This is a genomic window from Streptomyces sp. NEAU-W12 (assembly GCF_026242095.1).
Lineage (GTDB): Bacteria > Actinomycetota > Actinomycetes > Streptomycetales > Streptomycetaceae > Streptomyces.
Genome location: NZ_JAPJDM010000012.1, coordinates 1 through 57,671 on the forward strand (window position 1 = coordinate 1; position 57,671 = coordinate 57,671).

Genomic DNA, 57,671 nt, shown 5'->3' on the forward strand with positions numbered 1-57,671 from the left:
CGGGCGCCCAGCAGCAGGCCGAAGATGAAGAAGTACACGGCCGCGTTCAGCAGCGGCGTGGCCACCTGCCACAGCTGGCCGAGCCTGGCCTGGCTGTACTGCGCGGTCAGCTTCGCCCGGGAGAAGGCGAGGATGAAGTGCCGGCGCGCCCACAGCTCGCGGACGTAGGCGGGCAGGGTGGGGCGGGCGCCGCTGACCGTGAGGCCGTGGCGGGCGGCGAGGGCGGGGAGGTCGTCCTCGGCGGCCGGGTGGACCGGTGCGGGAGGCGGTGTGTGGAGGACCTGACTCACATCCGCTGCTTTCGCTAGGGGGGTGGGGGAGACGGCGGGGTCGTGCGGTGCCGGGTTCCGCCCGGTGTTTCCCCGCGCATCGTCGCGCGTTCACCCACGTCGGGACGGCACCGTATCGTCGCAACGCGAGCGTAGGCCGAACGCGCGTCGGAACGCAACCGTTTCGTCGTAACGGCCCGGGTCCGGCCGGGCCGGGCCGGACCCGGTTTCGTGCCTGGCTGTGGTGGATCGGTGCACGTGCCGTCGTCGGAACGGGTCCGTATCGTCGTCACGCCCTATGCTGGTCCGCATGACGACGAACGCCGAGGAGCCCCAGCCGCCTCCGCGCCGCAGGGCTCCCGCCGGGGCGGCCGTACTGCGCGAGGACGTGACGGAGGCGATCCGGGCGGCGGTCTTCGAGGAGCTCGCGGCCGTCGGCTACGCGCGGATGTCCATCGAGGGCATCGCGCGCCGCGCGGGGGTCGGCAAGACCGCCGTGTACCGCCGCTGGCGGTCCAAACTGCACCTGGTCCTGGACCTGGTCTCGGCGATCGCCGTGCAGGGCCTGCCCGCGCCGGACACCGGCTCCCTGGAGGGTGACCTGCGGCTGCTGTACGAGGTCACCTCACGCGCCCTGCGCCACCCCGTCGCCTCGCAGATCCTCCCCGACCTCCAGGCCGAGGCCGCCCGCAACCCCGACATCGCCGGGGCGCTGCAGAAGGCGCTGCGGGAGGGCCAGGACGGGGTCGCCAAGGGCGTCGTCACGGCGGCCCAGGAGCGGGGCGAGGTACGCCCCGGCGTCGACCACGCCCTGGCCCTCGACCTGATCTCGGGCCCGCTGTACTGGCGCTCGGTGGTCATCCGCAACCCGAAACTCCCGAAGGGCTACCTGGCAGCCCTGGCAAGGGCGACGACCGCGGCGCTCAGGGCGCTGTAGGCGGGTTCAGCCGCACGGCCGCCGGGCGAGGGCGCTGCCGGCCCTGCCGGGCCGAGCCGGGAAGGTTCCCTCGGGGCCGGGCTCGAAGGGGCCGCCCGGGGCGTCGCCGACGGCGGAACCGGCGACGGCGCCCACGGCGTGCTCGGCAGGTGCCGGGGCGGAGGGCATCCGCGCGGTTCAGCCGCGCTCCGCCGCCGGGTGCAGGCGCTGCCAGCCCTGCCAGGCCGAGGTGATCATGTCGTCGACGCTGTGGCGGGCCTTCCAGCCGAGTTCGGTGGCGGCGCGGTCGGACGAGGCGACGACGTTCGCCGGGTCACCGGGGCGGCGGGGGGCGATCGTGGGCCGGAGGCCGTGGCCGGTGAGGGCGTTGATGCGGTCGATCATGCCCCGGACCGAGACGCCCTCGCCGCGGCCGATGTTGAGGGTGAGGTCCCGGCCGGGCGCGGTGCGCAGGGCGTGCGCCGCGGCCACGTGGGCCTCGGCCAGGTCGACGACGTGGATGTAGTCGCGGACGCAGGTGCCGTCCGGGGTCGGGTAGTCGTCGCCGAACACCCGCGGGGGCTCGTTCGCGGTCAGCTTCTCGAAGACCATGGGGACGAGGTTGTGGACGCCCGTGTCGGCGAGTTCCGGGCGCGCGGCGCCCGCCACGTTGAAGTAGCGCAGGGAGGCGGTGGACAGGCCGGTCGCCCGCCCCGTGGCGCGGACCAGCCACTCGCCGGCCAGCTTCGTCTCGCCGTAGGGGGAGATCGGCAGGCAGGGGGTGTCCTCGGTGACCAGCCCGGCGCCGGAGGGCGGCGTGCCGTACACCGCCGCCGACGACGAGAACACGAAGGACGACGCCGCGTCCGCCGCCGTCACCGCCTCCAGCAGGACGCGCAGGCCCTCGACGTTCTCCCGGTAGTAGTGCAGGGGCAGTTCCACCGACTCGCCCACCTGCTTCTTCGCCGCCAGGTGCACGACGCCGGTGACCTCGTGGTCGGCGAGGGCGCGCGCCACCCGTTCGCCGTCCAGGACCGAGCCGACCACCAGCGGTACGCCGTCCGGCACGCGGTCGGGGATGCCGGTGGACAGGTCGTCGTACACCACCGTCCGTTCCCCCGCCTCGGTCATCGCGCGTACGACGTGCGCCCCGATGTAACCGGCGCCGCCGGTGATCAACCAGGTCATGTGCGACCGTCCCCTCGTCGTTGGCCCCGTGGCGGTGCGGTGGGTGGTCGGTCTCCACCGTGCGTCCGGTCTCCGCCGTCCGTCAGGATCCTAGGCTCCGTTCGCCGCCGCCGTGTCCAGTGCGGTGGTGAGACGGTCCAGGCGGACCTTCAGGTCCTGGATCTCGTCGAGCCCGAATCCGGTCGCGGTGGCGATCCGGCGCGGGAGGTCGAGGGCCTGGCCGCGCAGCGCGAGGCCCTCCCCGGTGGGCCGTACCTCCACCGAGCGCTCGTCGCGCGCACTGCGTTCCCGATGGACCAGGCCGGCCGCCTCCAGCCGCTTGAGCAGCGGGGACAGCGTGCCGGAGTCGAGCCGCAGGTGCTCGCCGAGCGTCTTGACGGGCAGCGTGCCGTGCTCCCAGAGGGCCAGCATCACCAGGTACTGGGGATAGGTGAGGCCGAGGTCCTTGAGGAGGACGCGGTACAGGCCGTTGAAGGCGCGTGAGGCGGACTGCAGGGAGAAGCAGACGTGCTGGTCGAGGCGGAGTGCGCCGACGGGGGAGTCGGGCAGCGGGGTGCCGGCCGGATCGGGGGGCGGGGCGACGGCCCGCTCCGGGGAGGCGGCGACGGCCGGCTCCGGGGCCGGCCCGGCGTTCGGGGTCGGTGTCATGGCTCCAGAGTAGCTCTTTCGAGCCATTTGGTTGTGTGCAATTTAATTGTGTGCTTTCCTTGTGGTCGTGCGGAGGTCCGGGCCACCGACGGGCCGGCTGCCGCACGACCGTCATTCGAGAGGGAAGGGTTCCCATGGACGCGCTCTACACCGCTGTCGCCACCGCCACCCACGGCCGTGACGGCCGCGCCGTCACCTCCGACGGCAAGCTGGACCTCGGCCTCAGCGCCCCCGTGGAGCTGGGCGGCAACGGCGAGGGCACCAACCCGGAGCAGCTGTTCGCCGCCGGTTACGCGGCCTGCTTCGGCAGTGCCCTCGGCCTGGTCGGCCGGACCGCGAAGGTGGACGTCAGCGAGGCCGCGGTGACCGCCGAGGTCGGCATAGGCAAGCAGGGCGAGGGCTTCGCGCTCGCCGTGACGCTGCGCGTCGAGCTGCCCGACACCGTGGACCAGGAGACCGGACGCAAGCTGGTCGAGCAGGCCCACCAGGTCTGCCCCTACTCCAACGCCACCCGCGGCAACATCCAGGTCGAGCTCGTCATCGAGTAGCCCACGGGACCGGGGCCGGTCCCGGCCGTGTTTCGGGCCCCGGACGCGCACGTCGCGTCCGGGGCCCGAAACGCGGTACGTCACTTCACCGCGCCCGCCATCACGCCGGAGACGAACTGCCGCTGGAAGGCGAAGAACACGGCCAGCGGGATCACCATCGAGATGAACGCGCCCGGTGCCAGCACGTCGATGTTGTTGCCGAACTGCCGTACCTGCGTCTGCAGCGCGACCGTGATCGGCTGGCTCCCGGAGTCCGTGAAGATCAGCGCGACCAGCATGTCGTTCCACACCCACAGGAACTGGAAGATGCCCAGCGAGGCGATCGCCGGCCCGCCCAGCGGCATCACCACCCGGGCGAACAGGCGCAGTTCGCCGGCGCCGTCCAGGCGGGCCGCTTCCAGCAGCTCCTTCGGGATCTCCGCGAAGAAGTTGCGCAGCAGGAACACCGCGAACGGCAGACCGAAGCCGACGTGGAAGAGGACCACGCCGACGACCGAGCCGAAGACGCCGATGGTGCCGAAGAGTTCGGCGATCGGGATCAGCGCCACCTGCACCGGCACCACCAACAGCCCCACCACGCCCAGGAACCACCAGTCCCGGCCGGGGAACTCCATCCAGGCGAAGGCGTATCCGGCCAGCGAGCCGATCACCACCACCAGCACCGTCGCCGGGACGGTGATGTACACCGTGTTCAGCAGGGAACCGGTGATGTCGTCGTTCTCCAGCAGGGTCTCGTAGGCGCCGAAGGTGAGCTGCGACGGCTCGGTGAACACCGTCCACCAGCCGTCGGCGGCCATGTCCTGCGGGGTGCGCAGGCTGGCCAGCAGCAGACCGGTCGTCGGGACCAGCCAGAACAGACCGACGACGGTCAGGAAGACGCGGACCAGTCCGCCGCTCACCCACTCGCCGAGCCTCGAACCCAGTGACCGCCCGGCCTTGACGGCACCGGCAGGCGGCGAGGACGCCCCGGTGCCACTGCCGCCGTCCGCGCTCATCGCCGTACCTCCCGCCTCAGCCGCCGCACGTTGAACCACATCACCGGGATCACCAGAAGCAGCAGGAACACCGCGATCGCGCTGGCGATGCCCGGCTGGTCCTCGGAGAAGCCCTTGCGGTACAGCTCCAGCGCGAGGACGTTGGCGTCGTCCTGGGAGGAGCCGGGCGCGATGATGAACACCAGGTCGAACACCTTGAGCACATTGATCATCAGGGTGACGGTGACCACCGCGAGCACCGGCGCCAGCATCGGCACCGTGATCCTCCGGAACACCTGCCACTCGTTGGCGCCGTCGACCCGCGCGGCCTCCAGCAGCTCCCGCGGCATGCCCGCGAGCCCGGCCGCGATCAGCACCATCGCGAAGCCCGCCCACATCCAGATGTACGAGCCGACGACGGCCGGCGTGACCAGCGACGGGCCCAGCCAGTCCAGGCCGTTGTACGGCTCCTGGAAGTTGCTCGCCGGCAGCCGGAGCCGTGCGCCGTCCGCCTTCGCCGACAGGGAGAACGTGCCGTCGGCGCCCGCCGTGGCCGTCTCCACCACCGTGCCGTCCCTGACCGCCTCGATCCTCATGCCGGGATAGCCCAGCTCGTCCGCGTCGACGCCGTTCAGCGTGCCGACGCCCTTGCCGCGGGTGAAGTCCTGCCAGGTCGTGCCGGTGATCCGGTCCGCCTTCGGCTTCGGCGGCGCGGCCCGCTCCGCGTCGTCCGGGAGCAGGCCCGGCGCGACACCGACCAGCGGCAGCGCGACGGTCCCACCGACGCTCACCGTCGCCCTGGTGACGAAGGCACCCCCGCCGGCCGCCTCCAGCGGCGACTCACGGCCGGGGTGGGCCTTCGGGTACGCCGACGACCGGGCGAAGGTGTCGTGCACGCCCACCCACACCGCGTTCGCCACGCCCTTGTCCGGGTCCTGGTCGTACACCAGGCGGAAGATGATGCCCGCCGCCAGCATCGAGATCGCCATCGGCATGAAGACGACCAGCTTGAACGCCGTTCCCCAGCGGATCCGTTCGGTCAGCACCGCGAAGACCAGGCCGAGCGCGGTGGCGACCGTCGGCGCGAACACCACCCAGACGACGTTGTTCCTCAGGGCGGCGCGGATGCCGTCGTCGGTGAACAGGGCCCGGTAGTTGTCGAACCCGGCGAATCCGTCGCCGGACCGGTCGTAGAAGCTGCGGACGACGGAGTACCCGATCGGGTAGACCACGAGCGCACCGAGCAGCAGCAGCGCGGGCAGCAGGAACAGCGCCGCCACGGTGGTGCGGGTGCCGGTGACGCTCCTGCGCGGCTGGCGAGCGGCAGGGGCCCCGGAGGACCCCGCCGCCGTGTCCGACGCCATCGCCGGCTCAGTCCCCGTACGCCGCGGCCGCGCCGGCCTCCAGCTGCCGCTGGGCGCCCGCGACGTCCTTCGGGTTCTTCAGGAAGTCCTGGAGCGCCTTCCACTCGCCCTTGCCGGGGGTACCGCCGAAGGCCTGCGGGGCCTGGTCGGACATGTCGAAGCGGAAGTCGTCCCCGGCGTCGACGAGCGCCCGGGCCATCTTCCGCTGCACCTCGTTCGGATACGCCGAGTTCGGCACGTTCCTGTTCGGCGAGAGGTAGCCGCCCAGCTTCGCCTGGACGCCGGCGGCGTCCGGGGAGGCGAGGAACGTCGCCAGCGCCTGCGCCGCCTTCGAGTCCTCGAGGATCACGGCCGCGTCGCCGCCGGACACCACGGGCGGGCTGTCACCGACCGCGGGGAACGGGAACACCTTCGCGTCCGTACCGACCTCCGCCTCGGTCTCGCCGATGTTCACCTGGACGAAGTCGCCCTCGTAGACCATGCCCGCCTCGGGCTGGTCGCCGCCGGTGAAGGTCTGCGTCACGGAGGCCGGGAACTCGGTCTGCAGGGCGCCGTCCGGGCCGCCCGCCAGGTACTCCGGCTTGCCCCAGATCTCCGCCAGCGTGGTCAGCGCGTCCTTCACGGACGGGTCCGTCCACTCGATCTCGTGCGCGGCGAGCCGGTCGTACTTCTCCGGGCCCGCCTGGGAGAGGTAGATGTTCTCGAACCAGTCGGTGAGCGTCCAGCCGTCGGCGCCGCCGACCGAGAACGGGGTGACACCGGAGTCGTAGACCGTCCGCGCCGTGCTGAGCAGGTCCTGCCAGGTGGCCGGCTCACTCGCGCCGGCGTTCTCGAAGACCTGGACGTTGTACCAGATCAGCGACTTGTTGGCGGCCTTGTAGTAGACGCCGTACGGCGTGCCGTCGACCGAGCCGATGTCCTGCCAGCCCTGCGAGTAGTTCTTCTCGAGCTCCGCCTGCGCCTCGGCGCCCAGCGGCTTCGCCCAGCCCTTCTCCACGGCCTGCTTGACGGCGCCCGGCTGCGGCAGCAGCGCCACGTCGGGCGGGGCGCCGCCCGCGATCTTCGAACCGAGGAAGTTGACGATGGGGTCCTGGGCGGGAACGAACGTCACCTTCGCGCCGGTGCGCTTCTCGAACTCCGCGAGGACCTTCTTGAAGTTGGCCTGTTCGGTGCCGGTCCACACGGCGGCGACCTCGAGGCTCTGGCCGTCGAGCCGGGGAAGGGTGACGGTGGAGGCGGTCTCGTCGGTGCCGCCGCCCGGCCCGTCGCTGCCGTCGTCGTCGCCCCCGCACGCGGTGAGCGAGACCGCGAGCACGCCCGCGACCATCGCGGCCGCCGCCCTGACGGCCCTGCGGGTGCGGGGAGTTGCCGTTGCGGTGGGTGTACCGGACGACCCGCGTGCCCGGATGATCCTGCTCGTCCTGCGCATCACTGCCCCGTTCTTCGTACCTCGTCGAACGCCGAGCACTGTCCCGTGCGCTCTGGTGTACGCCCGTGAGGTCGAGGGCGGCAAGAGCGCGTCTCGTGTCAAGTCCGGGATCGTGACCGCGTCGTGACTCTCCGGGGCGGAGGAGTCCCGTCCGGACCCGCGGGAGTGGGTCGTACGCCCTCGACACCCATGGAGCACAGGGGTGTTGAGGGTGTTGAGGGATTCTGCGGGTGGGGCTGGTGCGAGGGCCGTGACGGCCGGGGAACGGGGCGCGCCGCTCCCCGGGGCCGGGTCACAGCAGCGACGGCACCTCGGTGGCCGCGACCTCGCGGGCCGCGCGTTCCAGCGCGCTGGCGAGCAGCGCCAGGTCGGTCGGGCCGTTGCCGAGTTCCCTGACCGTGCGGCGGGCCGGCGGATCGCCCATGCGGTGCCACTCCAGCGGCACGACCGTGGGCCGCAGCGTCGCCGTGCGCGGGATACGCCCGGTCACCCGCCCGCCCTGGAACGCGGTCACCCGGCCGTCCGGGTGGGCCAGACGCCCCCGGCCCGGAGCCGGCTCGTCCCCGCTCTCCTGGTTCGGCTCGAACGGGGAGCCGGCCCCGCGGCCCGGCGCCGGCGCGTCGAGCGTCACGCGCAGGGTCGCGCGGCGCACCGGCTCGGTCTCCGCCGTACGGGCACAGGGTCCGGTGGCCGACACCAGGTGCACGCCCAGCCGTTCACCCTCCCGCGCCACCGCCTCCAGCGCCCGCAGCACCGACCCGGCGGCGGGCCGCCCCGGTGAACCGAGTGCGGGGGAGACCAGCGCGTCCAGGTCGTCCACGACCACGATCAGCCGGGGCAGCGGCGGCGGGGCCTCGGCCCTGCGCCGGGCGGCGCCGGGCCGCAGCCGCAGCGTGGAACTGCTGGGCAGGGAATCCAGGTCTCCACGGTGCTCGCCGCCGCCGGTCGCGGGGCCGCGGGGCGCGGCCGCGCGCTGGGCGACCATACGGTCCGACAGCTCGCGCCCGGTGTGCCACTCCACGAAGTCCGACCGGCCGAGGAGTTCGGCACGCCGCTTCAGCTCGGCGCTCAGCGACTGGGCGAACTCCCGCATCCGCACCGGGTCGTTGGCGCTGAGATGCGTGGTGACGTGCGGTACGTCCGTACACACGCGCAGTCCGTCGCCCTGGCCGCCGTCCGTGGTGCCGGCGCGGCCGTCCACCAGCACGATGCCCAGCCGGTCCGGCCGCTCGGCCGCGGCCAGGGAGGCGACGACGGCCCGGAGCAGTTCCGTACGGCCACTGCCGGACGGGCCCTCCACCAGCAGATGCGGCCCGTCGGCCACCAGATCGGCGGAGACCGGGCCACGCGGCCCGGCACCCAGCACCGCGCACACCCGGCCGCCGAGCCGCTCCTTGTCGTCGGCCGAGTCCGCCCAACGGGCCATCAGCGAGGCCGGGGTGGCGCGGGCCAACCCCAGCTCGTCCAGCAGCCGCGCCGATGGGGGCAGCGGCACCGACACACGCGCGTGCCGCGTGCCGGGAGCGCCCGCCGTGCGCAACGGTGCCAGGGCCCGCGCGAACCGCTCGGCCCACGCGGGGGAGACCGCGTCGACCGTGGCCACCGTGCCGTGGCCGACCGGGCCCGGTGCCGTCCCCGAACCGGTGGCGGCCACCCGCAGCAGCCGCAGGGTGGTCGCCACGTCCCCGCTGAGCAGGGCGACGGCACCGCACTCCCGGAACGCGGGCGTCACCGCGCAGGCCGCCTCGTACGTCCTCGTCACCGGGGAGGAGGCCGAGGCGGCGGCCGTCTCGGCGAGACACACCAGGTGGATCCCGGCCCGCGGCCCCTCCACCGCCAGCCGTGCCACCGCGTCGCGCACCCCGGGGTCCCCGGGGTCGCCGTCCAGGACGACCACGGTGTACGACCCGGCGAAGCCGCCCGCCGCACCGCCACCGGCGCTGTCGTCCCGGGCCCGGGAGGGGCGCCGGGGGGCACCCCGGTCGGCGCCGGAGGCCCGGGGCTGTTCGGGGATGAGCGGGGCGGACGAGGTGGAGGAGACGGACGAGCCGGAGGGGGCGGCCGGGGCGGAGGAGGTGCGGGACGCGTGGTCGTGGTCCTCCAGGCGGCGCAGCAGCTCCTCGGCGCGGGCCGCCGCCTGTTCACGGTCGTGGGCGAGGAGCAGCCGGCAGTCCTGCCCGTGCCCCGGCCGTACGTGTGGCAGCCAGCCCAGCCAGGCCCATTCCGCGGTGCGCTCCTCCAGGGTGCGGGAGCGGTCGGCGGTGATCAGGACGATCTCGAGCACGTCGGGGGAGTGCAGTGCGGCGAGCTGGGCCAGGACCGCGCGGGCCAGCCCGGTGAGCCGCTCGCGCGGACCGGCCAGACCCAGCGAGCCCACCTCGCACAGCCCCGACGTCACCGGTACGGCGGGCAGCAGGCCCGAACCGCCGGGCACCGCCCGGTCGGCCGTGCCGAGGCGTATCGCGAGCGCCTCCGGGTGGCCGGGTCCGCGCTCCCACAGGCGGGGGCCGGGGCCCAGGGCGGTCAGCAGCAGGGTGGCGGGGTCGGGCCAGGTCTCGGGCGGCCCGGCCGCGGCGGCGGCGGCCGGTTCGGCCGGGACGGCACCGGACGCCTCCCCGCCGTACGGGTCCGGTCCGGTGCTCTCCGGCTCCGGACGTCCCCCGGCCAGCCGGCGTGCCCACGCCGAGAGCCCGCCGCGCCGGCGTCCACCGGAGGGCTGCGGCGCGAGGTCGGCTTCGGCCGGACCGGTGCCGCGCGCCGGGGTGCCCCGGCGGCCGTCGGCGGGCCGGTTCCCAGGAGTGCCGGACCAGGCGGTGAGCCCGCCGTCGGCACCGGACCCGGCGGGCGCGCCGGTACCACCCGCGTGGGTGCCGGCCCCCGCCCCGGAGACCCGGCCGGGCCCGTCGCCGGCCGGCCTCGGCTGCGACACCCGGCGCCCCTTGGGGACCCGCGGCACCTCGCCCCGGGAGGCCACGTGGACCGTACTTCCGCCGTGGCGATCGGTGTTTCTGGAGCCGTAGCCGTAGCCGTAGTCGGTCTCGGAGCCGAGACCGGCACCAGCATCAGCACCAGAGCCCGTGCCCGTGTCCGAACGGGAGCCGGGGCCCGGGCCGAAAGCGGGGCCGGGGCCCGAATCCGAGCCGTAGGCCGAACCGGAACCCGGACCGAAGCCGGAGCCCGTGTTTGTGTCCGTGTCCGAACGGGAGCCGGAAGCGGCGCCCGAGCCCGAGCCGTGGACCGAACCCGAACCCCGACCGCCCGTCCCGCGGTTCTCGGCCCCCGGGGCACTGCCCCGACCGGGTACCGGCGGGGTTTCCCCGGTGGTCCGGACCGTCGCGGAACCGTGGGCGTGGTGTGTCGGGCCGTCCGGCGGACGCACGGCCGCCGCCTGCGAGCCCGCGCCCGCCTGCGAGCCCGCGCCCGCCTCCGCGCCCGAGAGCGGCTCGGCGGACGACCCCGTGAGCGGCTCCGTGGACGGCTCCGGCACGCGGACGTGCCCCTCGCCGTCCGGCGTCGTCCACGCCCGCGCCCCCGGCCCCGCGGCCGGGGTGAGCCGGAGGGCCGACTCGCCGATCCGCAGCAGCGCGCCCGGTGCCAGGGCGACCGGGCGGGAGCCCACCCGTCGGCCGTCCAGGGTCGTGCCGTTGGTGGAGCCGAGGTCGGCGACCGAGACCCTGCCGTCCGGGCCGACCGTCACCGCGCAGTGCAGCCGGGAGACGTCCGGGTCGTCGAGCGGCACATCCGCGTCGGCCGAGCGGCCGATGCGGATCTCACCGCCGTGCAGCAGATGGACGCCGCCCGCGTCGGGACCGGCGACGACGTGGAGCCTGGTCGGGGCGTCGTCCAGCTCGGGATGCGGCTCGGGCTGGCCCGGGGCGCCCACGGCCAGCACCGCACCGTCGATCAGGGGCGGCTCGCCGAGCGTGCAGCGCTGGGCGTCCAGCCGCTGGTCGCCGGCGTACAGCACCGGGGCGCCGGAGGAGCCCGGGGAACCGGAGGCGCTGTCGCCGCCAAAGACCGCGGAGGCCAGCGCGGTGGCCACCGCCGCCAGGGCCGTACCGGCGGGGGCGGTGACGACCACATGGCCTCGCGCGGGGGAGAGCGGGCCCAGCGGATCTACCACGGTCAGCCGGATCTGCATCGCCGTGAGCGGTCCCTTCTGCGCGAGCGCCCGTGGTACGGAGGACGGGACCGCCCCGCGGTCCCCCACCGCGGACTTCCCCCACCACCACACGCGCACGTACGGCCAGTGCTCCCCGCATCCTCGCACCTGCCACCGACAACGCGCCCGCCTTCCCGCATCAAATGATCTTGATTGGTCGGCTCTGCCCTCAAAAGTGCCTGACCAATGAGCCGTGAATGAGCGTTCCACCGCCACTTGAGATCGGTCACGTGTGGCCCTCGGCAACCAAGGGACCGGGTCGGGCGTCTTCCCTTCACACGTGTTGCCTCGCGTCGCCTCGCACGGGGGTGGGGCCCGCGGGCCCCGTACGGGAGACGGGGAGGGAACCGAAAAGGAACCGAAAAGGAACCGGGAAGGAACCGGGAAGGAAGTCGTCGACGGTGTCAGGCCGGTGTCCCGCGCTGCGGCATTACAGTGGGGCGGAACATTTCCGAGCACGACGCATCACGGTGTACGCCAGCCAAGCAAGCAGCAGGGAGCGCATGACGTGCGGCCGGTAGGCAGCAAGTACCTGCTCGAGGAGCCGATCGGACGCGGCGCCACGGGCACCGTCTGGCGGGCCCGCCAGCGGGAGACCGCGGGGGCCGAGGCGGCGGTGCCCGGTCAGCCGGGAGAGACCGTCGCGATCAAGGTCCTCAAGGAGGAGCTCGCGAACGACGCGGACGTCGTGATGCGTTTTTTGAGGGAACGCTCCGTCCTGCTCAGACTGACCCACCCCAACATCGTCCGGGTCCGCGACCTGGTCGTCGAGGGTGATCTGCTGGCGCTGGTCATGGACCTCGTCGAGGGCCCCGACCTGCACCGTTACCTGCGCGAGAACGGCCCCTTCACACCCGCCGGCGCCGCTCTCATGACCGCCCAGATCGCCGACGCCCTCGCCGTCAGCCACGCCGACGGCGTGGTGCACCGCGACCTGAAGCCCGCCAACGTGCTGCTCCAGCAGGGCGGCGGCGAGCTGCACCCGATGCTGACCGACTTCGGCATCGCCCGGCTGGCCGACTCCCCGGGGCTGACCCGCACCCACGAGTTCGTCGGCACGCCCGCGTACATCGCGCCGGAGTCCGCCGAGGGCCGCCCGCAGACCTCCGCCGTCGACATCTACGGCGCCGGCATCCTGCTGTACGAGCTGGTCACCGGCCGCCCGCCGTTCTCCGGCGGCTCCGCCCTGGAGGTGCTGCACCAGCACCTGAGTGCCGAACCGCGCCGCCCCTCCACGGTCCCGGACCCGCTCTGGACGGTCATAGAGCGCTGCCTCAGCAAGAACCCCGAGCAGCGGCCCAGCGCCGAGAACCTCGCGCGCGGCCTGCGGGTCGTCGCCGACGGCATCGGCGTGCACGTGAACTCCGCGCAGATCTCCGCCGCCGAGAACGTCGGCGTGCTCCTCATGCCCGACCCGGCGCCCGCCCCCGTGCCCGGCACCCCCGGCGCGCCCGGTTCCGCCGACCCGACGCAGGTGCTGCCGCACACCCAGGGCGCGTACGACCCCGACGGCGCGACCAGCGTCCTGCCGCAGACCGGCCCCCGCGCCGGCGCGGGCGGCCCCTCCGGCGCCGCCGACCCGACCGCCGTCATGCCCCCGGTACCGCCCGGCCCGCCGGGCCGGGGCGGCCAGGGACAGCCCGGCCCCGACGACCCGCATCCCTGGCAGAACCAGATGCGCGCGGCCCGCGACCGCAACGAGCAGACCCAGGTCCAGTACGTCGACCCGGGTGAGGACCCGCTGCGCCGCCGCCCCCAGCGGCAGGTCGCCCGGCCACAGCAACAGCCGCAGCAGCCGCCGCGGCGCCGCCCGCAGTCCGGAACCGGCCCCGGACGGCAGCAGCCGTACCAGCAGGCGCAGCAGCCTCAGCAGTACGCCCCGCCCCCGCCCCCGCAGCCCCGGCCCCAGCGGTCGCGGCAGCCGGAGCCGCAGCGGTACACCCCGCCGCCGGAGCCGCGACGCCCCGCGCGCGAGCCCCGGCAGCGCGGCGCCAACCCGATGCGCATCCCCGGTCTCGGCTGTCTGAAGGGCTGCCTGTTCACGATCGTCATCCTGTTCGTGGCGAGCTGGCTGATCTGGGAGCTGAGCCCGCTGCAGGACTGGATCGGCAGCGGCAAGGGCTACTGGGACCAGCTCACCGACTGGTTCGACAACACGGTGGGCTGGTTCCAGGAGCTGGGCGATTCCGGGTCCGACCTGCCGCAGTAGTCCGGCGCTGCCGACGGCCCGGGGCGCTTCCGGCCGGTTTGCCGATGTGTCGACATCCGGCGGGTGATTTCCGGATCCCCGGTGAAGGCCGGCTTCCGGGGCGCGTAGCTTTGGCGGCAACACGCGTCGGTAGGAGCAGTCTTGGCACGGAAGATCGGCAGCCGGTACACCGCCCACCAGGTCCTCGGCCGGGGCAGCGCCGGCACGGTGTGGCTCGGCGAGGGGCCGGAGGGGCCCGTCGCCGTCAAGCTGCTGCGCGAGGACCTCTCCTCGGACCAGGAACTCGTCGGACGCTTCGTGCAGGAGCGGACGGCGCTGCTCGGCCTGGAGCACCCGCACGTCGTCGCGGTGCGCGACCTGGTGGTCGACGGCAACGATCTCGCGCTGGTCATGGACCTGGTCCGCGGTACGGATCTGCGCACCCGCCTCGACCGCGAGCGCAGGCTCGCCCCGGAGGCCGCCGTGGCGATCGTCGCCGACGTCGCGGACGGCCTGGCGGCGGCGCACGCGGCGGGGGTCGTGCACCGGGACGTCAAGCCGGAGAACGTCCTGCTGGACATGCAGGGTCCGCTCGGCCCCGGCGGCTCGCACCGGGCGCTGCTGACCGACTTCGGTGTGGCCAAGCTCATCGACACCCCGCGCCGCACCCGTGCCACGAAGATCATCGGGACGCCGGACTACCTGGCTCCGGAGATCGTGGAGGGTCTGCCGCCGCGCGCGTCGGTCGACATCTACGCCCTCGCCACGGTCCTGTACGAGCTGCTCGCGGGCTTCACGCCGTTCGGCGGCGGACATCCCGGAGCGGTGCTGCGCCGCCATGTCACGGAGTCGGTCGTCCCGCTCCCCGGCATCCCCGACGAGCTGTGGCAGCTGCTCGTGCAGTGCCTGGCCAAGGCGCCCGCCTCGCGGCTGCGGGCCTCGGAGCTCGGGGCGCGGCTGCGGGAGCTGCTGCCCCTGCTGGCCGGGATGCCGCCGCTGGACGTGGACGAGCCGGACACCGGCTCGGCGGAGCGGGAGGGCGACGAGACCCGGCCCTCCGGTCCGGCGCCGGCCGCCGGGGAGCCCGCGCCGCGCCGCGGCGCCGTTCCGCTGGTGCCGGGAGCGAAGCCGGCCGACTCCAACCGGGACACCCATACGTCGATGCGGGTGCCGGCCCCGGACGAGCTGGCCGGAGGCGCCCGCGGCACGGCCCGCGCGCCCCGCGCCAGCGGCGCCCGCCGCCCCGGCTCCGCCCGCAACCGTGCGATCGCCCGGCGGCGCCGGCTGACCCTCGCCGCGCTGACGGTGACCCTGCTGGCCGCCGTCGGCGCGGGCGCCTGGCTGGCCGCCTCGGACGAGGGGCCCGGAGCGGACCCGCGCGACTCGAACAACTCGGCCCCCGCCACGCCCTGACCCCCGCCACGCCGCCCTGACCTGCCCCGACGCACGCGAAAGGCCCTGCGGGCGGGCGTCCGGCATGGGCTGCTCGGGCGAGCCGTTACGCTGGGGGTGTGGCAGTCGTCGATGTTTCCGAAGAGCTCAAGTCCCTCTCCTCGACCATGGAGTCGATCGAGGCCGTTCTGGACCTCGACAAGCTGAGGGCAGACATCGCCGTGCTCGAGGAGCAGGCGGCCGCTCCCTCCCTGTGGGACGACCCGGATGCGGCGCAGAAGATCACCAGCAAGCTCTCCCACCTCCAGGCCGAGGTCAGGAAGGCGGAGACGCTGCGCGGGCGGATCGACGATCTCGCCGTGCTCTTCGAGATGGCCGAGGAGGAGGACGACCCGGACACCCGCGCGGAGGCCGAGTCCGAGCTGACCAACGTCCGCAAGGCGCTCGACGAGATGGAGGTCCGGACCCTCCTGTCCGGCGAGTACGACGCGCGCGAGGCGCTCGTCAACATCCGCGCGGAGGCCGGTGGCGTCGACGCCGCCGACTTCGCGGAGAAGCTCCAGCGCATGTACCTGCGCTGGGCCGAGCAGCACGGCTACAGGACCGAGATCTACGAGACGTCGTACGCGGAGGAGGCCGGCATCAAGTCGACCACCTTCGCCGTGCAGGTGCCGTACGCCTACGGCACCCTCTCGGTCGAGCAGGGCACCCACCGGCTGGTGCGCATCTCGCCCTTCGACAACCAGGGCCGTCGCCAGACCTCGTTCGCGGGAGTCGAGGTGCTGCCCGTCGTCGAGCAGACCGACCACGTCGAGATCGACGAGTCCGAGCTGCGGGTGGACGTGTACCGGTCGTCCGGGCCCGGCGGCCAGGGCGTGAACACCACCGACTCCGCGGTGCGGCTGACCCACCTCCCCACCGGCATCGTGGTCTCCTGCCAGAACGAGCGCTCGCAGATCCAGAACAAGGCCACCGCGATGAACGTCCTCCAGGCCAAGTTGCTGGAGCGGCGCCGTCAGGAGGAGCAGGCCAGGATGGACGCCCTCAAGGGCGACGGCGGCAACTCCTGGGGCAACCAGATGCGTTCGTACGTGCTGCACCCCTACCAGATGGTCAAGGACCTGCGCACGGAGCACGAAGTCGGCAACCCCGAGGCCGTTTTCAACGGTGAGATCCAGGGTTTCCTGGAAGCCGGAATTCGCTGGCGCAAGCAGCGGGAGAAGTAACCCCGCGCGCGAACAGCGCTTTGTCGACAAGGCAACTGCCGCCCCTGTGGCGGCAGTTGCTTTTTGTGCGTCGGAGAAGTCGGGGTTTTACATCACAATCACAGCTCCAACTCTCGGCAAAGTACCTTTACTCGGACATCGCGTACGCAACGGCCTTGACGTTCATTTGAAAAATGGGAAGGGTGAGGCGCGGCATGCGTATCTCTGGGGCGCATGTGAACCGGGGGGGCTTGCCTGTGGCAGCCGGCCCTGTTGATCACGGCCCCGAGCGCGGCCTCACTGACGATGAGCTACTGGGGGTAGCAACCACATGACCAAGAAGACGCGCATCCGCGTCGCACGGATCGCGGCCGGTGCCGTGATCGCGGCCGGCGCCTCGCTGACCGCCGCCGGCGCGGCCTCCGCCCTCGACATAGGCGTGAGCGCCGGCCTCGGGGACGAGGGTGCCAACGTCGGTGTCAACCTCGAGGTCGGCGACGGCGACTCGGACGACGAGCCGACGGACCCGCCCACCACCATCCCGGAGGACCCCGAGGAGCCCGTCGAGCCGGAGGAGCCCGTCGAGCCGGAGGAGCCCGTCGAGCCCGAGGAGCCCGTCGAGCCGGAGGAGCCCGTCGAGCCGGAGGAGCCCGTCGAGCCCGAGGAGCCCGTCGAGCCGGAGGAGCCCGTCGAGCCGACCGAGGAGCCGACCACCCCGGGTGGTGGCGGCAACGGTGACGGCAAGGGGAACGGCAACGGCAACGGCGGCAACGCCGCCGACCCGGCCGGCGGTTCCGGCCCCTCCACCCAGGAAGAGGGCTCCTCGGCCCTCACCGACACGGGCGACGAGCCCGCCACGTCGGCCCAGGGCAGTGGCGAGGAGCTCGCCGAGACCGGTGCCGCCGAGATGACCTTCCTGGTCATCGGCGCCGCCACGATGATCGCCGGTGGCATCGGCTTCCGTGTGCTGCCGCGGCTCGCGGGCAACCGCTCGGGTGCCGCTGCCTGAAGGTGACGGCGCGCGTACGCACCGTACGCACGGCAGGGCAGAGGTCGAGGGGCCCGGAGCGGCGCGTGCGCTCCGGGCCCCTCGGCCGTCCGTGCCGTGTGCCGTCAGGCGGTCTGGTGGGCGAGCAGCGCCACCGCCGCGACCAGTACCACCAGCAGCGCGATCAGTGCCGTCGGGTTCAGGCCCGCGAAGAAGTTCACCTGCTGCAGCCGCTCACGGTTCGCGCGGCACACCGGGCACCGGCCCTCGTTCACGGGTGCGGCGCAGTTGGCGCACACCAGCCGGTCGTACGTCATGCGCTCGCCCTCCTCGCGCCGGTTCCGGTCAGTACAACGCCCGCGACGACGCGAACGTTCCCCGTCCCACTGTGCCAGGTTCCGCGGGAATCGGCGCGGCCCCCCGTGTCCTGCCCCGCCCCGGCCCCGTCCCGCCCGCCCTCCGCCGGCGCTTCCCGCGCACCGGCGGGTGTACATCCGGCATATAGCGCGCAAGTGTCGCGCAACCCCGGCCGGTGACTGCGGGCGGCCTTCCGCTTCGCGTAAGGTCACGCACATCTACCCCCGGCGACCCGTGGTGCACCAGTGATCCGATTCGACAACGTCTCCAAGGCCTACCCCAAACAGAACCGTCCAGCCCTCCGGGATGTCACCCTGGAGGTCGAGAAGGGCGAGTTCGTGTTCCTCGTGGGGTCCTCGGGCTCCGGCAAGTCCACCTTCCTGCGGCTGATCCTCCGCGAGGAGCGGGCCAGCCACGGGCAGGTGCACGTCCTGGGCAAGGACCTCGCGCGCGTCTCCAACTGGAAGGTGCCGCAGGTCCGGCGCCAGCTGGGGACGGTGTTCCAGGACTTCCGGCTGCTGCCGAACAAGACGGTCGCCGAGAACGTGGCCTTCGCGCAGGAGGTCATCGGCAAGTCCCGCGGCGAGATCCGCAAGTCCGTGCCGCAGGTGCTCGACCTCGTGGGGCTCGGCGGCAAGGAGGACCGGATGCCCGGTGAGCTCTCCGGCGGTGAGCAGCAGCGCGTCGCCATCGCGCGGGCCTTCGTCAACCGGCCCAAGCTGCTCATCTGCGACGAGCCCACCGGCAACCTCGACCCGCAGACCTCGGTGGGCATCATGAAGCTGCTCGACCGGATCAATCGGACGGGCACCACCGTGGTGATGGCGACGCACGACCAGAACATCGTGGACCAGATGCGCAAGCGCGTCATCGAGCTGGAGAAGGGCCGCCTCGTCCGTGACCAGGCACGCGGCGTCTACGGCTACCAGCACTGACGAGGAACGGAAAGGCTTAACCCCACGCCATGCGCGCCCAGTTCGTTCTGTCGGAGATCGGTGTCGGTCTCCGCCGCAACCTGACGATGACCTTCGCCGTCGTCGTCTCCGTCGCCCTGTCGCTCGCCCTGTTCGGTGCCTCGCTCTTGATGAGCGACCAGGTCACCAGCATGAAGGGCTACTGGTACGACAAGGTCAACGTCTCCATCTTCCTGTGCAACAAGAGTGACGCCGAGTCCGACCCCAACTGCGCCAAGGGGGCGGTGACCGAGGACCAGAAGGGGCAGATCAAGGGCGACCTGGAGAAGATGTCGGTCGTCGACTCGGTCACCTACGAGTCCCAGGACGCGGCGTACAAGCACTACAAGGAGCAGTTCGGCGACTCCCCGCTGGCCAGCTCCCTCACGCCGGACCAGATGCAGGAGTCGTACCGCATCAAGCTCAAGGACCCGGAGAAGTACGAGGTCGTCGCGACCGCCTTCGACGGGCGGGACGGGGTGCAGTCCGTGCAGGACCAGAAGGGCATCCTGGACAACCTCTTCGGGCTGCTGAACGGCATGAACTGGGCCGCCCGCGCGGTGATGGCCCTCATGCTGGTCGTCGCCCTCATGCTGATCGTCAACACGGTGCGTGTCTCGGCGTTCAGCCGTCGGCGTGAGACCGGGATCATGCGGCTGGTGGGTGCCTCGGGCTTCTACATCCAGGCGCCGTTCATCGCCGAGGCCGCGGTCGCCGGACTCATCGGCGGCACCCTCGCCTGCGGATTCCTGCTGGTCGGCCGGTACTTCATCATCGACAACGGACTGGCGCTGTCGGAGAAGCTGAACCTGATCAACTTCATCGGCTGGGACGCGGTGCTGACGAAGCTTCCGCTGATCCTCGCCACCAGTCTGCTGATGCCGGCCCTGGCCGCTTTCTTCGCGCTGCGCAAGTACCTGAAGGTGTGACTCTTGCCAAGAGGGGGCGTACGGGCAACCAACCGTGCGCCCCTTCGCGCTGTCCTAGACTCACCGGCATGTCAGGTCGTGCCCTGTTCTGCGAGCCCCGTCGGATCCGCCGAGGGGGCGCCCTGACCTTGGTGTTCGCCGGTGTGCTCGTGGCCGGCGCGGCCACCGGCAACCTGCCCGCGCCCACCGACCGGAAGTCCGCCGCCGGCAGTACCCCGTCGGCCGCGCCCGTCGGCCGTCACGCCGAGGTCGCCGAGGCGGCCGAGGAGGCCATGGCCGCGGGCACGTCCCCCGTGGAGGCCGCACGGCGCGCCGTCAGCCGCAGCGGGGACCGGTGGGGCGCCGTCTACTCCCCGGGCGAGTACGAGGAGTTCGAGGACACCCTCGACGGCAGCTACACCGGCGTCGGCCTGTGGGCCCGGGAGCGGTCCGGCCGCATCGAGGTGACCGGGGTGGGCGGCGGCACCCCCGCGGCCGACGCCGGCATCCGTGCGGGCGACCTGCTGCGCAGCGTCGACGGCACGCCGGTCGACGGACGGCCCGTCACCGAGGTGGTCTCCTTATTGCGCGGTGACGACACGGAGGAATCCGCCGGCACCACCGTCCGCCTCGGCCTGGAGCGCGGCACGCGCGCGTGGAGCGAGACCCTGCGCAGGGCCAGGCTCTCCCGCGACACCGTCACCGTCGACGAACTCCCCGGCGGGACCACCGTCGTCAAGGTCGGCGCCTTCACCAAGGGCTCCGGCGACGAGGTCCGGGCCGCCGTGCGCCGGGCCCCGGCCGACGCGGGCATCGTCCTCGACCTGCGCGGCAACTCCGGCGGCCTGGTCGCCGAGGCGGTCACCGCGGCCTCCGCCTTCCTCGACGGCGGCCTGGTCGCCACGTACGACGTCGAGGGCGAGCAGCGCGCCCTGCACGCCGAGCCCGGCGGAGACACCGGCAGACCCCTGGTCGCGCTCGTCGACGGCGGGACGATGAGCGCGGCCGAACTGCTCACCGGCGCCCTCCAGGACCGCGGACGGGCGGTCGTCGTGGGCTCCCGCACCTTCGGCAAGGGCGCGGTGCAGATGCCCGGCAGGCTGCCCGACGGCTCGGTCGCCGAACTGACCGTGGGCCACTACCGGACCCCGTCCGGCCGGGGCGTCGACGGCCGGGGCATCACCCCCGACCTGGAGGCCGAGGAGCAGGCCGTCGAACGGGCGGGCACGGTCCTCGCCGGACTCGGCCGGTAGCACGGCCGGTGGCACGGCTGTCGGAATCGGCTTTCCGCCGACCCCCTCCGTAGTGCCAAAATGGGCTGCACTATGGCTAAGGAAAAAGGGCGCAAGCTGATCGCGCAGAACAAGAAGGCGCGGCACGACTACCTCATCATCGACACCTACGAGGCCGGCCTGGTCCTCACCGGGACCGAGGTGAAGTCGCTGCGCCAGGGCAGGGCGTCGCTGGCGGACGGCTTCGTCCAGCTGGACGGCAACGAGGCGTGGCTGCACAACGTGCACGTCCCCGAGTACAGCCAGGGCACCTGGACCAACCACAGCGCGCGGCGCAAGCGCAAGCTGCTGCTGCATCGTGAGGAGATCGACAAGCTGGAGTCCAAGTCCCAGGAGACGGGACACACCATCGTGCCGCTCGCCCTGTACTTCAAGGACGGCCGCGCGAAGGTGGAGATCGCGCTGGCGAAGGGCAAGAAGGAGTACGACAAGCGCCAGACGCTCCGTGAGAAGCAGGACCGGCGCGAGACCGAGCGGGCGATCTCGGCGGTCCGCCGCAAGCAGCGGGCGTAGGGCGGTCCGCCGCAAGCAGCGGGCGTAGGGCGGACCCCGGGCAGGGAGGGCCTGCCCGAACGGCCTCCGGGCCGGCGGCGGAGGCCTCGGAGCGGCCGCGCGGGAATACGCTGGCACCGACCCGCGTTGGTCACGTACGATGGGGATCGCACCTCACAGCGGGTGCACACCTTGAGAAATGAACATGGGGATGATCGGTTTCGACAGCGGCTGTCGAAGCAGGGGAAGCGTGTCGAGGAAGCGGCCATGATCTCGTAAACCACAGGCCGAAAAAAATAATCGCCAATTCCAAGCGATCCATCTCCCAGGGCGAGCTCGCCCTCGCTGCCTGATCTTCAGGTAGCGAGCAGCGGCTCCCCTACCAAAGGGAGTGTCAGCCCGGGGGTGTTCCCGACCCGGATCCTGGCATCATTCAGGGAACTAAACCTTGATCCCGGTCACGGGGTGAAGAGGGAAACCTAACAGTGACTGAGCCCGTCGGAGACTTGTCCGCGTGATCTCCGGGGCTGAGAAAAGCACAGCGGACTGCACACGGAGAAGCCCTGATTCCGCACCGTTGGACGCGGGTTCGATTCCCGCCATCTCCACTTACCCCATGTGGGCACAGGCCCCGTCGCATCAGCGGCGGGGCCTGTGCCATGCGCTCACGCAGCGTGTCACGCGGCCGCGCAAAGGGGCTCGGCCGGGTGGCACGCCGGGCGGGTCACGCCGGACGCGGCCCCGTGCTGGCGCGCTCGGTCAGGCGGGGCGGCAGCAGTGTGGCCTGCGGTACGGGGGCGCCGGACAGTTTCCGTACCAGCAGGTGCACCGCGCGGGTGCCCAGCTCGGCGGACGGCACGGTGACCGACGTGAGCGGGACACGGGCCGAGGCGGCGACCGGCGCCGGGCAGACGGCGGTGAGGGAGAGGTCGTCGGGGACGCGCACCCCGAGTTCCGCGAAGGCGTCGATCAGCGGGTCGAGCAGCGGCTCGTTGTGCACCACCACCCCGGTCAGCGCGGGCTGCTCGCGCAGCAGCCGCTCGGCGATCGCGCGGGCCGCGTCCCGGCCCGGCGCGCACGGGTGCACCGCGGAGGCGATCCGGTGCCGGTCCGCCGCGGCCGTGAAGCCCTGCACGAGCCGGCGGGCGAACGCCGTCCGCCGGACGTACACCTCCGGCGGCGAGCCGACCAGCGCCACCGTCCGGTGCCCGAGCCGCACCAGATGGTCCACGCACAGCTCACCCGCCGCACCGAAGTCCAGGTCCACACAGGTCAGCCCGTCCGGTTCGGCCGGGACGCCGATCAGCACGGACGGCAGGGGCAGCGTGCGCAGTAACGGCAGCCGGGGATCCTGGAGCTGTACGTCCATCACCACCAGCCCGTCCGCCAGCCCCGTCTCCGCCACCCGCCGGACGCCCTCCACGCCCTCCCCCTGGGTGAGCAGCAGTACGTCGTGGTCGTGGGCGCGGGCGGCGGTGACCACCGACACCGCGAACTGCGTCACCACCGGCACGTGGACACCGGAACGCACCGGCACCGCCAGCGCCAACACCCGCGATCCGGCCCCGCCCGCGCCACGGGCGTGCGTGCGGTAGCCCAGCTCGTGGACGGCGGCCTGGACGCGGCGCCGGGTCTCGTCGGAGATCGGCCGCTTGCCGCTGAGCGCGTACGACACCGTGCTGGGGGAGACCCCGGCGCGCCGGGCCACGTCCGTGATCTTCACCATCGGGGGTCCTCGTCGGGGTCCGTGTCGGGGTCCGCACTGAAAACGGAATCTGTCGAAGCGCTTCGACCGGTGAAGGTATGTGCGGGCCGTGGGGCCGTCAATGGGGTGCGCGGGAATCGGTGGAGCGGTTCGACGGCCCGAACCGCGGACCGGGGCGAACGGTGCCGAAAGGGCTGAACGGGCGGGGCCCCGACGGGCCGAGCAGGACGAGGGCGGTCAGCAGGGCCGTCGCGGCCGCCGCCACCGGGACCCCGTACCCGGCCGCCGCCGAGACGTGTTCCACCGTCCAGCCGCCGGCCGCGCTGCCGCAGGCGATCCCGCCGAGCAGGCCGGTCACCGCGAGGGTCATGCCCTCGTTCAGCCGGCCCTCGGGGGTGCAGCGCTGGACCAGGGTCATCGCCGTGACCATCGTCGGCGCCGTGGCCATCCCGGCCGGCAGGAGCGTGCCCGCCAGCAGGACGAGCGAGCCGCTGAGGGAGGCCGCGAGCAGCGGCAGCACCATCAGGGCGGTCATCGCCGCCAGGCACCACGGCAGCCGGGACCACGCGGACCCCGCCGGGCGCGTCGCCCCGTACGCGAGCCCCGCCGCGAAGGAGCCGGCCGCCTGGAGGGCGAGCACCGCGCCGGCCGCCGGGCGGTGCCCCCGGGCGTCCGCGAACGCGATCGTGACGACCTCCATCGCGCCGAACACCGCGCCGGTCGCGAGACAGACGACGAGCAGCGGACGCATCCCGGGCGCCCGGAAGGGGGCCCGGCCGCCCGGCGTGCGGCCGGTGGCCGGCGGCTCGGTGGAGCGCTGGGCGGTGAACAGCGTCACGCCCGTCAGCAGCAGCACCGCCCCCGCCAGCGTGCCCGCCTCCGGGAAGAGCGCCGTGCAGAGGAAGGCCGCGAGCACCGGCCCGAGCATGTAGCACAGCTCGTCCGCGGCCTGCTCGAAGGAGTTCGCGGTGTGCAGCGCCCCGGCGGCCCCGGTGCGGCCCTTCAGCAGGTGCGCCCAGCGGGCCCGGGACATCCCGCCGGTGTTCGGCGTCGTGGCGGTGGCGGCGTGGGCGGCGAACAGGGTCCAGTCCGGGGTGCCGTGGCGCACGCAGAGCAGCAGCGCGAGAGAGCCGAGCACGGCGAACACCGTGGCGGGCAGGGCGACACGGGCCTGCCCGTGCCGGTCGACCAGCCGCGCGATCCAGGGGGCGGCCACCGCGGTCACCGCGAGCCCGGTCGCGACGACCGCGCCGGCCAGGGCGTACGAACCCCGTGTCACGGCGATCATCATGACCGCGCTCACGCTGAACATGCCCATCGGCAGCCGGGCGACAAGGTTCCAGGCCGTGAACGCGCGGGCGCCGGGCAGCGCGAAGAGGCTGCGGTACGGGCTCCGCCGCCGGGCGCGGCCGTCGTCCTCTCGGCCCCGCGGCGAGAAGTCGACGGCGACCAGGGTGTCGGCGGTGACCGTGAACAGAGGGGTGTCCCGGGAGGCCGAAGGGCGCCTGTGGAAGGTCGGTTGCGGCATGGCCCCACCGTCGCCCGGGCCCGCGGTGCCGGTCCAACACCTTCCCGGTACCGATTCACGCACCCGCATTGTAGGTTCACGGGGTGCCCGCTCCCGCCCACCTCAACCCCCGGCTCCTGCGCGCCTTCGTCACCGTCGCCGAGGAACTGCACTTCACCCGCGCCGCGATGCGCCTCTACGTCGCCCAGCAGGCGCTGAGCCGCGACGTGCGGCGGCTGGAACGGGAGCTGGGCAGCGAACTGTTCGTACGGACCACCCGGCAGGTGGCGCTCACCCCCGACGGCGAACGCCTGCTGCCGTACGCCCGCCGGGCCCTGGCCGCGCAGGACGACCTGCTCGCCGCCGCCGGACAGGCCCGGCCGCTGCTGGTGGACCTCAACTCCCCGGGACTGGCCACCGGGCGCCGGGTCCTGCACCGGGCCCGCGAACTCACCCCCGGTCACGAGCTGATGGCCCGCTACGAGAGCGGACTGACCTGGGCCGCCGGCGAGTTGACCGCGGGGCGGCTCGACGCGTCGTTCGGGCGGTTCGCGGGGCTCCCCGAGGCGCTGAAGGCCGGGCTCGACCAGCAGCCCGTACGCTACGAGCCGATGGCGGTGATCCTTCCCGAGGGCCACCGGCTGGCCGCCCTGGACCGGGTGCCGCTCGACGCGCTGGCCGGCGAGACCGTGTACGCCGGGGCGGGCAATCCGCGCACGCCCGAGTGGACCGACCTCGCGAGGCTGCTGTTCGAGGGGAGGGGCATCGACGTCGCGCCGCCCGCGCCCCTGGCCGTCGGTGAGGAGGAGTTCCAGCGGCTCATGGCCCGTACCGGGCATCCGGTCCTCGCCGTGGTGGACTTCCCGCCGCTGCCTTCGATGGTGCTGCGCCCGCTGGTCGACCCCGTTCCGCTGTCCCCTGTGTCACTGGTGTGGCGAAAAGGGCTGATTCATCCCGCTCTGGAGGGACTTCGTGGTGCGGCGTCCGGAATCGCCGCAGAAGAGGGCTGGTTGCGACGGCCCGCGAAGGGGTGGGTTTCGGACAGGGATCTCGATGTCATGAGTTCTCCGTGATGTCTCATGGATGTCTCGTGCCTGTCCGCGATGTCTCACGTCTGGCACGAATCCACACCCGGGGAACACGGGACCCCCGCGTACGCTACATTCGATGCTCGAGCACAGTGTGATAAACGGGACGCTCGGAGCGGGCGGGGGACCATGTCCGGCGGCGCGCGCCCAGGCCGCACGCGCACCCGGAACAGTCCCGTGGGGGAAAGAGCGTGCGCGTGGAGAAGTGGCGAGAAAACGCCCAACCTGAACGGTCCGAGGCCGAAGCCGCCCCGACCGGGGACGCCCGGCCCGCCCCCGGCGGTTCTGTCACCGACCGGGGGACATGGTTCTCCCGGGACGTGCCCGGCCGCACCGCCCGTGCCGCCGGGGCGGACGACGCCACCGCGGTGAAGAGAACCCCCGGCACATCCCACGCGGCCGGCCCGGACGTCCGGGCCGACCTGGAGCACCGGGTCGCCCCGGACGACGCGAAGGCCAGGACGACCACGATGAGCGCAACGCCCCCGCCGGGCGGCACGAGCAGGATGCCCGCGCAGCGCGGGCCGGAGCGGGCCGCCCCGACGCACCCGAGGGCCTTCGAGGACCCCGAAGAGACCAGGGCGCTGCGCATCAGGCCCCGCACTCCTGCCGAGGGGGCAGGTGGGTTCGACCGGACCGACAGGTTCGAGAGGCCCGGGGCGCCCTTCTCCGCCCGTACCACCCCCGCGCCCCCCTCCACCGGGAACACCGGCTTCACCGCGCGCCTCTCCACCCAGGTCCCCGCGTCGCCCCGGCCGCCCCGCACCCCCCTGCGCGACCCCTGGCAGGAGGGAGCCGAGGCGACCGCGCCCGCCCCCGCCGCGCCCGCACCCACCAGGCCGGTGCCCGCGGTCGGGGACACCGCCGTAGCCGCATCCGTAGCCGCATCCGTAGTCGCGGACGCCAGTGCGACCGAGCACACCCACGACCCGCACGAGGTGACGGTCCAGCTCGACGCCGTGCAGTTCGGCGACGGCGTGCTGCGGGCGACGCCGGGCAGGCACCGCAGCGGTGCGGGCCACGACGCCGGGGACGGCCCCGTGTTCGTCGACGAGACGGGCCGCCGCAGCCGCCTCTACCGCCGGATCGGCCTGGCCGTCGGCCTGGCCTGCGCCGGGTACGCCGCCGTGATCGTCGCCACGCTGATGTCCGGCAACTCCACCGCCCCCTGGATGCCCGTGCCCGGCCAGGAGCAGGAGCAGCCCGCCGGGAAGGTCGAGACCTCGCCGCGGCCCGCCGAGCCGGACGCGTCGCCCAGTGCCGACCCGCCCCCGGGCACCGGACCGACCGCGGGTGACCCCGACGCCCCCGCCTCCCCCGCCGCCGGCGTCCCCGCGGGCGGCGTGGCGACCGCCGGGGCCGAGTCCGGCGAGGCCGCCGAGCCGTCGTCGACGCCGACCGGGACCGCCCCGGAACCGGGCACCGGCACCGGCGGCTCCGCCACGACCGAGCCGGCCGATCCCCCGGCCGAGACGGAAACCGCCGATCCGCCGGCCTCGTCCGGCGGCACCGGCACCGGCACCGGCACCGATCCGGACACTCCCCCCGCCGGGGAGGGCCCCGGCGACGAGGAGCCCGCGGGCACCGACACGGTCGCCCAGGCGCCCCAGGCCCCGCCGGCCGTGGCCGCCGAGGACTCCGCCACACAGCCCGACCCGTCCCCCGACCCCGCCGCACCGTCCCCGGAGCACGCTCTCTGATGGCCTCCCACTCCCGCCGCCCCGGGCCCGCGACCAGAGCCCGAGGCGGCTCCCGGCGTCGCCGTCTGCCCCTGCGCCTGCTGCTTCCGCTGCTCGTCCTCGTCGCCCTGTCGGCGATGCTCATGCTGCGCGGGTACACGCACAGCGAGATCCTCGCCGACCACCGCGTCCAGCCGCCCGCCGCCACCGACCGGGTGCCGGAGAAGATCCTGGAGGGCGGCCCGGTCATCGACGCCCGGGAGGGGCGCGCCGAGACCCTGAGCGTGCCCGACCGCCGGCTGGTCCTCACCTTCGACGACGGCCCGGACCCGGTCTGGACGCCGCGCGTGCTGGACGTGCTGAAGAAGCACGACGCGCACGCGGTCTTCTTCGTCACCGGCACCATGGCCTCCCGCCACCCGGACCTCGTCCAGCGCATGGTCGACGAGGGGCACGAGCTCGGCCTGCACACGTTCAACCACCCCGACCTCTCCCTCCAGTCCAGGGAGCGCATCGACTGGGAGCTGTCGCAGAACCAGCTGGCGCTCACCGGCGCGGCCGGGGTGCGCACCTCGCTCTTCCGCCCGCCGTACTCCTCCTTCTCCGCCGCCATGGACAACAAGTCCTGGCCGGTCACCGAGTACATCGGCAGCCTCGGGTACATCACCGTCGTCAACAACACCGACAGCGAGGACTGGCAGCGGCCCGGCGTCGACGAGATCATCCGCCGCGCCACGCCCGAGAACGGCGAGGGCGCCATCGTCCTGATGCACGACTCCGGCGGCGACCGCAGCCAGACCGTCGCGGCGCTGGACCGGTTCCTGCCCGACCTGAAGGAGCAGGGCTACGAGTTCGCCAACCTCACCGAGGCCCTGGACGCGCCCGGCGCGATGACCCCGGTGACCGGCGCCGAGCTGTGGAAGGGCAAGGCGTGGATCTTCCTGGTCCAGGCCTCCGAGAAGATCACCGGCGGCCTGGTGGTGGGCCTGGCGGTCATCGGCACCCTGGTCATCGCCCGCTTCGTGCTGATGCTCCTGCTCTCCGGCATCCACGCCCGCCGGGTCCGCCGCAAGGGCTTCCGCTGGGGTCCGCCGGTCACCGAACCGGTGACGGTGCTGGTCCCGGCCTACAACGAGGCCAAGTGCATCGAGAACACCGTCCGTTCCCTGATGGACAGCGACCACCCCGTCGAGGTCCTGGTCATCGACGACGGTTCCAGCGACGGCACGGCCCGCATCGTCGAGGCCATGGGCCTGCCCAACGTCCGGGTGATCCGCCAGCTCAACGCGGGCAAACCGGCCGCCCTCAACCGGGGCCTGGCCAACGCCCGGTACGACATCGTCGTGATGATGGACGGCGACACGGTCTTCGAGCCGTCCACCGTCCGCGAACTCGTCCAGCCCTTCGGCGACCCGGGGGTGGGAGCCGTGGCGGGCAACGCGAAGGTCGGCAACAAGGACAGCCTCATCGGCGCCTGGCAGCACATCGAGTACGTGATGGGCTTCAACCTGGACCGCCGCATGTACGACGTCCTCGGCTGCATGCCGACGATCCCGGGCGCCGTCGGCGCCTTCCGCCGCTCGGCACTGGTCCCGATCGGCGGCATGAGCGACGACACGCTCGCCGAGGACACCGACGTCACCATGGCGCTGCACCGCGCCGGCTGGCGCGTGGTCTACGCGGAGAACGCCCGCGCCTGGACCGAGGCCCCGGAGACGGTCCAGCAGCTGTGGTCCCAGCGCTACCGCTGGTCGTACGGCACCATGCAGGCCATCTGGAAGCACCGCCGCGCCGTGATCGACAAGGGGCCCTCGGGCCGCTTCGGCCGCGTGGGCCTGCCCTTCGTCTCCCTGTTCATGATCGTGGCCCCGTTGCTGGCCCCCCTGATCGACGTCTTCCTGCTCTACGGCCTCGTCTTCGGCCCGACCGAGAAGACGATCACGGCGTGGCTGGGTGTCCTGGCCGTCCAGGCGGTCTGCGCGGCCTTCGCCTTCCGGCTCGACCGCGAACGCATGACCCACCTGATCTCGCTGCCGCTGCAGCAGCTCCTCTACCGCCAGCTCATGTACGTCGTGCTGCTCCAGTCCTGGATCACCGCGCTCACCGGCGGCCGCCTGCGCTGGCAGAAGCTGCGGCGCACCGGCGTCGTCGAGGCGCCCGGCGGCTCGGTGCCGCGCCAGAACGCGCGGACCGACGACGATCGGAGGCCCGTGGCATGACCCACGGCTACACGACCGGTACGGGTCAGGTGCCGGAGCCGGCCGGCCCGTACGGAACCCCGTACGCGGGAGACGCGAACGGCGCCCCGGAAACGCCGCTGGCGGTCCCGCGACAGCGCACGACCGCGTCCGCACCCGTACCGGACCCCGCCGCCCCGGCGGCCCCCGCGAAGCCCGGCCGTGACCGGTATCTCGACCTGCTGCGCTCCCTCGCCCTGGTCCGCGTGGTGGTCTACCACCTGTTCGGCTGGGCCTGGCTGACGGTGCTGTTCCCGTCGATGGGCGTGATGTTCGCGCTGGCGGGGTCGCTGATGGCGCGTTCGCTGAAGCGTCCTGCGGGGAGCGTGATCCGCAGCCGGGTCCGCCGTCTCCTGCCACCGCTGTGGGCGTTCGCCGCGGTCGTGCTGGTGATGATGTTCGCGGGCGGCTGGAACCCGGCCGAGGACCCGGACCACGGTGACACCTGGGGCCTGATCGGGCTGTTCCACTACATCGTCCCGATCGGCGCCCCGCCCTACCCGTGGCATCTCGGCTCCCCGGGCGGCCTCCTGGACGAGACCTGGGCGGTGCAGGCGGCGGGGCCGCTGTGGTACCTGCGCGCCTATCTGTGGTTCGTGATCGCCTCGCCGCTGCTGCTGTGGGCGTTCCGCCGGGCCCCCTGGCCGACCCTGCTCGCACCGCTGGGCCTGACGGCGGTCGTCGGCACCGGCCTGGTGACCATCCCCGGTGAAACGGGCAACGCGGTCACCGACTTCGCGGTCTACGGCGGTTGCTGGGTGCTGGGCTTCGCCCACCACGAAGGCATGCTGCAGCGGATCCCGCGGTACGTCTCGGTCTCCTGCGCGTCGCTGGTGATGGCCTTCGGCCTGTGGTGGGCGTCGAACCACCTGGGCCCCGACGGCTGGGACCTCAACGACATTCCGCTGGCCCAGGCGGCCTGGTCGTTCGGGTTCGTCGTGATCCTGCTCCAGTACTCCCCGTCGTGGCGGGAACTCCCCGGCCGCCTGGCGCAGTGGGACAAGCTGGTGACCCTCTCCAACAACCGGGCGGTCACCATCTACCTGTGGCACAACATGCTGATCATGGCGACCGTCCCGGTCATCGACCTGCTGTACCGGCTCCCGTTCCTGCAGAGCGAGCGCGGGGCGGATGCCATCACCAGCACGTACACCCTCTGGATGTTCGCCCTGATCTGGCCGCTCATCGGCCTGACGGTGCTCGCGGTCGGTTGGGTCGAGGACCTCGCGGCGAAGCGGAGGCCCCGCCTGTGGCCGAACGGCGCGAAGCGCTCCGCCGAAAAGGGACCCGGCCGCCGCGCCGCCCGCCGGGGCTGACGACGCCCCTCTTCTCGGAACTCCGCCTTCTTCGGCGACAGCGTTGGCGAGGGCGGCGGGCATGCGGTCCAGGTCGGCGCAGGTCTCGTCGAAGAGGTGCCGGCAGCCCGTTCGGTGTTCCGGTCGGGTCCGACGGCTCGGGTGGAAACAGAGATGTCCGCGGTGGTCAGCCCGCGTCGGGCAGCGCCTCCGGGAAACCCTGCTCACCCGCCTTCCGCCGTGCCCGCTCCGTGTTGAACCGCCGGACCGTCTCCAACCACCGCCACGGGCGGATCTCGTCCAGGGCCAGGCCGGGACAGGCGAGCTGGTGTGGGATGCGGCAGGTGGCGCCGGGCAGGGGTTCGTCCAGGCCGCCGTTCCAGGCGGTGCCGTCGGTGTCGAGGTGCCAGCGGTGTCCGCCGGGCACGAGGTGGGCGGGCAGGGTGAAGCCGGGCTCGAGGAGGACGTGCTGACCGGTGTAGGTGCGGCGGCGTTCGCCGGTCAGGCCGCAGTGGGGGCAGAAGGGCGGGCGGGGCGGTTCAGGGCCGGTGGCGCCGTCCAGGGCGGCCTGGGCGCGGTCGATGTTCTCCCACGGTCGTACGGTGGCGGGTGCGTGGCGGTGGGCGTCGGGGCCGGGTGGCGCAACGATGGCCGGTTCGTTTGTTTCCCTCATGGGTGTGAGCGTGGGGGCGGCCGTCGGTGCGGGGTAGGGCGCGATTCGGGCGTAACGGGAGCATGAGGGCGGGGCGCGTGGGCGCGGGGCGCGACTCCTGAGGCGATGGGGGACCACGAGGTGTCGTGGTGGCGTGGCCGGTCCTTGGCGTGGTCGTCCAGCCGCTTGTACATCCCCGCCCCGTTCGGCGGGTCCCGCGAGGACTCCGCCCGCTCGCTCCGGCCGACACCGGTTCCGGGCGTGGACTGCGCCTCGTTCAGGAGTGCGCCGACTCCTGGGGAGGGTGGGCCCTCGACGGCAGCGTGCTGGGGTGTGGGGCCGGGAAGCTGCTGTGGTTCGAAGCGGGTGAGCGATGAGCGGTGAGCGCTGCGGTGAGGATCAAGCCTCCGCCAGGCGTCTCGGCCGCGCTTCCTCGGTGGTGCGCCCCGTGCGAAACTGCCCCCTGTTGCGGAAGCGAACAGTGTGGCCAGGGGGAGCGGGAACGGATGAGCAAGCGGCAGATGCGCAAGATGCTGGGGCTGATGGCGGGCGGGGAGCCGGTGGAGCTCACCAGTGCGATGGCATCCGTGAAGAAACTCGCCCGACTCGCCTTCGTCGCGCAGCAGTTCGGGTACGAGTACGCCGACGTGCGCCAGGGCGGCGGGCAGAACGCCTCGCTCAGGATGCTCATCGTCCCCGACCCCTCCCCGCGGGCCCGGGCGCGGGCCGCGCAGAACTGGGCCCAGTACCCGAACGCGGGGGACGGCGTCTCCCTGCCGCCGCTCGTGCCGGACGCCTTCGAACTCCTCAAGGCCCGCATCAACTTCGACCTCACCGGCAAGAACGCCGAGAAGCGGATGGGATACGGGGCGCTCGGTGTCTCCCTCGGCTGTGTGATCCTGGCCTACCGGGCCGGCGGCGCGTCGTCCGACTTCGTCGTGGCGGGCGTGATCTGGGCCCTCCTCATGGCCGTCCTCGGCATCGGCTTCGTCGTCACCCGCAAGCGCAACGCCAAGTTCGCCGCCCGGCTCCGGGCGGCCGGGTTCACCCCGGTGACGGACGAGACCGGCCGGGTGCGCTACCTGCCGCCGGGCGGGCAGACGCCGGGGCACGGCAATCCGCTCGGCGGGAACCCGTACGGCGGGAACCCGTACGGCGGGAACCCGTACGGCGGGGTCCCGTACGGCGCCCCGGGCGCGGCCCCCGCGCCGTACGCCCAGCAGGGCCCGTACGCCCAGCAGCCCCCGGGCCCGTACGGCCAGCAGGCTCCGGGCTCCTACGCCCAGCCCACCCCCGCCACCCCCGCCGCCCACGGCACGCCGCCCGCGCCCGTCCCGTACGGGACCCCGCAGCAGCCCCCGGCCCCCGGCGGTCCCTACGCCCAGCCGCAGCCGCCGTACGGGCAGTCGGCCCAGCCGCCGTACCCCCGGCACAACCCCTACGGGCAGCCTCCGCAGCGCTGACCTCACGGTGTGGTGTCCGACCGGAGCCGGACTCCTCTCACCCCGCCCCGGCCCGGGGTGAGAGCAACGTTCCCCAGCGGTCACCCACAGCCACAGACCGGAAACGCTCCCTCCCTACCTTCGGGACCAGGCCCCGGGCCCCCGGGCCCTCGCGGCATCCGTCCGCACCACCCCGGAGAACAGTGGAGGCGTCATGACAGCCCCTGGCCAGGTCCCCGCACCGGCGCCGCCCCCGAGCAGGGGCGGCCGCTGGATCCAGCACTGGGACCCCGAGGACGAGACGTTCTGGAACCGGACCGGGGAGCCGATCGCCCGCCGGAACCTCTTCTTCTCCGTGCTGTCCGAGCACATCGGGTTCTCGGTGTGGACGATGTGGTCCGTGCTGGTGCTCTTCATGGGCCCCGAGTACGGGCTGACCCCGGCCGACAAGTTCCTGCTGACGTCCGTGGTGACGCTGGTCGGCGCCGTGGTCCGGGTCCCGTACACCTTCGCCGTGGCGGTGTTCGGCGGGCGGAACTGGACGATCATCTCGGCCGCGCTGCTGCTCGTGCCCACGGTCGCCGCGTTCACCGTGATGGAGCCGGGGACGTCCTTCTCCACGTTCCTGCTGGTCGGCCTCCTGGCCGGCATCGGCGGTGGCAACTTCGCCTCCTCCATGACCAACATCAACGCCTTCTTCCCGCTGCGGAAGAAGGGCTGGGCGCTCGGTCTGAACGCCGGCGGCGGCAACATCGGCGTCCCGGTGATCCAGCTCGCCGCCCTCGCGATCATCGGGGCGAGCGGCGGGCCCCGGGTGCTGCTCGGCCTCTACATCCCGCTGATCGTCGTGGCCGCCGTGCTCGCCGCGCTGTACATGGACAACCTGGCCTCGGTACGCAACGACACCGGTGCGGCCAAGGACGCCGCCCGGGACGCGCACACCTGGATCATGTCCTTCCTCTACATCGGCACCTTCGGCTCGTTCATCGGCTACAGCTTCGCCTTCGGGCAGGTGCTGCAGAACCAGTTCGACCGCACACCGCTCGAGGCCGCCTACGTCACCTTCATCGGCCCGCTGCTCGGCTCCCTGATCCGTCCGGTGGGGGGCAGGCTCGCCGACCGGTACGGCGGCTCGCGGATCACGCTGTGGAACTTCGTCGGCATGGGCGCGGCGACCGGGGTGCTGATCCTCGCCTCCATGCAGGAGTCGCTGGCGCTGTTCACCGTCGCCTTCGTGGTGCTGTTCGTGCTCACCGGCCTGGGCAACGGCTCGACGTACAAGATGATCCCGGGCATCTTCCAGGCCAAGGCGCTGGCCCGGGGGCTGAGCGGCGAGGAGGCGGCCGCCTACGGGCGCCGGCTGTCCGGGGCCTCCATGGGGCTGATCGGCGCGGTGGGCGCGCTCGGCGGCGTCGGCATCAACCTCGCCTTCCGCCAGTCCTTCCTCTCCTACGGGTCCGGCACCGGCGCGTTCGTCGCCTTCCTGGCCTTCTACGCGGTCTGCCTGGCGGTCACCTGGGCCGTATACCTTCGCCGCCCGGCCCGGCCGGCCGGTCCGACGGCCGTCGCGGAGGAGAAGCCCCAGCTCAGCTATGCGCAGGTGTGACGTAACACGGGTGACATGAAGCCGAACCGAGCCTGTCATGGACCATTGACAGGCTCGGTTCGGCATGAGGACGAGCCGTGCCTCAGGCAGCACAACGCAACGCAGCACACCGACTCGAGTGCGGGACGAGAGCGGGACGAGAACCATGCACGACGAACAGCAGAAACCCGATCGGCCCACGGAGCCGTCCACGGAGCAGACCATGGAGCAGACCCCCGACCACGGGCCGCTCGCGGGCTTCACCGTGGGGGTGACCGCGGCGCGCCGGGCCGACGAGCTGGGCGCGCTGCTCCAGCGGCGTGGTGCCGCCGTCCTGCACGCCCCCGCGCTGCGGATCGTGCAGCTCGCCGACGACAGCGAACTGCTGGCCGCCACCAAGGAGATCATCGGACAGGCCCCGGACATCGCGGTCGCCACCACGGCGATCGGCTTCCGCGGCTGGGTCGAGGCCGCCGACGGCTGGGGGCTCGGCGACGCTCTGCTGGCGCGGCTGCGCGGGGTGCGGATCCTGGCCCGCGGACCGAAGGTCAAGGGCGCGATCCGGGCGGCCGGGCTGACGGAGGAGTGGTCGCCGTCGTCGGAGTCGATGGCCGAGGTCCTCGACCGGCTCCTGGAGGAGGGCGTCGACGGACTGAGGATCGCCCTCCAGCTGCACGGCGAACCCCTGCCCGGGTTCGTGGAGTCGCTGCGGGCCGCGGGAGCGGACGTGGTGGGGGTGCCCGTCTACCGGTGGATGCCGCCGGAGGACATCACCCCCGTCGACCGGCTCCTCGACGCCACCGTCGCCCGGACCCTGGACGCAGTCACCTTCACCAGCGCGCCCGCCGCCGCGTCCCTGCTGTCCCGGGCCACGGAACGCGGTCTGCTCGACGACGTCCTCGCCGCCCTCGGCCACGACGTCCTGCCCGCCTGCGTCGGCCCGGTCACCGCGCTGCCGTTGCAGGCCCGGGGCATCGACACGGTCCAGCCGGAACGCTTCCGGCTCGGCCCCCTCGTCCAGTTGCTCTGCCGGGAACTGCCCGGCCGGACCCGCTCGCTGCCGGTCGCCGGGCACCGGGTGGAGATCCGCGGGCACGCCGTCGTGGTGGACGGCGAGCTGCGTCCCGTACCGCCCGCGGGCATGTCACTGCTGCGGGCGCTGGCCCGCCGCCCCGGCTGGGTCGTCGCCCGCGCGGACCTGCTGCGCGCGCTGCCGGGCACCGGCCGCGACGAGCACGCGGTGGAGACCGCGATGGCCCGCCTGCGCACCGCCCTCGGCGCACCCAGGCTGATCCAGACGGTCGTCAAACGCGGCTACCGCCTGGCCCTGGACCCCCAGGCGGACGCCAAGTACGGGGACGCCTGAACGGACCGGACGGCGCGGCGCCGCGCGCGAGGCCGGGGGAGGCGTACGAGTGCGGGTCCTGAACCGGGACGTGGACCGACCCTCGGTGGGGGCCCGGGAGGAGGGTCCTGCGTCGGTAGGTGGAGCGGCCCTCGGTGGGGCCCTTGCCGGGGCCGGGTCGGACCTCGGTCGGGACCTGTGCCGGGGCCGCAACCCGGTGCGGGATGTGGGACGTGGGACGCGGGTGGCACCGGCAAGGGGTCCGTCCCGGGACCGGGCCGGAACGTCCGGGCCGGAACGTCCGGGCCGGGCGCCCCGGGCGAGGGGGTTCCGGTCGGAGGGTCCTGGCCGGGGGGTTCCGGGCGGGGGAGCGGGCGTGCACTGTAGAGGGAGCGGATTCCCGGAACGCGTCCCTCAGATCCCTCACTCGCACCGCCCCGGCCCCCACCCGACCGGGGTGAACCCTAGGCGGTGACAGGCACATGGCACTGGGTACGGTCACGGCGCCCCACGAGCTGCGGTTCGACACCGGGCGGGTCTGTCTGGATCTCCTCGCGACCACGCATCCCGAGGAACGGCTCGGCTCCGTCGACGTGCTGAGCGCCTGGATCACCGGCTCCGGCCTCGTCCCGGACGGCACCCCGCTGACCCACGCCGACGATGCCTGGCCGGTCGCCTTCCGCGAGCTGCGCGGCCACCTCGCCCGCCTGGTGCGCGGCCACCTCGCCCGTCCGGCGCGCGGTCGCCCGGCGCCCGGCGGTGCCGCCCACGACCTCGCGCTCGCCCGCCTCAACGAGACCGCCCGGGTCGCGCCCCCCGCCCCGCGCGCGGTCCCCGGCGACGACGGGACACTGGTGCGGCGGCTGGCGGCGCCGCCCGGTTGCGCCGCGCTGCTCGCGGCGATCGCCCGGGACGCCGTGGACCTGCTCACCGACCCGCTCGCGCGCGCGTGCCTGCGGCAGTGCGAGGGCGACCACTGCCCGATCGTGTACCTGGACACCTCACGGGGCCGCCGCAGGCGCTGGTGCTCCAGCGAGGTCTGCGGAAACCGCGAACGCGTGGCCCGCCACCGCCGCAGGGCCGCCGCCCGCCCCCGCGCCTGACCCGTCCTCGACTCCGTGGCCGTGTGACATCGCCGACACCCCGTTCGCCTTCCGGGCGGCACGGGCGACCGGGCCGCCCCTCGCCTGTGGTGGAAACGTGAAAGAGGAGCGGGGGGAATGTGCTCCCATGTCCTGGTCTCCACCTCACTCTTCAGAAAAACGACGCCGCACGTTGAACACCCGGCGCACCGTCTCCGTACCCGATGTCGAGCGACCGACGGGGGGATCCCCGGGACACCGGAGGTGGGCGTGCGCAAGGATGCGGCCGTGGCCAATGAACGTGGAGCGAGGGCCCGACATCGCATGTCCTCGTCCTCGTCGAATGAACCCGACGAGGAGTTGATGCGTGCGCTGTATCGAGAGCACGCCGGGCCTCTGCTCGCCTACGTCCTGCGGCTCGTCGCCGGAGACCGGCAACGAGCCGAGGACGTCGTGCAGGAGACGCTCATCCGTGCCTGGAAGAACGCCGGTCAGCTCAATCGGGCGACCGGATCGGTACGCCCCTGGCTGGTGACGGTCGCCCGGCGCATCGTCATCGACGGCCACCGCAGCCGGCAGGCCCGGCCGCAGGAGGTCGATCCGTCGCCGCTGGAGGTCATCCCCGCGGAGGACGAGATCGACAAGGCGCTGTGGCTGATGACGCTGTCGGATGCACTCGACGACCTGACCCCGGCCCACCGGGAGGTGCTCGTCGAGACGTACTTCAAAGGACGTACCGTGAACGAGGCGGCCGAGACCCTCGGGATACCCAGCGGCACGGTCCGCTCCCGGGTGTTCTACGCCCTGCGTTCGATGAAGCTGGCTCTGGAGGAGCGGGGGGTGACGGCGTGATGGGTGCGTACGGGGGATTCGGAGCGGGCGGTACGGGTATGTCTGGTGCCATGCAGGGATCACCGGTGCCGAACGAGCACGAGACCGTCGGTGCCTACGCACTCGGCATCCTCGACGATGCCGAGGCGACCGCGTTCGAGTCGCACCTCGCCGGCTGCGAGTGGTGCGCCCAGCAGCTCGACGAACTCGCCGGTATGGAACCGATGCTGGCCGCCCTCGCGGACCTGCCCGGCACCGGCACGCCGTCGCTCGGCGAGTCGCTGTCGGCCAAGCCGGCGCCGCGCGTGGTGGAGAAACTGGTCGACGAGGTCGCCGAGCGCCGCGCCAGGAAGCGTCGCCGCAACTTCTACATGGTCGCCGCCGCGGGCGCCCTGATCGTCAGCGGCCCCTTCGTCGCCGTCGCGGCGAACGGCGGGGGCGACGGCGGCAGCGGGGGCGGCAACACCAGCCAGACCCTCTCCGCCGACCCCGCGAAGGACGTCTTCGAGCAGATCCCCGACAAGCTCACCGCCACCGACCCGGGCACCAAGGTCTCCGTGACCGTGGCGTTCCAGGAGAAGGACTGGGGCACCGGCCTCGCCGCGCGGATCACCAACGTCAAGGGCCCCGAGAAGTGCGCCCTGGTCGTCGTCGGGAAGAACGGCGAGCGGGAGACCGCGACCTCCTGGACCGTCCCGGAGTGGGGCTACGGCCTGCCGGACGCCAAGACGGACAAGGCCAAGCAGCCGCTCCACGTCCAGGGCGGCGCCTCGCTGAACCCCGACGAGATCGACAGCTTCGAGATCGTGACCTTCGACGGCGACAAGCTCGTCGAGGTCGACGCATAGCCTGACGGGTCCCCTTCGCGTACGGTTGACGGCTGCCCAGCACGTCAGAAGGGGGCCCGGTGGCCGTTCAGGCTCAGCAGGAAACCGCGGTCGATCCGGTTCACGAATCCACTCGCGACCGGGAGATCAGTGTCGAACAGGAACACCTCGACCGGGTGTACCGGCGGCTCGAGGAGAAGATCCACGAGGCCGAGTTCCTCATGCACGACGCCGCCCGGCGCGGCCAGGTCGGCACGCCCGGCGCACTCGCCGAACGGGACGCCCAGGTCTTCCGGGCCGGCGTCCACCTCAACCGGCTGAACAACGAGTTCGAGGACTTCCTCTTCGGCCGGATCGACCTGCTCCTCGGCAAGGACGGCAAGAAGGGACCCGACGGCGCCTACACCGCCGTCGAGCCCGCCGGGGGCGCCGTCCGCCCCGACAACACCGCCGACATCGCCGAGACGCTGCACATCGGCCGCATCGGCGTCCTCGACGAGGACTACACCCCGCTGGTCATCGACTGGCGGGCGCCCGCCGCCGCCCCGTTCTACCGGTCCACCCCGGTCGACCCCGGCCGGGTGGTGCGCCGGCGCGTCATCCGCTCCAAGGGCCGCCGGGTCCTCGGTGTCGAGGACGACCTGATGCGCCCCGAGCTGACGGCCTCCCTGGACGGCCGCGAGCTGCCCGTCATCGGCGACGGCGCCCTGATGGCCGCGCTCGGCCAGGCCCGGACGCACAGCATGCGGGACATCGTCGCCTCCATCCAGGCCGAGCAGGACCTGGTGATCCGCGCCCCCGCCGCGTCCGTGACCCACGTCGAGGGCGGCCCCGGCACCGGCAAGACCGCCGTCGCCCTGCACCGCGCGGCCTACCTGCTCTACCAGGACCGGCGCCGGTACGCGGGCGGCATCCTGATCGTCTCGCCCACCCCGCTCCTGGTCGCCTACACCGAGGGCGTCCTGCCCTCCCTCGGCGAGGAGGGCCAGGTCGCCATCCGCGCCATCGGCTCCCTGGTCGACGGTGCCGGGGCCACCCTGTACGACGCCCCGGCGGTGGCCCGCGCCAAGGGCTCCTCCCGCATGCTCAGGGTGATCCGCAAGGCCGCACGCGGCGCCCTGGAGAGCGGCGGCACGCCGACCCGGCTGCGCGTCCTCGCCTTCGGCCGGCGGCTCGAACTGGACGCCGACGAACTGGCGGCCGTCCGCCACACCGCCCTCGGCGGCACCGCCCCGGTGAACCTGCTGCGCCCCCGCGCCCGCAAGCTGCTGCTCGACGCCCTGTGGGAGCGCTCCGGCGCGGGCGGCCGGCACACCGACCCGGAGCTGGCCGCCGAACTGCGCTCCTCCTTCGACGACGACATCACCACCGAGGACGCCTTCCTCGCCTTCTTCGACGCGTGGTGGCCCGAACTGACCCCGGCCGCCGTGCTGGACGCCATGGCCGACGAGCGCCGCCTCGGCCGCTGGGCCCGGCGCGTCCTCAACCCGGGCGAGGTCCGCAAGGTCGCCCGCTCCCTGCGGCGGGACGGCCGCTCGGTGCACGACATCGCGCTGCTCGACGAACTCCAGGCCGTCCTCGGCGCCCCCTCCCGCCCCCGGCGCAAGCGCGAGCTGGACCCGCTGGACCAGCTCACCGGTCTCGAGGAACTGATGCCGGTGCGCGAGGAGTCGCAGCGCGAACGGGCCGAACGCCTCGCCCAGGAACGCACCGAGTACGCCCATGTCATCGTCGACGAGGCCCAGGACCTCACCCCCATGCAGTGGCGCATGGTCGGCCGGCGCGGCCGGCACGCCACCTGGACGGTCGTCGGCGACCCCGCCCAGTCGTCCTGGTCCGACCCCGAGGAGGCCGCCCAGGCCCGTGACGAGGCCCTCGGCAGCAGGCCCCGCCGCCGCTTCGAGCTCACCGTGAACTACCGCAACCCGGCCGAGATCGCCGACCTCGCCGCCAAGGTGCTCGCACTCGCCATGCCCGGCTCCACCTCGCCGCGGGCGGTGCGCTCCACCGGCGTCGAACCCCGCTTCGTGACCGCCGGCCCGTCCGCACCCGGCTCCGCCCTGGCCGAGACCGTGCGCGCGGAGGCGGCCCGGTTGCTGGAGCGGGTCGACGGCACGGTCGGTGTGGTCGTCGCCATGCAGCGCCGCGAGGAGGCGCGACGCTGGCTGGACGGGCTCGGCGACCGGGCCGTCGCCCTCGGCAGCCTGGAGGCGAAGGGCCTGGAGTACGACGCGACGATCGTCGTCTCCCCGGCCGAGATCGCCGACGAGTCCCCGGCCGGCCTGCGCGTCCTGTACGTCGCCCTGACCCGCGCCACCCAGCAGCTCACCGTCGTCTCGGCGGAACGCGACGAGCCGGACGCGGCGGGCGTCCCCGATCTGCTGCGGGACTGATCCGGCCGCGGGAATGGTTCTGCGGCATCCGTTTGTTAGCCTGGCAAGTGACACCGGCCCGATCCAAGCCCCCGGGCCCAACCTTCGTCGCTACGAGCGACCACTTGCCGCGAGGCGAGCATGGCGGGCCGGTGTCACTGAACAACCGAGAGGCCCATGTCACTTCCGGGTGGCATGGGCCTCTCGCGTTGGCCTGCGAGACGTACGAGACGTACGAACGTCCCCCGATTTCTCGTATGGTGGAACAACCTTTCCGGAGGGTTTCGCAGTTACCCGCTTTCCCTGTGACCAAAACGTTCGCAATCGGATGCGGCTACCACGTACTCGGCGGTAGGTGCGACGATCGGACGGCACAGAGCAGCTACACGGTGAAAGCAGAGGAAGTCGGCCATGGCAACGGCGCCCAGCGTCTCCTACTCGATGACCATCCGGCTGGAGGTGCCGGCGAGCGGGACCTCCGTCTCTCAGCTCACCACCGCCGTGGAATCCTCCGGCGGCACGGTCACCGGACTCGACGTCACCGCGTCCGGCCACGAGAAACTCCGCATAGACGTCACCATCGCGGCCACCTCCACCGGGCACGCCGACGAGATCGTCGAGAAGCTCCGCGGAGTCGAGGGCGTCAGCCTGGGCAAGGTCTCGGACCGTACGTTCCTGATGCACCTCGGCGGCAAGATCGAGATGGCGTCCAAGCACCCCATCCGCAACCGTGACGACCTCTCGATGATCTACACGCCGGGCGTGGCCCGCGTCTGCATGGCCATCGCCGAGAACCCCGAGGACGCCCGCCGTCTGACCATCAAGCGCAACTCCGTTGCGGTCGTGACGGACGGCTCCGCCGTGCTGGGCCTCGGCAACATCGGCCCGAAGGCCGCCCTGCCGGTGATGGAGGGCAAGGCCGCCCTGTTCAAGCGGTTCGCCGGCATCGACGCCTGGCCGCTGTGCCTCGACACGCAGGACACCGACGCCATCGTCGAGATCGTCAAGGCGATCGCCCCGGGCTTCGCCGGCATCAACCTGGAGGACATCTCCGCGCCGCGCTGCTTCGAGATCGAGGCCCGGCTGCGCGAGGCCCTCGACATCCCCGTCTTCCACGACGACCAGCACGGCACCGCGATCGTCGTCCTCGCCGCCCTGACCAACGCGCTGCGGGTCACCGGCAAGGCGATCGAGGACATCAGGGTCGTCATGTCCGGCGCCGGCGCGGCCGGCACGGCGATCCTCAAGCTGCTCATCGCGGCCGGTGTGAAGAACGCCGTCGTGGCCGACATCCACGGTGTGGTGCACGCGGGCCGCGCGGACCTGGTGGACGCCCCCGCCGACTCCCCGCTGTGCTGGATCGGCGACAACACCAACCAGGAGAACCTGACCGGCACGCTGAAGGAGGCCGTGCGCGGCGCGGACGTCTTCATCGGTGTCTCCGCCCCGAACGTCCTCGACGGCGACGACGTGGCCGCGATGGCCGACGACGCGATCGTGTTCGCGCTCGCGAACCCCGACCCCGAGGTGGACCCGGGCATCGCCCGCCGGACCGCGGCCGTGGTCGCCACCGGCCGCTCCGACTTCCCGAACCAGATCAACAACGTGCTGGTCTTCCCGGGTGTCTTCCGCGGCCTGCTGGACGCCCAGTCCCACACCGTCAACACCGAGATGATGCTGGCCGCCGCCAAGGCCCTGGCCGACGTGGTCACCGAGGACGAGCTGAACCCGAACTACATCATCCCCAGCGTGTTCAACGACAAGGTCGCGGGCGCGGTCGCCGGTGCGGTCCGGGAGGCCGCGAAGAGCACGGAAGCCCCGGCCGCCCTCGCCTAGGTCCCCTGCCGCGGCTGTGACCATCACCACGGCAGGTGTGCGAACGGCGCGTCGTGGAACCCGTGGTACACGGCCGCCCTCTAGGGTGGCGGCCGTGACTCGGGCCCCGGCCTCCGCGGTCCGCTGCCGGCGGTGGACGCAGCGTTACCGTCGTCGGGCCGTGGGCGCCTCCCGGGTGACTCCCACGGGTGACTCCGGGGTGGTATCGCGGCTCCTGCGAGTGCCGGATTGGCTTTACCGCCGCAGGTAGAGGCAGGATGCTCCACCGGGACCACGTTCAGGGGGCAGCACCTCCAGGGGCGTACGGGCCCGAACAAGTACCCGGGTCCGGGGGACTCACCGAGGACCCTGGCAGCATCGGCTTGGTCGTGCCCCAAGTGCGGCCCCGCCGCGTGGCACGCCCCAACGGCAAGAAGAACACGGGAGTAACAACATGAACCGCAGTGAGCTGGTGGCCGCGCTGGCCGACCGCGCCGAGGTGACCCGCAAGGACGCCGACGCCGTGCTGGCCGCGTTCGCCGACATCGTCGGCGACATCGTCTCCAAGGGGGACGAGAAGGTCACCATCCCCGGTTTCCTGACCTTCGAGCGCACTCACCGTGCCGCTCGCACCGCGCGCAACCCGCAGACCGGTGAGCCGATCCAGATCCCGGCCGGCTACAGCGTGAAGGTCTCCGCGGGCTCGAAGCTCAAGGAAGCCGCCAAGGGCAAGTAATTCCGCCGTTCGTACGTCCGGGGACGGCGTACGACGCACAGCGACGCCAAAGGGGCGGCCACCCGAACGGGTGGCCGCCCCTTTGGCGAGACCGCAACAGGCCGGCCGGGGGCCGGCCCGCCGGCCGGGCGCCCTGCCGGGCAGCCCGGCCTCCGCCTCCGGCTTCCCCGGCCTGTCCATGCTGTGTCTGTCCGGGGGGACGCCCCCCGGCCCCTTGGCCGGGCGGGGGTGCCGGTGCCGGCGGTCAGCCGGTCTCAGCCGAGCGCCTTGCCGGGCAGCTCGACCTTCGCCCCCAGCTCCCCCAGCTTGTCCATGAAGTTCTCGTAACCGCGGTTGATCAGGCCGATGCCGTGGACGCGGGACGTGCCCTGGGCGGCGAGGGCGGCGATCAGGTAGGAGAAGCCGCCGCGCAGGTCGGGGATGACCAGGTCGGCGCCCTGGAGCCGGGTCGGGCCCGACACGACGGCCGAGTGGAGGAAGTTGCGCTGGCCGAAGCGGCAGTGGGAGCCGCCCAGGCACTCGCGGTAGAGCTGGATGTGGGCACCCATCTGGTTGAGCGCCGAGGTGAAGCCGAGCCGGGACTCGTAGACCGTCTCGTGGACGATCGACAGGCCCGTCGCCTGGGTCAGGGCGACGACCAGCGGCTGCTGCCAGTCGGTCTGGAAGCCCGGGTGGACGTCCGTCTCCAGCGCGATCGACGTGAGCTGGCCGCCCGGGTGCCAGAACCGGATGCCCTCGTCGTCGATCTCGAAGGCGCCGCCGACCTTCCGGTAGGTGTTCAGGAACGTCATCATCGAGCGCTGCTGGGCGCCGCGGACGTAGATGTTGCCCTCGGTGGCCAGCGCCGCGGACGCCCAGGAGGCCGCCTCCAGGCGGTCGGGGAGGGCGCGGTGGTTGTAGCCGCCGAGCTTGTCCACACCGGTGACGCGGATGGTCCGGTCGGTGTCCATCGCGATGATCGCGCCCATTTTCTGCAGGACGCAGATCAGGTCCTCGATCTCCGGCTCCACCGCCGCGTTGGACAGCTCGGTGACGCCCTCCGCGAGGACCGCCGTCAGCAGCACCTGCTCCGTCGTGCCGACGGACGGGTACGGCAGCTTGATCTTCGTACCGCGCAGCCGCTGCGGGGCCTCCAGGTACTGGCCGTCGGCACGCTTCTCGATCGTCGCGCCGAACTGGCGCAGCACGTCGAAGTGGAAGTCGATCGGCCGGCCGCCGATGTCGCAGCCGCCCAGCCCCGGGATGAACGCGTGCCCGAGCCGGTGCAGCAGCGGGCCGCAGAACAGGATCGGGATGCGGGACGAACCCGCGTGGGCGTCGATGTCGGCGACGTTGGCGCTCTCCACCCGCGTGGGGTCGAGCACCAGTTCACCGGGCTCGTCGCCGGGACGGACCGTCACCCCGTGCAGCTGGAGCAGCCCTCGGACGACGCGGACGTCGCGGATGTCCGGAACGTTGCCCAGCCGGCTCGGCTCGCTGCCCAGCAGGGCGGCGACCATGGCCTTCGGTACCAGGTTCTTCGCACCGCGGACACGGATCTCCCCCTCCAGCGGGGTCCCGCCGTGGACAAGCAGTACGTCTTCAGCGCCGTTGACGGTCATGAATCTCGCGTTCCGTGGAGGGGGCAGGGCCAGAAGGGCAAGGGTAGTCGCCCGCAACGCCCGGTCCACCAGCCCGTGCACGGCCCGCTCCCGCCCCCGGGCCGCCACGGCACGGGAAGTCCCCGTCCGGACACCCGGGGTCACCGGCGGCACCGTGCGCCGGGGGTGCTTCCGTACGCCCGCCCGGCCCGGGCGGGCCGCTTCGGCCCACCCCGACGGGCGCCCCACCAGGCCGCTCCCGCGCGGGACGGCCGCGACCACCCCCGTACTCCCATTGCCTCCCCACGGAGGGGGAAGATGCGGGATCATGTCTGGCATGACCGAGGTGTCCTCGCTCACAGGGCGGCTGCTCGTGGCCACGCCCGCCCTGGCGGATCCGAACTTCGACCGCGCGGTCGTGCTCCTCCTCGACCACGACGAGGAGGGGTCCCTCGGTGTCGTGCTCAACCGCCCGACCCCGGTGGACGTGGGCGACATCCTGGAGGGCTGGGCGGACCTGGCCGGCGAACCCGGGGTCGTCTTCCAGGGCGGCCCGGTGTCGCTGGACTCGGCCCTCGGCGTCGCCGTCGTCCCCGGCGGGGCCGGGGCGGGCACCACGGCCGCGCCGCTGGGCTGGCGCCAGGTCCACGGCGCGATCGGACTGGTCGACCTGGAGGCGCCGCCGGAGCTGCTCGCCGCCGCCCTCGGCTCGCTGCGCATCTTCGCCGGATACGCGGGCTGGGGCCCCGGTCAGCTGGAGGACGAACTGGTGGAAGGCGCCTGGTACGTCGTCGAGTCGGAGCCCGGCGACGTCTCGTCCCCGGTGCCCGAGCGGCTCTGGCGCGAGGTGCTGCGCCGCCAGCGGGGCGACCTGGCGATGGTGGCCACATATCCGGACGACCCTTCGCTCAACTGAGGCGTGTGAGCTTCAGTACTCTTGGCTTCATGAGCACTCTTGAGCCCGAGCGCGGGACTGGTACGGGGACCCTCGTAGAGCCGACGCCGCAGACCTCCCACGGTGACGGCGACCACGAGCGCTACGCCCACTACGTCCAGAAGGACAAGATCATGGCGAGCGCTCTCGACGGCACGCCCGTCGTGGCGCTGTGCGGCAAGGTGTGGGTGCCCGGCCGTGACCCGAAGAAGTACCCCGTCTGCCCCATGTGCAAGGAGATCTACGAGTCCATGAGTGGCGGCGACGACGACAAGGGCAAGGGCGGCAAGGGCAAGGGCGACAAGTAGCCGCGCCGGGCTCCGGCCCCCGGGCGCGTTGTGTGCGCCCTGGGGGCCTTCGTGCTGCCCGCGGTTGCACGGAGTGCGTCCGCCGGTCACAGAGTGGTGGAGACCTCTTGTGGGCTCGTTCACCCGGTCTCTGACCTCCGGTGTTGTCGTGCACGGCGAAACCGGCGTTGCGCATGGTGCAACACTTCATCGGAGGAAGCAGTCCATGAAGCTGTCCGTCCGCACGGTCGCCCTCGCGGCCGTCATCGCCACCGCCGCCTGCGCGCCCCGGACTTCCGGGGACTCCTCCTCCGGAAAGGACGAGAGGGCCGGGACCTCGCGCGTCTGGCTTTTCCAGGAGGTGAACAACGCACCCAAGGAAAAGGTCGTCGAATCCGTCGTCGCCGGATTAGAGAAGGCGCACGACGGCACCGAGGTCACCGTGGAGCACATCCCGGTCGAGACCCGCGCCGAGCGCGTCAGGGCCGCCTTCAACGACCCGAAGTCCGCCCCCGACCTCGTCGAGTACGGCAACACGGACACCGCCGGCTACGTGAAGGACGGCGGACTCGCGGACGTCACCGAGGAGTTCGGTGCCCGGGACGAGGCCAAGGACACCGACCCGACCGCCCGGCAGTCGGTCACCGTCGGCGGCAGGGTCTACGGCGCGCCGTACTTCGTGGGCGTGCGCGCCCTCTACTACCGCACCGACGTCTTCGACGAACTCGGCCTCGAACCCCCCGCCTCGCAGGCCGAACTGATCTCCACCGCGCAGGAGATCCGCGCCGCGAAGCCGGACCTGTACGGCATCGCCGTCGGCGGCGCCTACACCTACGGCGCGATGCCCTTCCTCTGGGCCCACGGCGGCGAACTCGCCACCGGCAAGGGCGGCTCGTACGCCTCCGCGATCGACACCCCCGCCGCCCGCAAGGGCATCGAGGCGTACACCTCCCTCTTCGGCGACGACAACTGCCCGGCCGCCAGGTGCGCCGGCATGGGCGGCAACGACACGGTGACCGCCTTCGCCTCGGGCAAGGCCGCCATGGCGATCGGCGGCGACTTCAGCCACGCGGCGATCGAGGCCGGGACCGTGAAGGGCAAGGACGCCGTCGTGCCGCTGCCGGGAGTGGAGCCCGGTTCCGTCGCCCCCGCTTTCGCGGGCGGGAACAACCTCGGTGTCCTGAAGTCGACCTCGCACCGCACCCCCGCCGTCGACCTGATGCAGCGGCTCGCCTCGAAGAGGGCGCAGGGCGAACTGTTCGACGCGATGGGCTTCCTGCCGACCTTCTCGGACGTGCGCCGGCAGGCGGCCGCCGGAAAACCGTTCGTGGAGACCCTCGAGGCCGGCACCGAGTTCGTGCCGGCCTCGCCCGCCTGGGCGCAGATCGACGCCTCGCTGGTACTGCCGACCATGTTCCAGGAGGTCGTCAGCGGCAAGAAGGACGTGGACGCCGCCGCGGAGAGCGCGGAGAGGAAGATGAACGAGGCGTTCGGCTCCGCCGGATGACTGCGCCCGGCAGCTCGGGGGGCGTGGACCGGGTACTGCTGCCGGCGGTTCGTGGCCGGCCGCGCCCGCGCGAGCGGGGCGGCGTGATGGCGGCGTCCACGGTGTTGACGGTTCCGGTACCGGTCTTCTTCCTACTCGTACAGCGGCGCCTGGTCTCCGGCCCGGGCGGCGCGGTGAAGGACTGACGTGACAGCATTGACGGAACTGATTCCCGCACCGCGCAGCGTCGTCGCCGGTTCGGGTGAAGTGCGGCTGACGGCGGACTCCCGGCTCTGCGCCGGCACCGCGACGGAAGGCGTCGGCCACTGGCTGCGCACCGTGCTCCGGCAGGCCACCGGCCTGCCGCTGCGCGAGGGACGGGAGCCCGACGGCACCGGCGGCGACGGTATCGGACTCCGGTTCGGCTCCGGGCTCGGCCCCGAGGAGTACCGCCTCGTCAGCGACCGGAACGGCGTCCTGATCGAGGGGGGCGGCGCGGCCGGTGTCTTCTGGGGCGCCCAGACGCTGCGGCAGCTCCTCGGGCCCGACGCGTACCGCAGGGCTCCGCTCGCCCGCGACCGGGTCTGGGCCGTGCCGCACGTCACCATCGAGGACGCCCCCCGCTTCCGCTGGCGCGGCCTCATGCTCGACGTCGCCCGGCACTTCACGCCCAAGGAGGGCGTGCTGCGCCACCTCGACCTGATGGCCGCGCACAAACTCAACGTCCTGCACCTCCACCTGACGGACGACCAGGGGTGGCGCATCGAGATCGAGCGGTACCCGCGGCTGACGGAGGTGGGTTCCTGGCGTACCAGGACGAAAACCGGCCACCGCGCCTCGCCCCTGTGGGACGACACACCGCACGGCGGCCACTACACGCGGGACGACATCCGGGAGATCGTCGCCTACGCGGCCGAGCGGCATATCGCCGTCGTTCCCGAGATCGACGTGCCCGGCCACTCGCAGGCCGCCATCGCCGCGTATCCGGAACTCGGCAACACCGACGTCGTCGACACCTCCTCGCTGACCGTCTGGGACACCTGGGGGATCAGCCCGAACGTACTCGCCCCCACCGACACCACCCTGCGCTTCTACGAAGGGGTTCTCGAGGAAGTCCTGGAACTGTTCCCCGCCGACGCCGCGGGTCCCGCCGCGTATGCGCCGTCGCCCTCGTTCTCGTCGTTCGTCCACATCGGCGGCGACGAATGCCCGAAGGACCAGTGGCGTGCCTCGGAGGCCGCGCAGAAACGGATCGCCGCTCTCTCACTGGCCGACGAGGACGCCCTCCAGTCCTGGTTCGTCGGGCACTTCGCCGGCTGGCTCGCCGCGCGCGGGCGCCGGCTGATCGGCTGGGACGAGATCCTCCAGGGCGGCCTGCCCCCGGGCGCCGCCGTGTCCTCCTGGCGCGGCTACGCCGGCGGGGCCGCCGCCGCCCGCGCGGGACACGACGTGGTCATGTGCCCCGAGCAGCACGTGTACCTGGACCACCGTCAGGACGCGGGCCCCGAGGAGCCGGTGCCGATCGGGTACGTGCGGACCCTGGAGGACGTCTACCGGTTCGAGCCCGTACCGGCGGACCTCACGCCCGAGGAGACCGGGCGGGTGCTCGGCACCCAGGCCAACGCCTGGTCCGAGGTGACCGAGAACCAGGCGCGGGTGGACTACCAGGTCTTCCCCCGGCTCGTGGCCCTCGCCGAGGTCGCCTGGAGCCCGCTGCCCGCCCCCGCGCAGCGGGACTTCGCCGGCTTCGAGCGCCGGATGACCGCCCACTACCGGCGGCTCGACGCCCTCGGCGTCGCCTACCGCCCGCCCACCGGCCCGCTGCCCTGGCAGCGGCGCCCCGGCGTGCTGGGCCGCCCCCTCGACGGCGCACCCCCGAACCGGTAGCGGGCACCGAACCGGTAGCGGGCACCGGGCCGGTGGCGCGTAGCCCGGCCGGAACCGGCCATGCCCGGAAGCCCGCCCCATGGTGGACAGCTCGTGCGAAAAGGGATCAAGATCCTCCGAACCGTTCCCATTCGAGCGCACGGGCGATGGTGTGCGAAAACGGACCAAGTGGGCTGTGAAGTGGGTGAACGTCTCCTAGTGGACCCCTGTCCTCGGTGCTCGCGAAGATGTGCCAGAGTTGCCACGTCCGCCCTGTCAGGTCGTACCGTACGGCTGCAACAGGTGGGGCCAGGTGGGGCCGCGGGAAGGGGCAGTCGGTTTTGAGCACGCACGCACCGCAGGCGGCGCAGTCCGTGACGCTGCCCACGACGCTGGACGAGGCCGTGGCGGCGCTGACAGCCGTGCCCGCCGCCGTGCCCGTCGCGGGCGGCACCGATCTGATGGCCGCCGTCAACTCCGGGCAGCTCAGGCCGACGGCACTGGTCGGCCTCGGCAGGATCAGCGAGATCCGCGGCTGGCAGTACCAGGACGGCCACGCGCTGCTCGGCGCCGGCCTCACCCACGCCCGTATGGGCCGCCCCGACTTCGCCGCCCTCATCCCGGCGCTCGCCGCCTCCGCGCGGGCCGCCGGACCGCCGCACATCCGCAACGCGGGCACCCTGGGCGGCAACATCGCCTCCGCCGCCCCGACCGGGGACGCGCTGCCCGTGCTGGCCGCGCTCGAGGCGACGCTGATCATCGCGGGCCAGGGCGGGGCCCGCCGGGAGATCCCGGTGTCGCACCTGCTGGCCGGGATGGACATGCTGCGCGCCGGTGAACTCATCGGCTACGTGCGCGTGCCGCTGCTGCACGCCCCGCAGGTCTTCCTGAAGGCCACCGGCCGCACCGGCCCCGGCCGCGCGGTCGCCTCCGTCGCCCTGGTCCTCGACCCCGCCCGGCGCGGTGTCCGCTGCGCGGTCGGCGCCATAGCGCCGATGGCGCTGCGGCCCCTGGAGGCCGAGCAGTGGGTCGCCCAGCTCATCGACTGGGACAACAACCGCGCGCTCGTGCCGGAGGCGCTGAAGGCGTTCGGGGAGTACGTCGCCGCGGCCTGCATCCCCGATCCGGTACCCGACGAGGACGGCTCCGTCCCGTCGCTGCCGCCCGCGGTACTGCACCTGCGGCGCACCGTCGCCGCACTGGCCCGACGAGCACTGGGGAGGGCGCTGTCGTGACCGACGACCAGCACGGAGAGGGCACGTCCGGCACGTCCCAGGGCGGCGGAAGCCGCTGGGACCCGCTGCCCCAGGGAGACTACGACGACGGCGCCACCGCCTTCGTGAAGCTCCCCGAGGGGGGCATCGACGCCCTGCTGGACTCGATGGAGAGCCCGCTCGCCGCACCCGGCCACGGCTACGTGCCGCCGTCCATCACCGCCACCACCGCGGGCACCGACCCCGCGGTCGCCGGCGGCTGGGCGGTGCCGGGCACCGGAGCGCCGGGCGCCCCCGCCGACGGCGCCCAGTGGCACGACCCGCAGGCCGGGCAGGCGGGGGAGAACCCGGGGGCACAGGCGGCGCAGCAGTACGGCGGCCAGGACCGGTTCACGTACGACCCCGGGACCTCGGGCCAGTGGCACTTCGAGGAACCGCCCGGCGCCGGCGGCCCGGCACAGGCACCGGGTTCCGACGTGACCGGCCAGTGGTCGATCCCCGTCGCCGGCGGCGACCTCCCGGACGAGTCCGGCGAGTTCACCACCTCCGCGCTGGCCGAGCAGTGGGGCGCCACCCCGCCGGTCGCCCCGCCCCCCACCCCCCCGGGCGGCGCCTCCGCGCCCTGGGCCGCGCAGGCCATCGGACAGCCGTGGGGCCCCGGAGTGCCAGGTGTGGACCCGGAGCACCACCCCCACTCCGCTCCCGGCGGGGAGCAGGAGCGCGGGCAGGACGGGGGCCAGGGCCGCGAGCAGGACGGCCCGGAGACCGACTGGCGCGCGGAGCACGGCCAGGGAGCCCCCGCGTACGGCCAGGAGTACACCGCCGACCCCGCACGGGAGCGGACCGACGGGTGGCCCGCTCCGGGGCACGACACCCCGCCCCGGTCGACCGGGGTGCCGCAGCCGGCCCCCGCCGAGCCCCACTGGCGGCCCGGCCCCGAGGACCACCCGGAGGCGGTCGGCGGACCGTCCGCCCCGGAGCTCCGTGAGCACCCGCAGCCGGATCCGGAGGGCCCCGCACGGCCCGCCGACGGGCACGGGCGGGCTCCGGGGGCCGAGGGGGCCGTCGCGGACGCCCAGCGGCCCCAGGAGCCGCACGACGCCCAGGAGGGCCCGGGAGCCCCCCCGGCCGCAGCGGCACCCGAGGGCGCGAGGGACCACACCGAGACGGCCCCGGACGGGGACGCCGGACCGGAAGCCGCGGCCCCCGAACCCGCCCCGCCCCTCGACACCGGCCCGGACGCGGGCCCGGACGTGGGCCCGGACGTGGGCCCGGACGCACCCGACGACACGTCACCCGGGCACGAACCGCTCCTCGTCGCCGCGCACGACGACCACCCCCTCGCCTCCTACGTGCTGCGCGTCAACGGCACCGACCGGCCCGTCACCGACGCCTGGATCGGCGAGTCGCTGCTCTACGTGCTGCGCGAGCGCCTCGGCCTCGCCGGCGCCAAGGACGGCTGCTCGCAGGGCGAGTGCGGGGCCTGCAACGTGCAGGTCGACGGCCGCCTCGTCGCGTCCTGCCTGGTCCCGGCCGTCACCGCGGCCGGCAACGAGGTCCGTACCGTCGAGGGCCTCGCCCAGGACGGCCGGCCGTCGGACGTGCAGCGCGCGCTCGCGCGGTGCGGCGCGGTCCAGTGCGGCTTCTGCGTACCGGGCATGGCGATGACCGTGCACGACCTGCTGGAGGGCAACCCGGCGCCCACCCCGCTGGAGACCCGCCAGGCGCTGTGCGGCAACCTGTGCCGCTGCTCCGGCTACCGGGGCGTGGTGGACGCCGTCCAGGAGGTCGTCGCCGAACGGGAGGAACTCGCCGCGCACGCCGAGGACGACCAGGACGGCCAGGACGAGGACCGGGACACGGACCGGGACACGCACCGGGGGACGGGCCCGGAACACGGATCCGGCGGTGGGACGGGAGGGTTCCGCATCCCGCACCAGGCAGGACCGGGCGCCGGCGGCGTCGGCCCCGCCGCCTTCACGGACCCCGGACCGCATGACCGGCCGCACGGCCGGGACGGAGACCAGGCATGAGCAACGAGGCCGCCACCGTGCAGGCCGCACGGACCACGGAGGACGCCGCCGGGACGGAGGCGCCCCCGCGCGGGCTCGGTGTCTCCCTGCCGGCCGCCGACACCCGCGCCAAGACCGAGGGCACCTTCCCGTACGCCGCCGACCTGTGGGCCGAGGGCCTGCTGTGGGCGGCCGTGCTGCGCTCCCCGCACCCGCACGCGCGGATCGCGTCCATCGACACCACCCACGCCCGCGAGATGCCCGGCGTGCACGCCGTCGTCACCCACGAGGACGTCCCCGGCACCCCGGTGTACGAGCGCGGCCGGTCCGACCGCCCGGTCTTCGCCTCCGACGTCGTACGCCACCACGGCGAGGCCATCGCCGCCGTCGCCGCCGACCACCCGGACACCGCGCGGATGGCCGCCGCCGCCGTCATCGTCGAGTACGAGGTGCTCGACCCGGTGATCGACCCCGAACAGGCCTTCGAGGCCGAGCCGCTGCACCCCGACGGCAACCTGATCCGCCACATCCCGCTGCGCCACGGCGACCCCGACGCGGCCGGTGAGCTCGTCGTCGACGGCCTGTACCGCATCGGCCGCCAGGACCCCGCGCCCATCGGCGCCGAGGCCGGACTCGCCGTCCCCCGCCCGGACGGAGGCGTCGAGCTGTACCTGGCCTCCACCGACCCGCACGGCGACCGGGACGAGGCCGCCGCCGCGTTCGACCTGGACCCCGAGCGCGTGAAGATCGTCGTCACCGGGGTGCCCGGCGCGACCGCCGACCGCGAGGACCAGAGCTTCCGGCTGCCGCTCGGCCTGCTGGCGCTGAAGACCGGCTGCCCGGTCAAACTCACCGCCACGCGCGAGGAGTCCTTCCTCGGGCACGCCCACCGCCACCCCACCCTGCTGCGCTACCGCCACCACGCCGACGCCGAGGGGAGGCTGGTGAAGGTCGAGGCGCAGATCCTGCTCGACGCGGGAGCCTACGCCGACACGTCCTCGGACGCGCTGGCCGCCGCCGTCGCCTTCGCCTGCGGCCCCTACGTCGTCCCGAACGCCTTCATCGAGGGCTGGGCGGTCCGCACCAACAACCCGCCCTCCGGCCACGTGCGCGGCGAGGGCGCCCTGCAGGTGTGCGCCGCCTACGAGGCGCAGATGGACAAACTGGCCAGGAAGCTCGGCCTCGACCCGGCCGAACTGCGCATGCGCAACGTCATGGCGACCGGTGACGTCCTGCCCACCGGCCAGACCGTGACCTGCCCGGCCCCGGTCGCCGAACTCCTCGAGGCGGTGCGGGACCACCCGCTGCCGCCGCTGCCCAAGGACACCCCCGAGGGTGAGTGGCTGCTGCCCGGCGGCCCCGAGGGCGCGGGCGAACCGGGTGCGGTGCGCCGCGGGGTGGGCTACGGCCTGGGCATGGTGCACATGCTCGGCGGCGAGGGCGCGGACGAGGTGTCCACGGCCACCGTGAAGGTCCAGGACGGGGTGGCGACGGTGCTGTGCGCGGCCGTCGAGACCGGCCAGGGCTTCACCACGCTGGCCCGGCAGATCGTCCAGGAGATCCTCGGCGTCGACGAGGTGCGGGTGGCACCCGTGGACACCGACCAGCCCTCGGCCGGCGCGGGCAGCCGCGGCCGGCACACCTGGGTGTCGGGCGGTGCGGTGGAGCGCGCGGCGAAGATGGTCCGCACCCAGCTCCTGGCGCCCCTGGCCCACAAGTTCGGCATGTCCGCCGAACTGCTCCAGATCAGCGACGGCCGGATCACCTCGTACGACGGCGTGCTGTCGACGCCCGTCGCCGACGAACTGGTGGGCAAGGAGCTGTGGGCCACCGCCCAGTGCCGTCCGCACCCCACGGAGCCCCTGGACGAGTCCGGCCAGGGCGACGCCTTCGTCGGGATGTCGTTCTGCGCGATCCGCGCCGTGGTCGACGTCGACATCGAGATCGGTTCCGTACGGGTCGTGGAACTGGCCGTCGCCCAGGACGTGGGGCGGGTGCTGAACCCGGCCCAGCTGGCCGCCCGGATCGAGGCGGGCGTCACCCAGGGCGTGGGTGCCGCGCTCACCGAGAACCTGCGCACACCGCGCGGTCTGGTCCGGCACCCCGATCTCACCGGCTACGCCCTGCCGACCGCCCTGGACGTGCCCGACATCCGGATCGTGAAGCTGGTCGAGGAGCGGGACGTGGTCGCGCCGTTCGGCGCGAAGGCGGTCAGCGCGGTGCCGGTGGTGACCTCGCCGGCGGCCATCGCCGCCGCGGTCCGCGCGGCCACCGGCCGCCCGGTCAACCGCCTGCCGATCCGCCCGCAGGCGGCGGTGGTGACCAGTGGTCGTGACCGGCTGGTCAGGTCCGGCGACTGACGTCCGGCGACTGATGCTCGGTGGCGGGCGTCCGTCGCGGTCTGCGCGGCCACCGGTCGCCCGGTCGACCGCCTGCCGATCCGCCCGCAGGCGGCGGTGGTGACCAGTGGTCGTGACCGGTTGGTCAGGTCCGGCGACTGACGTCCGGCGACTGATGCTCGGTGGCGGGCGTCCGTCGCGGTCTGCGCGGCCACCGGTCGCCCGGTCGACCGCCTGCCGATCCGTCCGCAGGCGGCGGTGGTGACCAGTGGTCGTGACCGGCTGGTCAGGTCCGGCGAACTGACGTCCGGTGGCTGATGCTCGGTGGCGGGCGTCTGTCGCGGTCTGCGCGGCCACCGGTCGCCCGGTCGACCGCCTGCCGGTCCGTCCGCAGGCGGCGGTGGTGACCAGTGGTCGTGACCGGCTGATCAAGTCCGGCGACTGATGCCCGGCGACCGGCGACCGGCGTCCGGGGCCGGTGTCGTGGTGGGAGGGCGTTCACGCCGATTTCCGTGCGCAGGCAACGCGCGGGGGTGTTCGGGCGTCTTGTGGGACGGGGGTGTCCGCATCCGTGTTCCGGCCGGGGCGCCCGCCCGCTTCCGGCCCGGGGGCGTTGTCAGTGGTGGCACGTAGTGTTCCGAGTGGTGGGGGACGGCTGCCGGGTGCGGAGGGCCGGGGGCCCGTCCCGTCCGGGCGGGGCGGTGCCGTCCGAAGCGGTGAAGCACGGGACACGGGACTGAGCGCACGTATGCACGGGGGAGCCATGAGCACGACCGACACCGTGGCCGCGGATGCCATGCACGCCATGCACGCCACGGCCACTGCGGGAGCGATCGTCCTGACCGAGGACGACCTCGACCCGTTCATCACGCACGCGTCCACGCGCCGCTGGCTGACCGGCCCCGGACTGCCCTGCGACAGCGGCCTGTTCAGCTTCACGCAGCTGTGCGCCGACGGCGGCCCGCGCACGGTCGCCGACTCGACCGGTGACCCGGGCGAGCGACTCTCCGCGGAGCTGCGGGACCAGCTGGTCGTCGGCCACCTGCTCGGTCCCGCAGGTCTGGAGACGGAGTCGGTCCTGCTGGACGGTGCCACCGGCGAGGTCTCGACGACGTACTTCTTCCACGACCGCCCCGACCTGATGGACCGTCGCCCGCTCGCCCCGTCGCTGCCGACCCTGGTGCGGTTCGCCGCGGCGACGGACGAACTGGCGGGACTGCGGGGCCAGTTCGCCGCCTACGCGGGCCGCTGGGGCACCGAGGCGGTGGCCCGGGCCTCGCGGCAGCTGCTCGCGGTGTTCGAGGAGGGCGCGGACGGCGCGCCGGCGCCGCTGTGGCGGATGGCCGCGCTGATCCGCCCGCTGGCCCTGGTGGCCGGTCCGGGCACGGCCTCGGGGCTCGCCCTCGACCTTCCGGTCCGCCTGCTCGACCGGGAGTTCGGCCGACGGGGCGTGGTCCGCTTCGAGGAGGTCGACTTCCCCGCGACGCTGACGCACGAGCCGACCCGCCGCTTCCTGTGCGAGACGGGCCTGCCCGAGGACGGCTTCCTGTTCCGGCTGGACACCGACCTGCCGCTGCGGACCCTCGCCGAGTACTACGACGAGGACGGCGACGACGCCCCCGGCGCGTTCCGGGCCGACCGCCTGCCCGCCCATGCCGACCGGCTGATCCGCCTCGGCCGTCTGATCGAGGGCCACAGCCTGGTCGTCGACGGCGCCACTGGCGCGGTCCTGGACTGGAGCGAGCCGGACTCGGCCCTGTACCCGTTGAACACGGACGTCTCGACCCTCGCCTTCACCCTCTGGCTGCTGCACCGCGAGCACGCCATCGACGAGGAGTCGGGCCACGCGCTGACCAGCGAGGCCTACGACCAGCTGGCCATGACGATGATCCAGGTCCTGTCCGCCGTCGACCCGACGGGCACCACGACCGACGCCGACTGGCACTACTGGACGGAGCTGTTCCAGGACGAGGCGGGCGGGGTGCTCTGAGGGCGCGCTCCGGGAACACCCCGCCCGTGCCGGGGACCGGGACAGGCGGCCGGGAGTAGGACCAAGGTCCTGGTGCCGGTCCGACCCCCGACAGGCGTCAAAGTGATCTGTGGCCCTTACTCTGACGCCCATGGCCGCCCCGAACCCGCGCGACACCACTGCCGCCAAGACCCCCGACGTCCCGCCCGGACCCACCGTCCCGCCCGGACCCGCCACCCCACCCGCCCTCGCCGCCGTCCCCGGCGGTGAGGGCGGCGAGGGCGTGCTGAGCGGCCCCTACCGGGCGCTGAGCATCGGCATCGTCTCCGTGGTGCTGCTGATCGCCTTCGAGGCGACGGCGGTGGGCACGGCCATGCCGGTCGCGGCGCGCGACCTGGACGGGGTGTCGCTGTACGCGTTCGCGTTCTCGGCGTACTTCACCACCAGCCTGTTCGCGATGGTCCTCGCCGGCCAGTGGTCGGACCGGAGCGGACCGCTCGCACCGCTGACCAC

44 protein-coding genes, 1 other RNA gene and 2 pseudogenes (1 of these 47 running past the window's edge) are annotated in these 57,671 nt (G+C 73.2%); 35 read left to right on the plus strand and 12 right to left on the minus strand.

What is annotated here, in order from left to right:
* A pseudogene (locus tag ORI94_RS16560) lies at positions 1-290 on the minus strand (ABC transporter permease); the annotation flags it as partial.
* 277 nt (positions 291-567) lie between these two features.
* Here ORI94_RS16560 and ORI94_RS16565 point away from each other — a divergent pair.
* Positions 568-1,206: a TetR/AcrR family transcriptional regulator gene (locus ORI94_RS16565; protein ID WP_266076028.1), complete on the plus strand. Its 639-nt coding sequence runs from the start codon at positions 568-570 to the stop codon at positions 1,204-1,206.
* A gap of 177 nt (positions 1,207-1,383) precedes the next feature.
* Here ORI94_RS16565 and galE read toward each other — a convergent pair whose 3' ends face one another.
* Positions 1,384-2,373, minus strand: coding sequence for a UDP-glucose 4-epimerase GalE (galE, locus tag ORI94_RS16575; RefSeq protein WP_266076030.1), 990 nt, complete (start codon positions 2,371-2,373; stop codon positions 1,384-1,386).
* A 90-nt stretch (positions 2,374-2,463) separates the two neighbouring features.
* Complete coding sequence (locus ORI94_RS16580; RefSeq protein ID WP_266076032.1) at positions 2,464-3,021, minus strand: MarR family winged helix-turn-helix transcriptional regulator; 558 nt, start codon at positions 3,019-3,021, stop codon at positions 2,464-2,466.
* Between the two features lie 134 nt (positions 3,022-3,155).
* Here ORI94_RS16580 and ORI94_RS16585 point away from each other — a divergent pair, with 134 nt between their 5' ends.
* Positions 3,156-3,569 (plus strand): organic hydroperoxide resistance protein, encoded by a 414-nt coding sequence (locus ORI94_RS16585; RefSeq protein ID WP_266076034.1) that lies wholly within the window; start codon positions 3,156-3,158, stop codon positions 3,567-3,569.
* 80 nt (positions 3,570-3,649) lie between these two features.
* Here ORI94_RS16585 and ORI94_RS16590 read toward each other — a convergent pair whose 3' ends face one another.
* Genes ORI94_RS16590 through ORI94_RS16600 form a run of 3 tightly spaced genes read right to left on the minus strand, consistent with a single transcriptional unit; the run spans position 3,650 to position 7,234 of the window.
* Entirely contained in the window at positions 3,650-4,564 is a 915-nt protein-coding gene (locus tag ORI94_RS16590) for a carbohydrate ABC transporter permease (RefSeq protein WP_266076036.1), read from the minus strand.
* Positions 4,561-5,907 carry a carbohydrate ABC transporter permease gene (locus ORI94_RS16595; RefSeq protein WP_266076038.1) on the minus strand — a complete coding sequence of 449 codons (1,347 nt, stop codon included), beginning with the start codon at positions 5,905-5,907 and terminating at the stop codon, positions 4,561-4,563. Before ORI94_RS16595 ends, ORI94_RS16590 begins: the two co-directional genes overlap by 4 nt.
* A 7-nt stretch (positions 5,908-5,914) precedes the next feature.
* Positions 5,915-7,234, minus strand: coding sequence for an ABC transporter substrate-binding protein (locus tag ORI94_RS16600; RefSeq protein WP_266076449.1), 1,320 nt, complete (start codon positions 7,232-7,234; stop codon positions 5,915-5,917).
* Between ORI94_RS16600 and ORI94_RS16605 the strand changes: the two genes are divergently transcribed.
* Complete coding sequence (locus ORI94_RS16605; RefSeq protein WP_266076522.1) at positions 7,203-7,463, plus strand: hypothetical protein; 261 nt, start codon at positions 7,203-7,205, stop codon at positions 7,461-7,463. The two genes, ORI94_RS16600 and ORI94_RS16605, sit on opposite strands and share 32 nt — an antisense overlap.
* Before the next feature lie 165 nt (positions 7,464-7,628).
* Here ORI94_RS16605 and ORI94_RS16610 read toward each other — a convergent pair whose 3' ends face one another.
* Positions 7,629-11,477: an FHA domain-containing protein gene (locus ORI94_RS16610; RefSeq protein ID WP_266076480.1), complete on the minus strand. Its 3,849-nt coding sequence runs from the start codon at positions 11,475-11,477 to the stop codon at positions 7,629-7,631.
* A gap of 529 nt (positions 11,478-12,006) precedes the next feature.
* Here ORI94_RS16610 and ORI94_RS16615 point away from each other — a divergent pair.
* From ORI94_RS16615 to ORI94_RS16630, 4 genes are all read left to right on the plus strand, one after another.
* Positions 12,007-13,707, plus strand: coding sequence for a serine/threonine-protein kinase (locus tag ORI94_RS16615; protein ID WP_266076040.1), 1,701 nt, complete (start codon positions 12,007-12,009; stop codon positions 13,705-13,707).
* A 141-nt stretch (positions 13,708-13,848) separates the two neighbouring features.
* Positions 13,849-15,099 carry a serine/threonine-protein kinase gene (locus ORI94_RS16620; protein ID WP_266076042.1) on the plus strand — a complete coding sequence of 417 codons (1,251 nt, stop codon included), beginning with the start codon at positions 13,849-13,851 and terminating at the stop codon, positions 15,097-15,099.
* A 98-nt stretch (positions 15,100-15,197) separates the two neighbouring features.
* Positions 15,198-16,304 (plus strand): peptide chain release factor 2, encoded by a 1,107-nt coding sequence (gene prfB / locus ORI94_RS16625; protein ID WP_266076044.1) that lies wholly within the window; start codon positions 15,198-15,200, stop codon positions 16,302-16,304.
* 310 nt (positions 16,305-16,614) lie between these two features.
* Positions 16,615-17,292, plus strand: a complete 678-nt coding sequence (locus ORI94_RS16630) for a hypothetical protein (protein WP_266076046.1) — start codon at positions 16,615-16,617, stop codon at positions 17,290-17,292.
* Between the two features lie 104 nt (positions 17,293-17,396).
* On the opposite strand, the gene ORI94_RS16635 is transcribed toward ORI94_RS16630, so the two are convergent.
* Positions 17,397-17,588, minus strand: coding sequence for a hypothetical protein (locus ORI94_RS16635; protein WP_042173206.1), 192 nt, complete (start codon positions 17,586-17,588; stop codon positions 17,397-17,399).
* A gap of 285 nt (positions 17,589-17,873) precedes the next feature.
* Here ORI94_RS16635 and ftsE point away from each other — a divergent pair, with 285 nt between their 5' ends.
* The 5 genes from ftsE to ssrA all read left to right on the plus strand — a co-directional run bounded on the left by ftsE (position 17,874) and on the right by ssrA (position 21,884).
* Complete coding sequence (gene ftsE, locus ORI94_RS16640) at positions 17,874-18,563, plus strand: cell division ATP-binding protein FtsE (RefSeq protein WP_042173209.1); 690 nt, start codon at positions 17,874-17,876, stop codon at positions 18,561-18,563.
* 29 nt (positions 18,564-18,592) lie between these two features.
* Positions 18,593-19,510, plus strand: a complete 918-nt coding sequence (ftsX, locus tag ORI94_RS16645; RefSeq protein WP_042173211.1) for a permease-like cell division protein FtsX — start codon at positions 18,593-18,595, stop codon at positions 19,508-19,510.
* 68 nt (positions 19,511-19,578) lie between these two features.
* Positions 19,579-20,742: a S41 family peptidase gene (locus ORI94_RS16650; protein WP_266076049.1), complete on the plus strand. Its 1,164-nt coding sequence runs from the start codon at positions 19,579-19,581 to the stop codon at positions 20,740-20,742.
* 72 nt (positions 20,743-20,814) lie between these two features.
* On the plus strand, positions 20,815-21,294 hold the full coding sequence (gene smpB / locus ORI94_RS16655) for an SsrA-binding protein SmpB (RefSeq protein ID WP_042173215.1): 480 nt from the start codon (positions 20,815-20,817) through the stop codon (positions 21,292-21,294).
* Positions 21,295-21,480: 186 nt separating this feature from the next.
* Positions 21,481-21,884: a transfer-messenger RNA gene (gene ssrA / locus ORI94_RS16660) on the plus strand.
* Between the two features lie 113 nt (positions 21,885-21,997).
* Here ssrA and ORI94_RS16665 read toward each other — a convergent pair.
* Positions 21,998-22,999: a LacI family DNA-binding transcriptional regulator gene (locus ORI94_RS16665; RefSeq protein ID WP_266076052.1), complete on the minus strand. Its 1,002-nt coding sequence runs from the start codon at positions 22,997-22,999 to the stop codon at positions 21,998-22,000.
* 97 nt (positions 23,000-23,096) lie between these two features.
* Positions 23,097-24,506, minus strand: a complete 1,410-nt coding sequence (locus ORI94_RS16670; protein ID WP_266076054.1) for an MFS transporter — start codon at positions 24,504-24,506, stop codon at positions 23,097-23,099.
* A gap of 83 nt (positions 24,507-24,589) precedes the next feature.
* On the opposite strand from ORI94_RS16670, the gene ORI94_RS16675 reads away from it, so the two are divergent.
* From ORI94_RS16675 to ORI94_RS16690, 4 genes are all read left to right on the plus strand, one after another.
* A complete protein-coding gene (locus tag ORI94_RS16675; protein WP_266076056.1) occupies positions 24,590-25,558 on the plus strand; it encodes a LysR family transcriptional regulator in 969 nt (322 codons plus the stop codon).
* Between the two features lie 212 nt (positions 25,559-25,770).
* On the plus strand, positions 25,771-27,273 hold the full coding sequence (locus tag ORI94_RS16680) for a hypothetical protein (RefSeq protein WP_266076058.1): 1,503 nt from the start codon (positions 25,771-25,773) through the stop codon (positions 27,271-27,273).
* Positions 27,273-29,471, plus strand: a complete 2,199-nt coding sequence (locus tag ORI94_RS16685; protein ID WP_266076060.1) for a polysaccharide deacetylase family protein — start codon at positions 27,273-27,275, stop codon at positions 29,469-29,471. The genes ORI94_RS16680 and ORI94_RS16685 overlap by 1 nt, the downstream gene beginning before the upstream one ends.
* A complete protein-coding gene (locus tag ORI94_RS16690; protein WP_266076062.1) occupies positions 29,468-30,805 on the plus strand; it encodes an acyltransferase family protein in 1,338 nt (445 codons plus the stop codon). The genes ORI94_RS16685 and ORI94_RS16690 overlap by 4 nt, the downstream gene beginning before the upstream one ends.
* Before the next feature lie 166 nt (positions 30,806-30,971).
* Here ORI94_RS16690 and ORI94_RS16695 read toward each other — a convergent pair whose 3' ends face one another.
* Positions 30,972-31,457 carry a DUF6083 domain-containing protein gene (locus ORI94_RS16695; RefSeq protein ID WP_266076064.1) on the minus strand — a complete coding sequence of 162 codons (486 nt, stop codon included), beginning with the start codon at positions 31,455-31,457 and terminating at the stop codon, positions 30,972-30,974.
* A gap of 485 nt (positions 31,458-31,942) precedes the next feature.
* Between ORI94_RS16695 and ORI94_RS16700 the strand changes: the two genes are divergently transcribed.
* The 9 genes from ORI94_RS16700 to ORI94_RS16740 all read left to right on the plus strand — a co-directional run bounded on the left by ORI94_RS16700 (position 31,943) and on the right by ORI94_RS16740 (position 43,471).
* Entirely contained in the window at positions 31,943-32,899 is a 957-nt protein-coding gene (locus tag ORI94_RS16700; protein WP_266076066.1) for a hypothetical protein, read from the plus strand.
* A gap of 193 nt (positions 32,900-33,092) precedes the next feature.
* Positions 33,093-34,484, plus strand: a complete 1,392-nt coding sequence (locus ORI94_RS16705) for a nitrate/nitrite transporter (protein ID WP_266076068.1) — start codon at positions 33,093-33,095, stop codon at positions 34,482-34,484.
* Positions 34,485-34,629: 145 nt separating this feature from the next.
* Positions 34,630-35,829 carry a uroporphyrinogen-III synthase gene (locus tag ORI94_RS16710; protein WP_416237832.1) on the plus strand — a complete coding sequence of 400 codons (1,200 nt, stop codon included), beginning with the start codon at positions 34,630-34,632 and terminating at the stop codon, positions 35,827-35,829.
* Positions 35,830-36,290: 461 nt separating this feature from the next.
* A complete protein-coding gene (locus ORI94_RS16715) occupies positions 36,291-36,911 on the plus strand; it encodes a CGNR zinc finger domain-containing protein (RefSeq protein ID WP_266076072.1) in 621 nt (206 codons plus the stop codon).
* Positions 36,912-37,154: 243 nt separating this feature from the next.
* Positions 37,155-37,742 (plus strand): sigma-70 family RNA polymerase sigma factor, encoded by a 588-nt coding sequence (locus ORI94_RS16720; RefSeq protein ID WP_266076074.1) that lies wholly within the window; start codon positions 37,155-37,157, stop codon positions 37,740-37,742.
* A gap of 65 nt (positions 37,743-37,807) precedes the next feature.
* The gene (locus ORI94_RS16725; RefSeq protein ID WP_323056065.1) at positions 37,808-38,569 is read left to right on the plus strand and encodes an anti-sigma factor family protein; all 762 of its coding nucleotides are present in this window, start codon (positions 37,808-37,810) and stop codon (positions 38,567-38,569) included.
* A 59-nt stretch (positions 38,570-38,628) separates the two neighbouring features.
* The gene (locus ORI94_RS16730) at positions 38,629-40,941 is read left to right on the plus strand and encodes a HelD family protein (RefSeq protein WP_266076078.1); all 2,313 of its coding nucleotides are present in this window, start codon (positions 38,629-38,631) and stop codon (positions 40,939-40,941) included.
* A 390-nt stretch (positions 40,942-41,331) separates the two neighbouring features.
* Positions 41,332-42,756 (plus strand): NAD-dependent malic enzyme, encoded by a 1,425-nt coding sequence (locus ORI94_RS16735; RefSeq protein ID WP_266076080.1) that lies wholly within the window; start codon positions 41,332-41,334, stop codon positions 42,754-42,756.
* A 433-nt stretch (positions 42,757-43,189) separates the two neighbouring features.
* Positions 43,190-43,471 (plus strand): HU family DNA-binding protein, encoded by a 282-nt coding sequence (locus ORI94_RS16740; protein ID WP_042173245.1) that lies wholly within the window; start codon positions 43,190-43,192, stop codon positions 43,469-43,471.
* A 254-nt stretch (positions 43,472-43,725) separates the two neighbouring features.
* Here ORI94_RS16740 and murA read toward each other — a convergent pair whose 3' ends face one another.
* Positions 43,726-45,072: a UDP-N-acetylglucosamine 1-carboxyvinyltransferase gene (gene murA / locus ORI94_RS16745; protein WP_266076084.1), complete on the minus strand. Its 1,347-nt coding sequence runs from the start codon at positions 45,070-45,072 to the stop codon at positions 43,726-43,728.
* Between the two features lie 316 nt (positions 45,073-45,388).
* Between murA and ORI94_RS16750 the strand changes: the two genes are divergently transcribed.
* The 10 genes and pseudogenes from ORI94_RS16750 to ORI94_RS16795 form a co-directional block, all read left to right on the plus strand.
* Positions 45,389-45,967: a YqgE/AlgH family protein gene (locus ORI94_RS16750; RefSeq protein WP_266076482.1), complete on the plus strand. Its 579-nt coding sequence runs from the start codon at positions 45,389-45,391 to the stop codon at positions 45,965-45,967.
* Positions 45,968-45,996: 29 nt separating this feature from the next.
* Entirely contained in the window at positions 45,997-46,293 is a 297-nt protein-coding gene (locus ORI94_RS16755) for a DUF3039 domain-containing protein (protein WP_266076086.1), read from the plus strand.
* Positions 46,294-46,498: 205 nt separating this feature from the next.
* A complete protein-coding gene (locus ORI94_RS16760; RefSeq protein WP_266076088.1) occupies positions 46,499-47,779 on the plus strand; it encodes an extracellular solute-binding protein in 1,281 nt (426 codons plus the stop codon).
* A gap of 77 nt (positions 47,780-47,856) precedes the next feature.
* A pseudogene (locus ORI94_RS16765) lies at positions 47,857-47,964 on the plus strand (carbohydrate ABC transporter permease); the annotation flags it as partial.
* Between the two features lie 10 nt (positions 47,965-47,974).
* On the plus strand, positions 47,975-49,645 hold the full coding sequence (locus ORI94_RS16770) for a beta-N-acetylhexosaminidase (protein ID WP_266076484.1): 1,671 nt from the start codon (positions 47,975-47,977) through the stop codon (positions 49,643-49,645).
* 320 nt (positions 49,646-49,965) lie between these two features.
* Positions 49,966-50,859, plus strand: coding sequence for an FAD binding domain-containing protein (locus tag ORI94_RS16775; RefSeq protein ID WP_266076090.1), 894 nt, complete (start codon positions 49,966-49,968; stop codon positions 50,857-50,859).
* The gene (locus tag ORI94_RS16780; RefSeq protein WP_266076092.1) at positions 50,856-52,871 is read left to right on the plus strand and encodes a 2Fe-2S iron-sulfur cluster-binding protein; all 2,016 of its coding nucleotides are present in this window, start codon (positions 50,856-50,858) and stop codon (positions 52,869-52,871) included. The genes ORI94_RS16775 and ORI94_RS16780 overlap by 4 nt, the downstream gene beginning before the upstream one ends.
* A complete protein-coding gene (locus ORI94_RS16785; RefSeq protein WP_266076094.1) occupies positions 52,868-55,210 on the plus strand; it encodes a xanthine dehydrogenase family protein molybdopterin-binding subunit in 2,343 nt (780 codons plus the stop codon). The genes ORI94_RS16780 and ORI94_RS16785 overlap by 4 nt, the downstream gene beginning before the upstream one ends.
* Before the next feature lie 742 nt (positions 55,211-55,952).
* Positions 55,953-57,179 (plus strand): SUKH-4 family immunity protein, encoded by a 1,227-nt coding sequence (locus tag ORI94_RS16790; RefSeq protein ID WP_416237833.1) that lies wholly within the window; start codon positions 55,953-55,955, stop codon positions 57,177-57,179.
* Between the two features lie 130 nt (positions 57,180-57,309).
* On the plus strand, positions 57,310-57,671 hold the 5' portion of the coding sequence (locus ORI94_RS16795; RefSeq protein WP_266076096.1) for an MFS transporter. The gene runs 1,150 nt beyond the window's last position; 362 of the gene's 1,512 nt are visible here — the first part of the coding sequence; the start codon lies at positions 57,310-57,312; its stop codon lies off the right edge, out of view.

Coding starts and splice junctions, on each gene's coding strand:
- ORI94_RS16565 (WP_266076028.1), top strand. CDS start 568: ATGCTGGTCCGCATGACGACGAACGCCGAGGAGCCCCAGCCGCCTCCG.
- galE (WP_266076030.1), bottom strand. CDS start 2,373: ATGACCTGGTTGATCACCGGCGGCGCCGGTTACATCGGGGCGCACGTC.
- ORI94_RS16580 (WP_266076032.1), bottom strand. CDS start 3,021: ATGACACCGACCCCGAACGCCGGGCCGGCCCCGGAGCCGGCCGTCGCC.
- ORI94_RS16585 (WP_266076034.1), top strand. CDS start 3,156: ATGGACGCGCTCTACACCGCTGTCGCCACCGCCACCCACGGCCGTGAC.
- ORI94_RS16590 (WP_266076036.1), bottom strand. CDS start 4,564: ATGAGCGCGGACGGCGGCAGTGGCACCGGGGCGTCCTCGCCGCCTGCC.
- ORI94_RS16595 (WP_266076038.1), bottom strand. CDS start 5,907: ATGGCGTCGGACACGGCGGCGGGGTCCTCCGGGGCCCCTGCCGCTCGC.
- ORI94_RS16600 (WP_266076449.1), bottom strand. CDS start 7,234: ATGGTCGCGGGCGTGCTCGCGGTCTCGCTCACCGCGTGCGGGGGCGAC.
- ORI94_RS16610 (WP_266076480.1), bottom strand. CDS start 11,477: ATGCAGATCCGGCTGACCGTGGTAGATCCGCTGGGCCCGCTCTCCCCC.
- ORI94_RS16630 (WP_266076046.1), top strand. CDS start 16,615: ATGACCAAGAAGACGCGCATCCGCGTCGCACGGATCGCGGCCGGTGCC.
- ORI94_RS16635 (WP_042173206.1), bottom strand. CDS start 17,588: ATGACGTACGACCGGCTGGTGTGCGCCAACTGCGCCGCACCCGTGAAC.
- ftsX (WP_042173211.1), top strand. CDS start 18,593: ATGCGCGCCCAGTTCGTTCTGTCGGAGATCGGTGTCGGTCTCCGCCGC.
- ORI94_RS16650 (WP_266076049.1), top strand. CDS start 19,579: ATGTCAGGTCGTGCCCTGTTCTGCGAGCCCCGTCGGATCCGCCGAGGG.
- smpB (WP_042173215.1), top strand. CDS start 20,815: ATGGCTAAGGAAAAAGGGCGCAAGCTGATCGCGCAGAACAAGAAGGCG.
- ORI94_RS16665 (WP_266076052.1), bottom strand. CDS start 22,999: ATGGTGAAGATCACGGACGTGGCCCGGCGCGCCGGGGTCTCCCCCAGC.
- ORI94_RS16670 (WP_266076054.1), bottom strand. CDS start 24,506: ATGCCGCAACCGACCTTCCACAGGCGCCCTTCGGCCTCCCGGGACACC.
- ORI94_RS16685 (WP_266076060.1), top strand. CDS start 27,273: ATGGCCTCCCACTCCCGCCGCCCCGGGCCCGCGACCAGAGCCCGAGGC.
- ORI94_RS16690 (WP_266076062.1), top strand. CDS start 29,468: ATGACCCACGGCTACACGACCGGTACGGGTCAGGTGCCGGAGCCGGCC.
- ORI94_RS16695 (WP_266076064.1), bottom strand. CDS start 31,457: ATGAGGGAAACAAACGAACCGGCCATCGTTGCGCCACCCGGCCCCGAC.
- ORI94_RS16700 (WP_266076066.1), top strand. CDS start 31,943: ATGAGCAAGCGGCAGATGCGCAAGATGCTGGGGCTGATGGCGGGCGGG.
- ORI94_RS16705 (WP_266076068.1), top strand. CDS start 33,093: ATGACAGCCCCTGGCCAGGTCCCCGCACCGGCGCCGCCCCCGAGCAGG.
- ORI94_RS16710 (WP_416237832.1), top strand. CDS start 34,630: ATGCACGACGAACAGCAGAAACCCGATCGGCCCACGGAGCCGTCCACG.
- ORI94_RS16715 (WP_266076072.1), top strand. CDS start 36,291: ATGGCACTGGGTACGGTCACGGCGCCCCACGAGCTGCGGTTCGACACC.
- ORI94_RS16735 (WP_266076080.1), top strand. CDS start 41,332: ATGGCAACGGCGCCCAGCGTCTCCTACTCGATGACCATCCGGCTGGAG.
- ORI94_RS16740 (WP_042173245.1), top strand. CDS start 43,190: ATGAACCGCAGTGAGCTGGTGGCCGCGCTGGCCGACCGCGCCGAGGTG.
- murA (WP_266076084.1), bottom strand. CDS start 45,072: ATGACCGTCAACGGCGCTGAAGACGTACTGCTTGTCCACGGCGGGACC.
- ORI94_RS16750 (WP_266076482.1), top strand. CDS start 45,389: ATGACCGAGGTGTCCTCGCTCACAGGGCGGCTGCTCGTGGCCACGCCC.
- ORI94_RS16755 (WP_266076086.1), top strand. CDS start 45,997: ATGAGCACTCTTGAGCCCGAGCGCGGGACTGGTACGGGGACCCTCGTA.
- ORI94_RS16760 (WP_266076088.1), top strand. CDS start 46,499: ATGAAGCTGTCCGTCCGCACGGTCGCCCTCGCGGCCGTCATCGCCACC.
- ORI94_RS16785 (WP_266076094.1), top strand. CDS start 52,868: ATGAGCAACGAGGCCGCCACCGTGCAGGCCGCACGGACCACGGAGGAC.
- ORI94_RS16790 (WP_416237833.1), top strand. CDS start 55,953: ATGAGCACGACCGACACCGTGGCCGCGGATGCCATGCACGCCATGCAC.